40 protein-coding genes and 7 pseudogenes (1 of these 47 running past the window's edge) are annotated in these 57,671 nt (G+C 40.9%); 15 read left to right on the forward strand and 32 right to left on the reverse strand.

What is annotated here, in order from left to right:
* Positions 1 to 440: 440 nt before the first annotated feature.
* The 3 genes from MTN96_RS18800 to dgt all read right to left on the reverse strand — a co-directional run bounded on the left by MTN96_RS18800 (position 441) and on the right by dgt (position 4,789).
* Complete coding sequence (locus MTN96_RS18800; RefSeq protein ID WP_248532494.1) at positions 441 to 1,289, reverse strand: ABC transporter substrate-binding protein; 849 nt, start codon at positions 1,287 to 1,289, stop codon at positions 441 to 443.
* A 162-nt stretch (positions 1,290 to 1,451) separates the two neighbouring features.
* Positions 1,452 to 2,933: a hypothetical protein gene (locus MTN96_RS18805; RefSeq protein WP_248532495.1), complete on the reverse strand. Its 1,482-nt coding sequence runs from the start codon at positions 2,931 to 2,933 to the stop codon at positions 1,452 to 1,454.
* 392 nt (positions 2,934 to 3,325) lie between these two features.
* A complete protein-coding gene (gene dgt, locus MTN96_RS18810) occupies positions 3,326 to 4,789 on the reverse strand; it encodes a dGTPase (RefSeq protein WP_248532496.1) in 1,464 nt (487 codons plus the stop codon).
* 150 nt (positions 4,790 to 4,939) lie between these two features.
* Here dgt and MTN96_RS18815 point away from each other — a divergent pair.
* A pseudogene (locus MTN96_RS18815) lies at positions 4,940 to 6,161 on the forward strand (alkaline phosphatase family protein).
* Positions 6,162 to 6,200: 39 nt separating this feature from the next.
* Here the strand turns inward: MTN96_RS18815 and MTN96_RS18820 are convergent.
* The 5 genes and pseudogenes from MTN96_RS18820 to MTN96_RS18840 form a co-directional block, all read right to left on the reverse strand.
* Positions 6,201 to 7,529, reverse strand: a complete 1,329-nt coding sequence (locus tag MTN96_RS18820; RefSeq protein ID WP_248532498.1) for a HAMP domain-containing sensor histidine kinase — start codon at positions 7,527 to 7,529, stop codon at positions 6,201 to 6,203.
* Positions 7,522 to 8,211: a response regulator transcription factor gene (locus MTN96_RS18825; protein ID WP_138627733.1), complete on the reverse strand. Its 690-nt coding sequence runs from the start codon at positions 8,209 to 8,211 to the stop codon at positions 7,522 to 7,524. Before MTN96_RS18825 ends, MTN96_RS18820 begins: the two co-directional genes overlap by 8 nt.
* Positions 8,211 to 8,744 (reverse strand): PepSY domain-containing protein, encoded by a 534-nt coding sequence (locus MTN96_RS18830; protein WP_248532499.1) that lies wholly within the window; start codon positions 8,742 to 8,744, stop codon positions 8,211 to 8,213. Before MTN96_RS18830 ends, MTN96_RS18825 begins: the two co-directional genes overlap by 1 nt.
* Positions 8,745 to 8,885: 141 nt before the next feature.
* The gene (locus MTN96_RS18835) at positions 8,886 to 10,202 is read right to left on the reverse strand and encodes a DUF5666 domain-containing protein (RefSeq protein WP_036983658.1); all 1,317 of its coding nucleotides are present in this window, start codon (positions 10,200 to 10,202) and stop codon (positions 8,886 to 8,888) included.
* A gap of 178 nt (positions 10,203 to 10,380) precedes the next feature.
* Positions 10,381 to 10,752, reverse strand: a pseudogene (locus tag MTN96_RS18840) (M12 family metallo-peptidase); the annotation flags it as partial.
* Positions 10,753 to 11,088: 336 nt separating this feature from the next.
* Here MTN96_RS18840 and MTN96_RS18845 point away from each other — a divergent pair.
* The gene (locus tag MTN96_RS18845) at positions 11,089 to 12,246 is read left to right on the forward strand and encodes a benzoate/H(+) symporter BenE family transporter (protein WP_248532500.1); all 1,158 of its coding nucleotides are present in this window, start codon (positions 11,089 to 11,091) and stop codon (positions 12,244 to 12,246) included.
* 157 nt (positions 12,247 to 12,403) lie between these two features.
* On the opposite strand, the gene hemH is transcribed toward MTN96_RS18845, so the two are convergent.
* Both hemH and MTN96_RS18855 read right to left on the reverse strand, forming a co-directional pair.
* Entirely contained in the window at positions 12,404 to 13,423 is a 1,020-nt protein-coding gene (gene hemH, locus MTN96_RS18850) for a ferrochelatase (protein WP_036983660.1), read from the reverse strand.
* 78 nt (positions 13,424 to 13,501) lie between these two features.
* Positions 13,502 to 13,894, reverse strand: a pseudogene (locus tag MTN96_RS18855) (two-component system response regulator); the annotation flags it as partial.
* A gap of 52 nt (positions 13,895 to 13,946) precedes the next feature.
* Between MTN96_RS18855 and MTN96_RS18860 the strand changes: the two are divergent.
* From MTN96_RS18860 to arfA, 3 genes and pseudogenes are all read left to right on the forward strand, one after another.
* A pseudogene (locus MTN96_RS18860) lies at positions 13,947 to 14,323 on the forward strand (transposase); the annotation flags it as partial.
* A 270-nt stretch (positions 14,324 to 14,593) separates the two neighbouring features.
* Positions 14,594 to 17,122: a TonB-dependent siderophore receptor gene (locus tag MTN96_RS18865; protein WP_214552360.1), complete on the forward strand. Its 2,529-nt coding sequence runs from the start codon at positions 14,594 to 14,596 to the stop codon at positions 17,120 to 17,122.
* A gap of 373 nt (positions 17,123 to 17,495) precedes the next feature.
* Positions 17,496 to 17,696: an alternative ribosome rescue factor ArfA gene (gene arfA, locus MTN96_RS18870; protein ID WP_013462885.1), complete on the forward strand. Its 201-nt coding sequence runs from the start codon at positions 17,496 to 17,498 to the stop codon at positions 17,694 to 17,696.
* Between the two features lie 445 nt (positions 17,697 to 18,141).
* Here arfA and MTN96_RS18875 read toward each other — a convergent pair whose 3' ends face one another.
* Positions 18,142 to 18,867: a MauE/DoxX family redox-associated membrane protein gene (locus MTN96_RS18875; RefSeq protein ID WP_036983666.1), complete on the reverse strand. Its 726-nt coding sequence runs from the start codon at positions 18,865 to 18,867 to the stop codon at positions 18,142 to 18,144.
* Between the two features lie 440 nt (positions 18,868 to 19,307).
* Between MTN96_RS18875 and MTN96_RS18880 the strand changes: the two are divergent.
* Positions 19,308 to 19,572, forward strand: a pseudogene (locus MTN96_RS18880) (glucose/galactose MFS transporter); the annotation flags it as partial.
* 68 nt (positions 19,573 to 19,640) lie between these two features.
* Here the strand turns inward: MTN96_RS18880 and MTN96_RS18885 are convergent.
* A complete protein-coding gene (locus MTN96_RS18885) occupies positions 19,641 to 21,140 on the reverse strand; it encodes a DUF2235 domain-containing protein (protein ID WP_248532501.1) in 1,500 nt (499 codons plus the stop codon).
* A gap of 94 nt (positions 21,141 to 21,234) precedes the next feature.
* Positions 21,235 to 22,539 (reverse strand): NAD(P)/FAD-dependent oxidoreductase, encoded by a 1,305-nt coding sequence (locus tag MTN96_RS18890; RefSeq protein ID WP_248532502.1) that lies wholly within the window; start codon positions 22,537 to 22,539, stop codon positions 21,235 to 21,237.
* Positions 22,540 to 22,773: 234 nt separating this feature from the next.
* On the opposite strand from MTN96_RS18890, the gene MTN96_RS18895 reads away from it, so the two are divergent.
* Together MTN96_RS18895 and MTN96_RS18900 are read left to right on the forward strand one after the other, a co-directional pair.
* Positions 22,774 to 24,705 carry an ATP-dependent DNA helicase RecQ gene (locus MTN96_RS18895; protein WP_248532503.1) on the forward strand — a complete coding sequence of 644 codons (1,932 nt, stop codon included), beginning with the start codon at positions 22,774 to 22,776 and terminating at the stop codon, positions 24,703 to 24,705.
* A 46-nt stretch (positions 24,706 to 24,751) separates the two neighbouring features.
* On the forward strand, positions 24,752 to 25,060 hold the full coding sequence (locus MTN96_RS18900; protein ID WP_069439088.1) for a YkgJ family cysteine cluster protein: 309 nt from the start codon (positions 24,752 to 24,754) through the stop codon (positions 25,058 to 25,060).
* A gap of 234 nt (positions 25,061 to 25,294) precedes the next feature.
* Here the strand turns inward: MTN96_RS18900 and MTN96_RS18905 are convergent, their stop codons facing one another.
* The 3 genes and pseudogenes from MTN96_RS18905 to MTN96_RS18915 all read right to left on the reverse strand — a co-directional run bounded on the left by MTN96_RS18905 (position 25,295) and on the right by MTN96_RS18915 (position 27,647).
* Positions 25,295 to 25,912, reverse strand: a complete 618-nt coding sequence (locus tag MTN96_RS18905; RefSeq protein WP_248532504.1) for a glutathione S-transferase family protein — start codon at positions 25,910 to 25,912, stop codon at positions 25,295 to 25,297.
* 48 nt (positions 25,913 to 25,960) lie between these two features.
* A complete protein-coding gene (locus tag MTN96_RS18910; protein WP_248532505.1) occupies positions 25,961 to 26,989 on the reverse strand; it encodes an NADP-dependent oxidoreductase in 1,029 nt (342 codons plus the stop codon).
* Positions 26,990 to 27,161: 172 nt separating this feature from the next.
* A pseudogene (locus MTN96_RS18915) lies at positions 27,162 to 27,647 on the reverse strand (GNAT family N-acetyltransferase).
* 153 nt (positions 27,648 to 27,800) lie between these two features.
* Here MTN96_RS18915 and MTN96_RS18920 point away from each other — a divergent pair.
* Complete coding sequence (locus tag MTN96_RS18920) at positions 27,801 to 29,006, forward strand: anhydro-N-acetylmuramic acid kinase (RefSeq protein WP_036983689.1); 1,206 nt, start codon at positions 27,801 to 27,803, stop codon at positions 29,004 to 29,006.
* A 34-nt stretch (positions 29,007 to 29,040) separates the two neighbouring features.
* Here MTN96_RS18920 and MTN96_RS18925 read toward each other — a convergent pair whose 3' ends face one another.
* Positions 29,041 to 29,526 carry a hypothetical protein gene (locus MTN96_RS18925; RefSeq protein WP_214552367.1) on the reverse strand — a complete coding sequence of 162 codons (486 nt, stop codon included), beginning with the start codon at positions 29,524 to 29,526 and terminating at the stop codon, positions 29,041 to 29,043.
* A 507-nt stretch (positions 29,527 to 30,033) separates the two neighbouring features.
* Here MTN96_RS18925 and MTN96_RS18930 point away from each other — a divergent pair.
* Positions 30,034 to 32,211, forward strand: a complete 2,178-nt coding sequence (locus tag MTN96_RS18930; RefSeq protein ID WP_248532506.1) for an EAL domain-containing protein — start codon at positions 30,034 to 30,036, stop codon at positions 32,209 to 32,211.
* A 1-nt stretch (position 32,212) separates the two neighbouring features.
* On the opposite strand, the gene MTN96_RS18935 is transcribed toward MTN96_RS18930, so the two are convergent.
* The 4 genes from MTN96_RS18935 to MTN96_RS18950 are packed head-to-tail and all read right to left on the reverse strand — an operon-like array spanning position 32,213 to position 36,979.
* The gene (locus MTN96_RS18935; protein ID WP_248532507.1) at positions 32,213 to 32,611 is read right to left on the reverse strand and encodes a Sua5 family C-terminal domain-containing protein; all 399 of its coding nucleotides are present in this window, start codon (positions 32,609 to 32,611) and stop codon (positions 32,213 to 32,215) included.
* Positions 32,565 to 32,939: a hypothetical protein gene (locus MTN96_RS18940; protein ID WP_248532508.1), complete on the reverse strand. Its 375-nt coding sequence runs from the start codon at positions 32,937 to 32,939 to the stop codon at positions 32,565 to 32,567. The genes MTN96_RS18935 and MTN96_RS18940 overlap by 47 nt, the downstream gene beginning before the upstream one ends.
* A gap of 48 nt (positions 32,940 to 32,987) precedes the next feature.
* Complete coding sequence (locus tag MTN96_RS18945) at positions 32,988 to 35,414, reverse strand: DUF2309 domain-containing protein (RefSeq protein WP_248532509.1); 2,427 nt, start codon at positions 35,412 to 35,414, stop codon at positions 32,988 to 32,990.
* The gene (locus MTN96_RS18950; RefSeq protein WP_248532510.1) at positions 35,411 to 36,979 is read right to left on the reverse strand and encodes an NADH-quinone oxidoreductase subunit L; all 1,569 of its coding nucleotides are present in this window, start codon (positions 36,977 to 36,979) and stop codon (positions 35,411 to 35,413) included. Before MTN96_RS18950 ends, MTN96_RS18945 begins: the two co-directional genes overlap by 4 nt.
* A 96-nt stretch (positions 36,980 to 37,075) precedes the next feature.
* Here MTN96_RS18950 and MTN96_RS18955 point away from each other — a divergent pair, with 96 nt between their 5' ends.
* The 3 genes from MTN96_RS18955 to MTN96_RS18965 all read left to right on the forward strand — a co-directional run bounded on the left by MTN96_RS18955 (position 37,076) and on the right by MTN96_RS18965 (position 40,549).
* Positions 37,076 to 37,954, forward strand: a complete 879-nt coding sequence (locus tag MTN96_RS18955; RefSeq protein ID WP_036983695.1) for a LysR family transcriptional regulator — start codon at positions 37,076 to 37,078, stop codon at positions 37,952 to 37,954.
* Positions 37,955 to 38,074: 120 nt separating this feature from the next.
* Complete coding sequence (locus MTN96_RS18960) at positions 38,075 to 40,030, forward strand: hypothetical protein (RefSeq protein ID WP_248532511.1); 1,956 nt, start codon at positions 38,075 to 38,077, stop codon at positions 40,028 to 40,030.
* A gap of 60 nt (positions 40,031 to 40,090) precedes the next feature.
* The gene (locus MTN96_RS18965; protein WP_248532512.1) at positions 40,091 to 40,549 is read left to right on the forward strand and encodes a thioredoxin family protein; all 459 of its coding nucleotides are present in this window, start codon (positions 40,091 to 40,093) and stop codon (positions 40,547 to 40,549) included.
* Between the two features lie 40 nt (positions 40,550 to 40,589).
* Here the strand turns inward: MTN96_RS18965 and MTN96_RS18970 are convergent, their stop codons facing one another.
* The 11 genes and pseudogenes from MTN96_RS18970 to ndk all read right to left on the reverse strand — a co-directional run bounded on the left by MTN96_RS18970 (position 40,590) and on the right by ndk (position 54,427).
* The gene (locus MTN96_RS18970; protein WP_248532513.1) at positions 40,590 to 41,900 is read right to left on the reverse strand and encodes a DASH family cryptochrome; all 1,311 of its coding nucleotides are present in this window, start codon (positions 41,898 to 41,900) and stop codon (positions 40,590 to 40,592) included.
* Positions 41,901 to 42,031: 131 nt separating this feature from the next.
* The gene (locus MTN96_RS18975; RefSeq protein WP_248532514.1) at positions 42,032 to 43,759 is read right to left on the reverse strand and encodes a DUF885 family protein; all 1,728 of its coding nucleotides are present in this window, start codon (positions 43,757 to 43,759) and stop codon (positions 42,032 to 42,034) included.
* 370 nt (positions 43,760 to 44,129) lie between these two features.
* A complete protein-coding gene (gene der, locus MTN96_RS18980; protein ID WP_069439096.1) occupies positions 44,130 to 45,599 on the reverse strand; it encodes a ribosome biogenesis GTPase Der in 1,470 nt (489 codons plus the stop codon).
* Positions 45,600 to 45,692: 93 nt separating this feature from the next.
* Complete coding sequence (gene bamB, locus MTN96_RS18985) at positions 45,693 to 46,871, reverse strand: outer membrane protein assembly factor BamB (RefSeq protein ID WP_248532515.1); 1,179 nt, start codon at positions 46,869 to 46,871, stop codon at positions 45,693 to 45,695.
* 10 nt (positions 46,872 to 46,881) lie between these two features.
* A complete protein-coding gene (locus tag MTN96_RS18990) occupies positions 46,882 to 47,502 on the reverse strand; it encodes a tetratricopeptide repeat protein (protein WP_248532516.1) in 621 nt (206 codons plus the stop codon).
* A gap of 45 nt (positions 47,503 to 47,547) precedes the next feature.
* A complete protein-coding gene (gene hisS / locus MTN96_RS18995) occupies positions 47,548 to 48,828 on the reverse strand; it encodes a histidine--tRNA ligase (RefSeq protein ID WP_008111350.1) in 1,281 nt (426 codons plus the stop codon).
* 187 nt (positions 48,829 to 49,015) lie between these two features.
* Complete coding sequence (gene ispG / locus MTN96_RS19000; RefSeq protein WP_008111348.1) at positions 49,016 to 50,134, reverse strand: flavodoxin-dependent (E)-4-hydroxy-3-methylbut-2-enyl-diphosphate synthase; 1,119 nt, start codon at positions 50,132 to 50,134, stop codon at positions 49,016 to 49,018.
* 5 nt (positions 50,135 to 50,139) lie between these two features.
* Complete coding sequence (locus MTN96_RS19005; protein ID WP_036983706.1) at positions 50,140 to 51,009, reverse strand: RodZ domain-containing protein; 870 nt, start codon at positions 51,007 to 51,009, stop codon at positions 50,140 to 50,142.
* Positions 51,010 to 51,659: 650 nt separating this feature from the next.
* Positions 51,660 to 52,565 (reverse strand): annotated as a pseudogene (gene pilW / locus MTN96_RS19010) (type IV pilus biogenesis/stability protein PilW); the annotation flags it as partial.
* A gap of 116 nt (positions 52,566 to 52,681) precedes the next feature.
* Positions 52,682 to 53,812, reverse strand: coding sequence for a bifunctional tRNA (adenosine(37)-C2)-methyltransferase TrmG/ribosomal RNA large subunit methyltransferase RlmN (locus MTN96_RS19015; RefSeq protein ID WP_010389431.1), 1,131 nt, complete (start codon positions 53,810 to 53,812; stop codon positions 52,682 to 52,684).
* Between the two features lie 183 nt (positions 53,813 to 53,995).
* On the reverse strand, positions 53,996 to 54,427 hold the full coding sequence (gene ndk, locus MTN96_RS19020) for a nucleoside-diphosphate kinase (RefSeq protein WP_036983708.1): 432 nt from the start codon (positions 54,425 to 54,427) through the stop codon (positions 53,996 to 53,998).
* Positions 54,428 to 54,700: 273 nt separating this feature from the next.
* Between ndk and MTN96_RS19025 the strand changes: the two genes are divergently transcribed.
* Together MTN96_RS19025 and yegQ are read left to right on the forward strand one after the other, a co-directional pair.
* Positions 54,701 to 56,026, forward strand: a complete 1,326-nt coding sequence (locus tag MTN96_RS19025) for a methyl-accepting chemotaxis protein (RefSeq protein WP_248532517.1) — start codon at positions 54,701 to 54,703, stop codon at positions 56,024 to 56,026.
* Positions 56,027 to 56,390: 364 nt separating this feature from the next.
* Positions 56,391 to 57,671, forward strand: the 5' portion of a protein-coding gene (gene yegQ / locus MTN96_RS19030) for a tRNA 5-hydroxyuridine modification protein YegQ (RefSeq protein WP_036983710.1). 108 nt of this gene lie beyond the right edge of the window; 1,281 of the gene's 1,389 nt are visible here — the first part of the coding sequence; its start codon is at positions 56,391 to 56,393; its stop codon lies off the right edge, out of view.

The following is a 57,671-nucleotide window of genomic DNA, read 5'->3' on the forward strand; positions in this document are numbered from 1 at the left end:
CGATATAAAATCGCTGCTACCAAGAATTATCACCACGTAGCAGCGGGTTTACCCCGCGTTTTTGTGTTTAATAACCTAGGCCTAAGTAAAATTTAAAAAGGAGCAGCAATGCTCCTTTTTTTATATTATTTAAAGGTTAAAGGTTACGAGCTGCGAGCTGCGAGGTGCGAGGCCCGGGTATAGTTCAATGACCTTGGCCTGACGCGATATAAAATCGCTGCTACAGGATAGTAGTTGGCTTGTTTTTCCTCTTTTAGCGCAGCGTCTCTTTGCCCTCTTTGTGAATAAATCACTTAAAACATGTTTGCACAAAGAGAAGACAATGAGGGGTAATAAGAAAATATAAAAACAGGGGTTAGGTTTTACCATCCCCCCGTAGCTCGTAGCCCGAAACCCGCGTTCCAAACATAAAACGCGCTGCATAAAGCCGCGCCTGCAGGTCAGTCGGCCAGGGCGCTATTTGTGGGTTGATAAGCGCCATTATCTAACGCATCAAAGTAGGCTTGATAACGGCCGCTTTGTTTAAATTTAAGTAATTGCTGGTTAAATATTTCAAGCCGCTGTTCACTGAGTGGGTTATTTTTAGGGAACATCACAAAGCTTTTATTGATTAATAGTGGCCTTGGGTGATGCACAATGGCATTTTTTATTGTAGGAAGTTGACCTGCCAATATGTGATAGCCTACGCTTTTTTCCTCGGCAAAGGCGTCTATTCTGCCCATAGCTAAGCGTTTAAAGTTTTGCTCTGTGGTACTTACTCGCGACATATCAAATAGACCCGCTTGTAGTGCTTTATCAAACTCTTCGCCATAGCTGTAAGCAAGCCCACCACCGAGTAATAAGCCTTTTAAATCGTTTAGATTTTGCCAATCAAAAGGGCGTTGTTTATGATAAAAAAATACAAAACGCTCGTTTAACACTGGCTCACTGTAAAAATAATCCTCAGCACGTTGTTGTTCAAACATCCATACGGCAGTGGCTGCGTATTTATCATTAATGGTGTCGTGGTAAGCACGCGGCCACGGTAAAAAGGTAAAGTTAACTTTAATGTTAGCTTGTGCAAATATATCGGTAATTAAATGCGCAACCACGCCTTTGTGAGGCAGCGATTCGCTTAAAAAAGGCGGCCATTCGCCTGAACTTATATTTAAAGCAGCATGGTGATTAGCCGCTTTGCTTGAGGGTTGTATTGCTTCAATTGCGTGCGTGTAATGACTGGTAAAAGCCATCAGCAAGAAAGATGCGATATAGATACGGTATCTTACTTTAGCTGATAACATAACATTCATGTGTATAAGTCTCTCCTTTTATTAAATATACCCTTTTTGGATATAAAGCGGTTTTGAATGCTGCTTAAAAAATAAACTATTTTAAAGGCTTTAACTGAATCTAAGCTTAAGGGCTATACCGTCGCTTTACAGACTTATTTTAAGTATTTTTATGTTACCGCGTTATTCTTTTGTTTGCATTTTTTTTGCGCGTTCTTCTGCATCGATGAGTGCTTGTGATTTAGGCGCGCGTTTTTTTTCTTCTATTTTTGGTTTTTGTGGTGAATTTGGATCCCAGCTTTCATCAAGCGATAAATTAGCAAATGGGTTGCTGCTTTGTGGTGAGTTATCGCGCGTACTTGGCTCTTCAGGGGCAACCTTTACTTGCCCTGCCGTTACCGGTGTTTTTTTTGTAGGTAGTGGCGCGTCGGGATCGAAAGTGCGTACTTCTGGCTCTTTAAAGTCGTGTTCAGTGGTTGAGCTTAATGATGAACGCTGCGTTTTTGCAGGATGGAAATCAGCTTTTGGCTGATGGGGTACAATGGGTTCAGGTGCGCTGTGTGAAGGCTTTATAGGCGCTTCATGTTGACCCTTTTTGATTGGCTGATTTATAGGATTACGCTGTATTTTGCTTTGTTTGGCTTCGGGGTCAAAATCTCTTACTTGTGGCTCGGCAAACTCTGTTGCATTTTTTATCCGCTCTAAGGTTGCTTTAGCAGCTGCTTCAAACTCGGCCGTGTTAGGCTCCGACTTTATTTTCACTGTATTAACTCGACGAGAATCAGGCTCTTTACCCTTGCTTTCGACGGCTAGGTTTTGCAGATCAGAGCCAGTCACCATCGGCTCAGTAACAACACTGTGAGTTTGATCATTGTCGTGACTTGGGGGTATTTGCAATGGTATGCCAGTATCAGCCACTTGTTTATTTTGCTTAATATTGCGCAGGCGCATTAATACTACAACCGTAATTACCACAATTAACAATAGTGCCACACTTGGTAATACTAGCGAGATTATATTAGCCCCTTTGGGAATAGAAGAGGCAATAACGGCTGTTTGCTCGCTGGTATTTATAGTGATAGGTACGGCGGTTTGTGCAGGCTCAACGGTGGCTTTTTTTACCTTTGGTTGCGTATTTTCCTCAGTGTTTGATAATTCACTGGCCGGTATTTTGCTGGGCTGTGCATTTTTTTCAGAAGCGCCGCTTTGTGCAGCCGCAGCTGTTACATTGACTTGTGACTCATCAGGTGCTGTTGTGGTTGATGCTACTGGGGCATTTTTTTTAGCTTGCTCTATAGTTTGAGTGGCGCTTTGTTTGATTACATTATTTTGGGGTGCAGTTGCACTTTGCTCAGTTGCAGCGTCTGGCAACGTTGGCTGTAAAGTGGGTTCTATTTGTTGTGGTTTTACAACCTCCGGGGTCGATTGTTCAATAACCGGCTGCGTTTTAGGCTTTGCTACTGGCAAAGTGCGTGCCGCTTGCGGAACACTGCAGTTTTTTTCAAAGTCTCGCGCAGCATTACGGTATTTACGGCTGGCTTTATTATTGCTGTGTTGCTGCATTTCTTGTTTTATAAGAATACACATAGCTTCGTTATAAGCGGCACTGCTGGCACTATAAAACAAAGCAAAACAAAAAAGTAAGCAACTCAGTAACGGTTTCATAAAACTCAAAAGTGGTTAAGCATCAATGCCCTAATCTTAAGCGTAAAGTGAAAAATTATCTAGAAGCGCCTAGCGTTAATTAGGGTTTGTTGACCTTTGCGGATTACAATTTGTTCAAACTAGGGGCGGTTTAATCGCGGCGCGAGGTTTGTAACCTAGTGGACTAAGTAAAAACCGAGCAAAGCTTACGCGTCCTGCTCACGCCCCTTACCTACATCCATGTAGGCAACAAAGAGTAAATCGCTCCTAGGCAGAACCCGAAGGGCAGCGCCTGTTTGGCATTGATGCTGCGTTATCGCCTATTTATGGGGAACAACCACACCACATAGGCTCTGCCTTGCCTAAATACCAAACAGACTGCTGCAAATTTAACCTTGAAAGGTCAACAGACCCTAGTCAATTACCATTAAGCTTCGGTACTCGTCGTAAGCAAATTGGTCGGTCATACCGCTAATGTAGTCTTGAATTAACCGACAGCGATAATAAAATTCATAGGCGGCAAAATGATCGGGCTCTTCTTGCATCGCATTTATGGCATGCTGATAGCTACTTAAATGCTTTTTAGAGAGCTTTTTAACGAGTCTCGATTCTATTAATAAGCGGTTGTCGCCATGCAATGCACGTTTAAAGTCATCGCTACTCAAAAGCAGCAAAGGTTTATAGCAATCGAGTAGGCCATTAATAATACGGTAGCCTTGCAGTTCGAGTTTTTCGACTTCTTTGTGCGAAAATACATGCTCAAGCGCGACTTGTTTGAGCGCTTGGGTTGCTGCATGCAGGTAGCTGCGATCTTCTAATAATGCATGGTTAAAGTCGCCATGATAAATTGGCTCTATGTTTTCAATAAAGCGCTTTGCGGCATGGTTTACTAGCGGGTGCAGTAATGACACGCGTAAATAAATAAAAAACTCACTATTAAAATTAAAGGGCTGTGCTTGTGCCCGTTCTATGGCGTAGTTTATGGCGTCGTCCACAAAGCTTTGGTGTTGAGTGTCGTTAAGAGCAAGGTTAATTAATGCTTTTTGATACTGCTTTTTTAGTTGCTCGCATAATAACTGTGTGGTGATAATGTCTTTTTCTACGGCGTCTTCTATGTCGGCAAGGCAATAAGAAATATCGTCAGCGGCTTCCATAATATAACTGGCAGGGTGACGGCAATAGGGCTCCATTTTCAGCTCAGTTTGCAGTGCTTCAATAAAGCTTTTTTCACTGTAGTAATACCCCACTTTTTTCATAATGTAGTTTTTATTTTGAGGAATATCTTGCTTCGCTAAACTTGCTGGACGGGTGTACTTTAAAATAGCGGCAGTTTGGCTATAGGTTAAATTTAGGCTCAGCAAAGAGTGAATAATGCGTATGCCTTGAGCGTTGCCTTCAAAGTTGCAAATATCTTGGGCTAAATGTTTAAAAATAACGCCAATGCTGCTGTTTGTGGTTTGGCAACGCTCAGGCGTAATGCTGGCTAAATTAGCATTAAACCAATTATTAATAGCCGCTTCGCCAAAGTGACCAAACGGCGGGTTACCTATATCGTGCATTAGGCAGGCCATTTCTACTAGGGTTTCTAGTGGGCGCTCTAAACCCGACAAACCATATTCTTTTTGTTGCTGGTAATTTAAATTGGCAAAAATGCGCTGCACAATAAAGCGGCCAACTTGCTGAACTTCTAATGAGTGGGTCAGGCGCGAACGCACAGCCGCGTTGCGCTCCAGCGGAAATACTTGGGTTTTTTGCTGCAGCCGACGAATGGCTGCACTATTAATAATTCGGCCACGATCGCTCTCAAGCGCCATTTGTAAATTGGCAGTGGTGCGCTGCATACGTGCAGGGGTTACTTTGCTACTGAAGTTGATCATGGTAATCCTTTTTTATGTGAATTAAGCACTTATTAAACGCACGATTATTTATTTTTAATAGTTTGCTTTAATTTATCAACATGTATCATAAAGTAACAACTTGCTTTAGTATGATTTTTTATAAAATTAACATACATCTAGGTATTTAAAATGAAGTTGTGGATCACTAAGGTAATGTGTTTTTGCCTTTTATTGGGTGTGAATAGTGCGTTTGCCGCTAAAGAGCAAACGGTTGTTATGATCTCTATTGATGGCTTGCGTTGGGATTACATTGAAAAGCACGGTGCGCCTAATTTAAAAGCAATGGGTGAGCAAGGCGTAAGAGCGCAAAAAATGCAGCCTGTTTATCCTACTAAAACGTTTCCAAATCATATTTCGGTGATCACCGGTTTATTGCCTGTTCACCATGGCATTGTAGATAATAAGTTTTGTGACAAAGCGCGCAATAATGAGTGCTACAGCATGGGGAAAGGACAAAAAGACAGTACCTGGGTACGCGGCACACCACTGTGGAATTTAGTTAAAATGCATGGGCTTAAATCGGCGGTATACTTTTGGCCTGAGTCGGATGCGCGCTTTAATGGTATGACGCCTGACTATTATTTTCACTACTCTAAACAAGGTGACTACCAAGACCGAATTGATCAAATCATTCAATGGTTAAGCTTACCTAAAGCACAGCGCCCACGTTTTGTGGCGAGTTATTTTTCGCTAGTGGATAGCATGGGGCATGAATATGGCCCCGATGCGGTGCAAACGCGTGATGCCGTTAAACAGCTAGATGCGCTGATGGGGCAATTAAAAACCCGCTTGAGTAAGTTAGAGCAAGAGGTAAATCTGGTGATTGTGTCTGATCATGGTATGGCACAAGTTGAGCCTGAGCAGAGCATTGTTGTGAGCAGCTTACCTAAAGATGATAACTTTATGATTGTTAATACCGGTCCTCGTTTACTTATTTATACTAAAAGCGATGCTAAAAATGCAGATGTTGAGGCTTATAAAGCCCGTTTACACCATGCAGCAAAAGGACGCTACACGGTACTAACAGAGGAGCAGCTTGCAGGATATCACTATAATAAAGGCACTCGTGTGGGCGATATTGTAGTACAAACGACAGCGCCTGCGGTATTTAGCAATAGTGCGAAAGTGCCGTACTTAGGAACGCATGGCTATGCCTATACCGATGATATGGCAGCAACATTTATTGCTATCGGACCGGCGTTTAAAAAAGGGGTGAGCATTGAACGAGTGAATAATTTAGATATTTACCCTGTGCTTGCTAAGGTGATGGGTTTAAAGCTAATGAGTAAAGTGGATAGCGATGGCAAAGCGTTAATGCCTGCTATTAAATAAAAAAATAGCAGTGCATTAATTAGCTGCGCACTTTTAGGCTTTTAACTTACTCCATTTGTTAATGACTAATAGTGCTGCTAAATCCGTTTTCATCACTTTGCAGGGTAAGTGTAAAGTGGTGACGATCGCAAATAGCTTTTACAGTGGCAAGGCCTAATCCAAAGCCGTCTTTTTGCCTTGCAAGGTCGCTTCTGTAAAAGCGTTTGGTTAACTGGCTTAGCTGTTGTTTATTTACCCCTTTACCGTTATCGCTAATTTTTATACTGCTTTTAGAAAGCGTTATTGTAATTTTAGCGTGGTTACCTGCATATTTAATGGCGTTTTGTAGCAAGTTATAACATGCTTGAAACAGTAAGTTTTTGTCTCCTTCAAAAATAAGATCGTGGTTTTTATGCAGTATTATGTGCTGCTGGTTTTGCTCTGCTGTGGGTTCAAGAATATCTATTATGTCGCTCATTAAAGTAAAGCCATTAACGGGCTCTAATTTTAGTGGAAATTGCCCATGTTCTAAACGTGTTAGCTTTAGCATGGCATCAAAGGTATGTAATACGCTTTCTAATTGCTCTATTGCTATGCCTAGGCTTGGCTGCTTAATGGCTTCCTTTTCTAAATGTAAACGCAAGCGGGTTAGCGGGTTTTTTAAATCGTGGGCAATGTTGTCGGTAATCCCTTGTACTAAAGCAAAGTTTTCTTCAATGCTTTGTAGCATGGTATTGATATGCTTGGCTAAAGTAACAAATTCATCACCTTTTTGTTTATGCACTACTCGTGCCGATAAATCGCCTTTTTGTACTTGCTCGGCCACGTTATTAAAATAATTTACGCGGCGTAAATGTTGTCTAGCAAATATATAACCAAATACACATGTGAGTACTAAACTAAGTAAACACGCCCATGTAGCAATGGTTTTAAACTCTGTAATTAAGCGACTTAAATGCTCAGTAGCTGTAGCAATAACTACTTTGCCGTGTTTTGTTTTTACTATGCCTGTGGTTAATAAGCGTATTTGGCCGCGCTGCGTATCGAGTACTGGAAACTCAACGGTTTTTGGTAGTTTAGGTATATCGCTTGGGAAAAAACTCAACCCTTGGCTTTGAGTTTCGTCGTTTTGCCAAAAAATTAAAATATCGCCTTCGTTTCTAAAAACATTAAGTTGCTTAAAAAACGAGGCTTTATCAAATTTATTAGCTAGCCCCTCTATACGCACTTGCTCAGCGTTTAACTGCCTTTCTACTTGGCGTGTTTGCTCTCCAAGTAATAACTGATAAATAAGCACAATACATAAAACCAATACCACAGAGGTAATGGTCGCAAAGGCGAGGGTTAAGCGCCAAACCGAGCTTACCCGTGGGTTAAATTGCCACCATAATGAATGCTTGTTATTCATTGGCGTGCGCTTTTTGTAAGCGGTAGCCTACACCTCGTATAGTTTCAATGTTTACATGGGCGTTATGCTGTAAAAGTTTTTTACGAAGCCTAGCAATATGTACATCAATTACGTTGGTGCCTGGGTCAAAATGGTATTCCCACACTGATTCAAACAATAAGGTACGAGTAACTAATTTACTTTGATGCTCTAACAAAAAGTGTAATAACTTAAATTCTTTTGGTTGTAAGTTTAGCGGTTTTCCGTTTATTTGAGCTTTGTAGTGGCGAAAATCTAGGCTTACATTTTCAAATTCTACGGTGGTTGTTTTTTGCGTGGATTGCGAAGGACGTTTTATGAGTTTTTCTACTCTTATTGCAAGCTCAGAAAACGCAAAAGGTTTGGTAAGGTAATCATCTCCACCGGCTTTTAAACCTGTAACTCTTTCATCTACTTTATCAAGTGCTGAAAGTATAAGTACGGGAGTGTTTTTACCGGTTGCTCTAAGTGCTGCTAGTACTTGTAGTCCATCGAGTTTTGGTAACATACGGTCAAGTATTATTATGTCGTGTTCTTCGCAGGTAGCCATAAGCAATGCTTGTTGGCCGTCGGCTGCAGTATCTACAGTGTAGCCTTGTTCGTTAAATGCTTTATATAAAAATTCGCGATTTTGTTTATCATCTTCGACTAAAAGCAGCTTCATTAATTACCCCATTGCAGCAGAGGTAAGTTTTTACCTGTGGCTAAATCAATGGCTTTTTTGTGTCTGCCTTTTTCTGTAATAAATGTAGCAACTAGATAGGTTATGCCAGTATCTTGCTCTAATTGCGACTCTAATAAGTAATATGGTGGGGCTGGGCTTATTGATTTTACCAGTTGATGCATGCGGTAGTTTTTTTGCTTCATTATCTTGGCTGCGGCTACTTCGTCTTCTTCGTCAAGTTCTGGCTGTTCGTATTCTTGTTCAATTACTTTACCTTGTGCGTTAACGATTAACTCAATAAAGCGTTTATTTTGCTCATCAAATAAAGTCACTTCGTAAACTGTAATGCCTTTTTCAAACTCAAGTTCAAATTCCACAATTACACCTTGATTGGCATACTTGGTTTCTATTTTATTTAAAATGCTTTGAGCCGAAGGATCTTTAGCTGTATTAAGCTTATTAAATATGGCAGGGTTACTTGCTTGGCAAAATGCGCTAACAAAAAGGGTCGCGCTTAATAAAATATATTTCATAAATAGGCTCTTGTGGCTTGAACGTTATTTTAATGCAAATTAGTTTATCAAATAAACTTAAGGACATGTTTAACTTTAGTAGGGCATGTTACCGCGAAAGGCAAACAGGCCCTTTGCAAAGTCAAATATAACTTATTGTATTTAATCGTCTAGTACGCAGACTCTTACTTGGTTAGTGTTTACCCACTGGCACTCAAGTTCTACGTATTGGTTTGTAAATTGCGATAGAGAGCTATCTTCACTTATGTAGCCCCATATTTCAGCTTGGTTATTTGTATTTAATGTAACATTGCCTTTTAAGTGTAGCGTGCTGGTGTTTTCTTCAATTTCGGCCTCAGTAATAAGAGCTTGGCTGTTGTTGTAAGTGCCTTCAAGCTCCAACCATTGCCCGTTTAGAGTTTGTGCAGTTAAGCCATCTTCGTAACGTGTTTGATTAGTAAGCGTAAAGTTATTGCCATTTATAGTAGCGATGTTGTCGCTAACCGACACCTGCCCTGATACTGAAAACGTATAATTTGTTACGGTAGACTCGGTGTTACTACTGTCAAATTCAATATTTGTGGCTAACAATTGGTTGTTATTTTGTTGCCACTGAGCGTCTACTTCAACCCATTGGCCGGTGATTAAATTAGTGGCTGTGCCATCTTCAAATTGAGTTTGATCATTAATAGCAACTTGCCATTTTGAGTTGATAGTTATTAGTGTTTCATCGTTATTTACAAAGGTGATTACGCCTTCAAGCTCTGTTTGCGTGTCATCATTAAAATTAAGGTTTTGCTCGGCATCTACCTCTGTTGCAATAATATGCCCTTCATTTAAAACACCTTCTACCTCTACAAACTGGCCGTTATTTAACGCACCTTCTACCTCGGCTTGTTGGTAGTTAATGAGTAGGTTACCTAAATTAAAAGTGCCAGATTGTGTGTTTAAATTACTTATATTTCCTAGTAATTCAAGTTCTTCTTGACTGTTACTAATTACTGCTTGGTAAGTCACTGCAATGCTATTCGTTGAGTCGATGTATCCGCTTACTTCAAGTAATTCACCTTGGCTAAAGTTTGTGTTTTGAGCATTATTTAAAGTAATGCCTGCAATGCTTAGGGTATCGCCATCAATATACACTGGGCCTTTTAATAGCGGATCGTATTCTATTTCAGTTGCTTGCGAGCCGTTGGTTTCTACTTCAATGTACATACCTACTTTTATGTCTGAAAGGCTGGCGTTGTTGCCATCTAGCTCTACCTTGGCAGAGCTTGCAGGCACTGTGTGGCTGTTTATGGTAATTGCATTACTTGTGACTTCAGATACTTGGCCAATAATAACGCTTGGAAAGTTATTAACCTTAGAAATGACATTGGTTTTATTACTTGATGAGCTGCTGCCACATGCACACAACGCAAGTGAAATTGCAGATAAAGAAATGAGTTTAACAGTACTTTTAATTAGTGAATTATTCATAGCTTACTCCTAGTTATTTATATAGGGTAAGTGTACTTATTACCAAATATTGTAAAGGTGGACGTAACATTAAATTTTGTTAATGTTTAAATTAAATAAAAAAAGAGCGCAAATACGCTCTAAGGGGAAATAATTAAAAAGTAGGCTGTAGGCTCACTTTAGTTACTGTTTGCGTTACTTATTTAAAGTTAGCAATACTTATTTTTGTATCGGTTACAGTACGAATAGCATATGCTTGGTTGGTCACACCAAATGGAATGCCGTTTACGCTTCAATTTGGGTTTGAGAAATAATCGTACTGAGTTGCACTACCAAACACATGTGGGGAGGCCATAATACTGGCAAATTCATTTTGTACACCGTGGCCCATGCCATCAACATATACGCCACCGCTTGTATCGCCTTGCTTAAGAGAATGCGCTAAACCTTGGTTATGACCCAGTTCATGTACGAACGTTGTTGCTCCACAATCAACGGCTGTTATTGAATACATACGGTTGCTCATTGAGCTGTATAAATTGCCATTCGTACCTTGACCAACCCATGCTAGTAATTGTTAATTTTTATCTTAAAAAAGAATTAGATCAAATTTAAATTGCAACCATAAGGTGGTAATTGCTTTTTTATAACTTATTGTAAGTATTTGCTTTACCTTTTTAGGTATTTTTTTGGGTTTAATAGGATGGTTTTTTTGTAGTAATGGCGCACCCTGTGGCATGTTTTTGGGTACGTGCATGTTTTTTAAATCACACCGATTTTGACAAGTAAAATTGACCAATAAAATTTTTTAGTAACGTGCTCATTTTTCATTATTCAAAGGGCTAATTGCAAAGTATAAATAGGCAAAGTATGTTGTATCGTTAAACACCTATTAAAAGAGGGAATTATGGCAGGGACTGATCAGTTACTTAGTCGAATTATGGCAGGACTTGTTGCGGTCATTATTGGTTTTTCAAGTTCTATTGCATTGATTTATCAAGTGGTGATCACCTTAGGTGGTACACCTGAACTTGTGGCAAGCTGGATATTAATGCTGGGGCTAGTAATGGGCGGTACCTCTATTGTGCTGTCGTTTTATTATAAGGTGCCCATTTTAATTGCATGGTCGACCACCGGTGCAGCATTACTGATCTCAAGTGCCCAGGGCTACAACTTACATGAAGCGATAGGCGCATTTATGCTATCAGCCTTATTGGTGCTGGTGTCTGGCATTACCGGTTGGTTTGAAAAAATCATGAACCGTATTCCCAGTGAACTGGCCTGTGCTATGTTAGCGGGGGTATTAGTCACATTTGGTATTGATGTATTTAATTTTATGAACGACATGCCATTGGTGATTGGTTTAATGGTGGTGGTGTACTTTATTGGCAAGCGCTTTTTTGCTCGTTTTGCAATGCTAAGTGTATTGTTAGCGGGTATATTTTTAGCCTGGTATATGGGAAATATCGATACCAGCACCGTGCAGTGGCAGGCAAGCAGCTTTGCTTATATTGCACCAAGCTTTAATTTGCAGGCATTTATAAGTATTAGTATTCCTTTGTATATAGTCACTATGACTTCACAAAACTTACCCGGTTTCGCTATTTTAAAAGCACATAACTATAAAGCGCCAATATCATCGTCATTAACTGTGACCGGGTTGATAAATTTAGTAACCGCGCCATTTGGCACTTATTCAATTAATTTAGCGGCCATTACGGCTGCTATTTGTATGAGCGAAGAGGCCGATAAAAACCCTGATAAGCGCTATTGGGCGAGTATTGCTGGTGGGGTGTTTTACATTATTATGGCGCTGTGTGCTGCAATGCTAGTGGCGATTGTAGCAAGCCTGCCGCAATTACTGGTATTGGCGTTAGCGGGTATTGCTTTGTTTGGCACCATCGCTAATAGTTTGCAGCAGTCTTTGCACAGTCCTGAATATACAGAGGCGGCCATTATTACCTTTTTAGTTACGGCTTCTGATTTAACATTATGGTCAGTTGGCTCTGCATGCTGGGGGATAATAGCAGGAGCACTCACGTTAATGGTGACACGTAAGCGCTAAGAGCAGATTTTAGGTGTTAGGTGCGGGGAACAGGTGTCGAGCAACGGGTTTGGTACTGTGCGCGCGAGGTAAACTCACACCTACAGTCGAACACCGTACTTGGCTAATCTTTTTCTGATCGCTGACAGCTAAAACCTAACCGCTGCTCTTTGCTGCCTTAAAGCATTGGCTTTAACACATCAAACATAGCGTCTATGTGATCGTCACGGTCGTTAAGCGCTGCTATATAACGGTATTTTTCGCCGCCGGCTTCTTCAAAAATCTCTCGGTTTTCACCTTCTAATTCTTCAAGTGTTTCTAGGCAGTCGGCGCTAAAGGCAGGGCTGATAATAGCCACATCTTTAATTCCTTTGCTAGGTAAGCTCTCAAGAGTTGCATCTGTGTAAGGTTTTAACCATTCAGCTTTACCAAAACGGCTTTGGAAAGTAGTGATCACTTTGTCTTTATCTAGGCCTAGCTTTTCTACCACTAAACGCGTGGTTTGTTGGCATAGGCAGTAATAGGGGTCGCCATTATCTAAAAACTGTTTAGGCATACCATGATATGAAAACACCATTTTTTGTGGCATGCCGTGTTTTTCTAAATCTTCGCTAATGCTGTTAGCAAGCGACTCTAGGTAGGTTAGGTTTTTGTGATACCCATTTACAAAGTGTAGCTCTGGCACCCAGCGCCATTTTTTTAATACATTTGCCACGGCATCAAATGTTGAGCCTGTGGTTGGACTTGAATATTGTGGGTAAAGTGGTAACACAATAATACGGGTTAAGCCTTTATCTCTGAGCTCTTCAAGGCCCGCTTCGATTGATGGATTACCATAGCGCATCGCCATAACCACTTCGGTGTTGGTATAGCCGTGCTGTTTTAATAAGGCATTTAATTTAATGCTTTGTTGGCGTGTAATGTGGGTCAGTGGCGAGCCATTTTCGGTCCATATGCTTTTATACAATTTAGCTGAGCGTTTTGGGCGAATACGCAAAATGATGCCATGGAGAATTATCATCCACACTATACGTGGTATTTCTACAATACGCGGATCTGACAAAAACTCACGTAAGTAAACACGTAACGCGCTTGCTGTGGGGGCATCGGGGCTACCTAAGTTGGTTAATAAAATACCTGTTTTTTGGTTAAAACGCCCGTCGTGGGGATTATCGGTAACGGCAGAAAATCGCGACACTGTGTGCTCCTTCAAGCAATATATTTGAAAGTAACTATTATGGCTTAGTATAACGAATAAAAGAGTATTTTAGATCAATCATTTAGCCGTTTTAACCATAATTCTAAACGGAGTTGGCTTTTTGGCTTCGAGTTGTTGTAGCTTAACAATCGATTTCGTATTGAAAATATGTCCTTAGGCAAAAGCATAATACCTGTATGGCTGTGCAGTGAGTTTGCCAATGTCATATTTTCTTTGAGTTCTTGTGCGCTCATCACCTTTATTGAACCAATAGAGCTGTCAGAGGCGATGAGTTTAGCGTGGCTGGCTTCAAGTGCATCGACAATACGCGGATGATATAAGCTGCCACTGTTTGATTTAATACTATTGAGTGCAAATTGATGGCGTTGTTTTGTTGTAAGTAACGGCTCACTTTGCTCGTAACTCTCCCCAATAGTTACGAGCAACACTAAACACCATAGCACCAATGGGCTGGTTTTATGGCTTTAAACTTCATCTCATCATGAATGATGAAGGGGGTTATTAGCTATAAAAGTGACAGCTGGGAATGTTGATGATAGACAGCCAGTATTAGATATGGTCGATAAGGTTACAGGTAGTTTATACGCAGATAAAGGTTATGTATCTGCAAACCTAAAAGCGGAACTTGCTGAGCAAGGGATTGATTTTATTACAGGTCAACGATGTAATATGAAACGTCAGCCAATATCATCTTGGGATAGAGCGATGTTATCAACGCGTTTCATCATTGAAACAGTGTTCGACCAGCTGAAAAATATGGCTCAAATAGACCACACAAGGCACCGCAGCGGCATCTCATTTATGGTTAATTTAATGGCTGGATTAATAGCCTATACTTTTCAGACTAAAAAGCCGAGTATAAAAGTGACTCGGCTTTAATTCTTATGCAGATCTGAGGTTAATTATGCATAAAATCTCAATATTAACATTGTATTAACTTTGGGAGGTGTGATATTAAATTGCAACTTTGGTTGTATTTTGAGCTTTTATAGGTGTTATTTTCCTGTTTTTAAAGCTATTTGCATTCTTATGCTAATTTTATCAAATTTCTGTTTCTTTTTGTTTGTGTATGTTGCTAGGATGTTAGCAATGGGGTGCAGGAATATACCCCACACACATTATAAGAATACACAAAACAGGGTCATCATTATGTCAACATATCGTTTAAACACCTTGGCAGTAGCGGTTGCTTTTGCTTTCAGTGCACCAAGTGTGGTTAATGCACAAGAAGCGCCTGCTCAAGCTGAAAAGAATATCGAGCAAATATCTGTGTTAGGGTCGCGAGTTTCTAACCGAACAGCAACAGAGTCGTCATCACCTATTGATTTAATTGACGCGGATGATTTAAACAAAGGCGGCTTTACCGAGCTTGGGCAAAGCTTGCAAGCGACAGCGCCATCGTTTAACTTTTCTCGTACACAAGTTTCTGACGGTTCCGATTTATTTCGCCCAGCAACATTACGCGGTTTACAGCCAGATCAAACGCTGGTTTTAGTCAACGGTAAGCGCCGCCATAATCAATCTATTTTTGGTTTAACTAGTACCGTGGGCGGTGGCTCTGCGGGGACTGATATGAATGCGATCCCGCTTATTGCCTTAAAAGGGGTTGAGGTTTTACGTGATGGTGCGGCGGCGCAGTACGGCTCAGATGCGATTGCGGGGGTTATCAATTTATCACTTAATAACTCAACAGATTTAACCACAGGTTATGTGCAATACGGTGAAACGGCAGAAGGCGATGGGGAAACAATTTCTGCAGGTTTAAATCGTGGTTTTGAACTAGGCAACGAAGGTGGTTTTATTAATTTATCGCTTGAGTACCGCGATGCAGATAAAACCAATCGTGCCGAGCGAGATACTGGAGGTTCGCTTAATGTCGCACCAGGTACTTTATCGGACGAAGTTCGTTGGGGACAAGGTAATGCAGAGAGTGAATTTACTTCGGTATTTTACAATATGACATTGCCAATAAGTGAGGGTGAGCTTTATTCATTTGGTGGTTACTCCGAGCGTACTGCACTAGGTAACGGCTTTTATCGTAACTTTAATGAAGCATCTAAAAACGTAATTCAAGTCTATAGCGATGGATTTTTACCGCAAATAGACAATGAAGCACAGGATATCTCTGTTTCAATTGGTTTTAGAGGCGATATTAACCCTGATTGGAATTACGATGTATCGGCGGTATATGGTGAAAACCAATACGACTTTACATCACGCAATACATTAAATGCCTCTTATGCTGCTGAGTATTTATTTAATAACCCAGGTGCAAGTGATGCCGATATTGCTGCAAATGCAGGACCAACTGAGGGGTATTCGGGTGGCTTTAGGTTTGACCAAACAACATTCAACGCGGATGTGAACGGGATTGTTGATATTGGCCGCAGTGAGCCTGTATACGTGTCAATTGGTGCTGAATACCGTAAAGAAAACTATGAAATTGTACCCGGTGAAGAAGCCTCATACGCGTGTGGCGCTGCTAACACAGATACTTCATACCCATCAGTGAACGATCCGAATCAATTTGCACAATGTGGTTTTCAAGCCTACAACGGCCTTCGCCCTGAAGCATCAAATAAAAGTGATCGCGATAGCTACGCCGTTTATATTGACGCAGAAACCATGGTTACCGATGCGTGGAATGTTAGCGGAGCACTTCGTTACGAAGATTTCTCTAATGCGGGTGACGACATAATTGGTAAAGTAGCCACGCGTTATGAATTTAACGATGATTTTGCGGTACGTGGTGCGTTATCAACAGGTTTTAGAGCGCCATCATTACAGCAAAGCGGTTACACTGCGTTTACCACTAACTTAGGTTCTGACGGCACGTTAAGCCAGTCGTTTACAGCAACAACAGGCTCTGCCTTTCCAGCTGCATTAGGCGTTGATAACTTAAAGCTTGAAACATCAACGAACTACAGTGCAGGCTTTGTTTATGATGTAACGAGCGATTTATCGTTAACTGTGGATTTTTACCGTGTAGAAATTGAAGACCGTATTACACTGGGCAGCTTGTTATCAGCTGATGATGTGGCATTTAGTCCTGATGCAGTTGCCGCGCTACAGGCAACGGGTGCAGTACAAGCGAACTATTTTTCAAACTCAGTGAATTCAACAACGCAGGGTGTTGACATTATTACGTCCTACCGTACCGATTTATATGGCGGTAATTTCTCTGCTACGTTTGCTGGTAATTTAAATGAAACTAAAATTGACAGTGTTAATGCAGCACCGGGTATTCCTGAAAATGTAGCACTTGATGATATTCAAAGTAGTTTTTTAACTGATGGGCAGCCGGGCGAACGTGCAACGCTAACGTTTGATTATGAGCGTGACGCGTATAGCTCAATGATCCGCTTTAATTACTTTGGCGAAACCGATGTGAAGTACTTTGGTAATGACCATATTGAACTTGCAACAGATGGCTCATTTAAAGCAACCAGTACGGTAGAATCAGCCGTATTAGTGGATTTAAATGTAAGTTATCAAATTAACGATATGTTTGCGTTATCGGTAGGTGCAGACAATGTATTTGATGAAACACCGGATGAATTAGGCGATGATGAAGTATTAAACGCTATTTCAAATGGGGCATTTAAATACCCGTTACGTGCCGTACCCTACGGCTTTGATGGTCGCACTTACTACGCAAAAGTAAGCTTTAGTTTTTAATTTTGTAAGCTAAATAGGCGCCGTTATAAACGGCGCTTTTTTTATGGCTAAAATATATTTAACCTGAACTCTGGATAATAAATCTATCTCAAGCAGCTATTTACAGCGCTAACTACGTTGAATTTACTTGCAATAGGCGAGCTATTGACGCGTAATTTCGCCTTGTTTTCACTGGAAATCTCTGGCTAGAGAAAATAAATATAAATATCAATTTTGATTCAATACGTTAGTAAATCTCTTAACCAAAGTTCAGGTTATTTAAAACAGCATTAAAAATGATTGCATGCTTGAAAATTAAGCATACAATCGCCATCAATAACATGGTGGGGTATGTATCCCTCGTTATACTCATTTTATTAATAGGAAAAAATAAATGGCGAAAAAAAGCAAAGCAAAAGCGGTTAACAAATCCGCAGTAGACACTGGGCGCGGCGTGATAAAACACAACGCATTGGCAGCACTGGTAACCTCTAAAGTATTTAAACCGCAAGTGGTTAAAGCCAAAAAAGGCAAAGGCTCGTTTAAACGCAGTAACAAACATGCAGGACAAGAGTCCTATTTAATCGCGGCTTAAATAGCACCGATCAAATAGGGCTTTTGTCGCGAGTTGGCTAAGTGTTTGCTGAAATAAGGCGGGCTTTGGGCTTTGGGCTTCGGGCTACGAGTGACGAGCAGCGAACACAACCTAGCGCCTTTAGCCTTTTCTTTCAGCGCTGCGTCTCATAACCTTTTTGTAAAAGTTTTATTAAAACCTATTTGAACACAGAGAAGACAGCGGGCTTCGGGCTACGAGTGACGAGCAGCGAACACAACCTAGCGCCTTTAGCCTGCTCTTTTAGCGCAGCGTCTCTTTGTCCTCTTTGTGAATAATTTACTAAACCCTATTTGAACACAGAGAAGTGAGTGAGGGTTAATGAGAAAATATAAAAACAGGAATGCTTCTCCCGTAGCTCTTAGCTCGTAGCCCGCTATCAAAACATGAAGGGCGCGGTAGGTTTTAAACCTATCGCGCCTTTTTATTATTTAACTAGCATCCAAATACCGGCTGCTATCATAAATAGGTTTTCGGTTAGTGAGATAAAGCCAAGCGGTACATTGCTATCGCCGCCAACACAGGCACATTTAAGTTCGCGTTTGTCTATATACACGGCTTTAATCACGGATATTGCCCCGACACTACCAATAAACAAAGAGATAGGTGCAACCAAGTAAACTGGAAGTGCTGCAATCATGGCCACGCCAACAAAAGCTTCTAAAAATGGGTAAACATAGGCATAGGGGATCACTTTCATGGCGAGTAAATCGTAAGTGATAAAGGAATTCGAAAAACTGTTTAAATCTTGCAGCTTTTGAATGGCAAGTACCGCCATGGTTAACGCAACAAATAACTCAAGCGTATACATGCTTAATCCTGCACCGCTCAACGAAAAGGCTAAACTTAGCAACAAGGTAACCGCGAAAATAGCAATGACTGGCGTATACGTTGTGCCTTGTTGGCCTGCAGGGGATTTATTAAAGTATTCTCTGAGTTCATCATAACCACCGATACGCTCATCATCTATAAATGTTTGTGGTGTTGTTTTTACACCGTATTTTTGTTTGAAGGTATCGGTATCGGCTCTTGAGGTGAGTAAATGATCGTCTACTTCAACGCCTTGACGTTCAAGTAAATCTTTAGATTTTAAACCAAATGGGCAAATATGTTCATCGGTTGCCATTCTATACAATTGGGCTGACTTGGCCATATTTTACTCCTGTATATTTATACCAATTTGCAATAATACTTAATCATTTTGAGGGGGTAGAACAGACGCTAACAGACGTTAAAAACGTCTCATTTAGAACAACTCAATAACGAAATTTTTTGCCTTGCTATCGACACGATTTTCCTCCCTCAAAATAGCTCAGTTAATTAAGCGAATTGGTATTAGAGAGGTTAACTGAGTTATATAACCTTGAAAGATCAACAGACCCTAAGTGTAAAATTTACAACATGTGCCGTTTTATTGTTAATAAACTCAGTGGTACAGACTATGCGTTCAAAAATTAGGCCGCTTTTAATGCTTTAAGCGCTGAAGGGGGGACTTGCAGCGCATGCCAGCTAATTAATTATAAAACTATAGGAGGGGCTGTTGAATCTCTGACAACCAGTTCTGGTGTGTATAGTTTAATAATATCGCGGTCATTGGTGCCTTTAGGCGGCGCTAATTTGCCTGATGTTTTACTGATGATTGCCTTTTTAGGCTTAGCAAACGCGATTGTTTGGCCTGCGGTGTTCCCACTAGCGTTATCAGGATTGGGTAAACTTACTAGTACTGGTTCTGCGCTTTTAATTATGGGGGCCACTGAGTGGCTTTACCTCGTTACAAATAGGCTACTCGGTGTTGTTACCTTGTTATCTATTCATATTATTTTATGCCGTGAAAGGCCATAAAATGAAAAAGCAATAACCTCCACCAGCTATCCCTAGCTCAGTGCACTTTGCTGTATAAAGTGCACTGATTATTTGGGCTATTTATCAGCTTAATCGCGTTACTTTAAGTTTTATTCTACCGGCATTCGCACCATAAAAACGACTTAAATCATTAGCAAATGGGCAAAATTCTCCTGATTTTTTAATGGTTATTTCAACGCCTTCGGCAATTTCAAAGGCGTGTTCATCGCTTTGACCAATCGTGCCGATTAAACTAAACCACTGCGCTGTAGCTAAACGTCTAAATGGCTCAAGTAATGCCATGGGGATTTCTTTAACGCCGAGCTGCACGTTATCGCGATGCCATCCAGAAGGGGGGCACTTTATACCATCGTCATACCAATATTGATTAGGATAAGGTGTAAAACGGTAGGTCGCACCTTGGGCAAGCATTAAGCCGGTGGCGTTGTAGGCTTCACTGGCATATACCATCACATCTTGGCTTTGGTTTATGCTAAGTAAACTCATATTTTGGTTGCCTAGCATTATATGGGCACTGAGTCCCATAAAGTTTAACGTGCTGTCGTCGCTGTAAATCATTTTATAATGTAAGTTTTTTAACGATTCGGGACGATAGCTGGTTAGTTTATTAATTCGCTGTGCAACACTGTGATGTATTAATGGGGCGGCGTGGCTGATTTCATCGTCAATTAATACACAGCACTGCCTATCAACAAGTTTAAAAAATGGGTTTAGCCAAAAGTAATTTTGCTGATGACTTAACGCCAGGGGATCGGGAATAACAGTCACATCGTCTTGGGCAACCAAGTTACTCTCAGGTAAAAGGTTTTCGTAATCGATGTCATGACTGGTTAGCAATGAAACTGACAGTGGCTGAGCAATGAGCCACTCAAGTGCATAACGCAAGCAAATATCGGCAAGTCCATCGCGATAGTAGCCGCCTCCCACATCGGAATGGGCTCCTGCAAACCACAGCTCGGTAATGTTAGCTTGCTGGTTCATTAAGGTCGGTTCAAAGGCGCGACGTTTTTCATCAAGCGCTACACAGTGCAGCGCCTCAGAGACATTACTGGCAATGGTGTGATTTTCAAAAATAACATGCTCTGCACCCCAAGTGGCTTTACTCACTTTTGACATGCCAATTGAGGCCACTGTATCAAACACACATAAATACACCTTTTCATGTATGAGAGGCTCTAAGCACTTTGCAAATCGCCGCGCTAATGCAGCGCCTCGGCTAAAACCGGTAAGTAACACAGTATCACCGCTTTGATAATGCTGTTTAAAATCATTAATAGCTTGATTTAAAATGCTGGCTACATCGTCTGAACGTGGGGCGAGTGCTTGATTTAAAATTCGTTTTAAACGACTACCTTTAGTGCCTATGCCTTGGTAATAAAAACTTAACTGTTTGGAAAATGGGGTGGTGGGAGAATCATCAAGTTTACCACCGAGCAATAAGTGTAGTTTTAAAATATTAGAAATACTGGCGTCTTCTTTAAAATGCTCTGTACTAAACTGATCTGCGTCTCGGGGTTCACTGCCGGTACCATCAAAATTAAAAATAAGCGTTTTATCCGACATAGGCTGTTTCCTTAAAATTTTTGTGTACTTTATATAGCTAATATTAAAAATTAAAGACAGTGGTAATTTAAATTACCACTGTCTTTAATTTTGGCTAGTGCAGCTTCATTTTAGGACGCACAACACGCAGCACTTTTTCGCTGATCCACAAAGCAAAGGTTTTGGCACTGCCATGAATAGCGCGCTGATGCATTCTATATAATGAAATATACATAAAGCGGGCAATTTTACCTTCAATAAAAAAGCTATTACTGGTTAGGTTACCCATTAAGCTGCCTACTGTGCTGTAGCGCGATAAATTAACCAGTGAGCCATGGTCGTTATACTCGAATTTTTTAAGGGGCTGCTCACGTAATGTGGCGATTAAGTTTTTTTCAACGCATTGTGCCATTTGATGTGCCGATTGTGCGCGTGGCGGCACTTGCGTACCATCATCTTGCGTAAACGCGCAGCAATCACCTAGCACATATATTTGTGGGTCAAGGTTGCTTTGTAAGTACTCGTTTACTTTTATTTGGTTATTACGAGTCAGCTCAAAAATACCCAGCTCTTTAATAAAGTCAGGTGCTTTTACGCCCGCCGCCCACACCATAATATCCGCATTTATTTGCTCATCATCATTGGTGATAAAGCCATGTTCGGTTGCTTGTTTAACTTGGGTGTTTTCTCGTACGGTAACCCCTAATCTTAATAACTCACGCTTGGCCGAACTGGCAATTCGCTCAGACAGCGCCGGAAGAATCCTGGGACCCGCTTCAATCAGATGAATATGTAAACGCTTAGCCGACATATTGGTTAAACCGTATATTTTTAGTAAATCAGAAACATGATACAGCTCAGCCGAGAGCTCAACCCCAGTTGCTCCACCGCCAACAATGGCGATATTTAATGAGTGTAATGGGTCGTCGTCTTGATGAAGGCGAGTAAAGTTATCCAGCAGCGCGTGTTGAAAGCGCTCTGCTTGTTGGTTTGAATCGAGGTAAAAACAATGCTCTTTAATGCCTGGCGTATTAAAGTCGTTACTCACACTGCCAATGGCAATAACTAGGTAGTCGAAATGAACGGTGCGTTTGGGTAAAATTTGATGCCCTAATTCATCGAATAATGGGCTTAAGGTGATGGTTTTATTGTTGTTATCGAGATTGCAAAAGGTACCAAGTTGAAAGTTATAGTGATGTTTGGCAGCATGCGCGGAGTAAACAACCCCATCTAAATCGGCATCAATAGAGCCAGTTGCAACCTCGTGCAATAACGGTTTCCATATATGAGTGCGATTTTTATCGATGAGTAATATATTTGCGTGTTGCTTCTTTCCTAATTTGTGCCCTAATTGAGTTGCTAGCTCCAGCCCACCAGCGCCACCGCCGATGATGACGATTTTTGGTATGGTTATATCCATGACAATGCCCTTAAAAATAATATACCGAAGCAATTTCTGTACGTTGATTTTTAAAATGACTTGGGTATCAAAAAATTATTTTGGCAAAGCACGTTTTTATGGGGCTATAGTGTGCGCCTAATTAAAGGATATGTCAGCAATAAATCACGTCATTTAATGTATACTGATATGCAAATATTTCATCTACTGCGCATTTACAGCATTTATGGGCACCGACATAAAAAGGACGCTTTTATGAGTACCTCGCTAGTTCAGTCTCTTGAGCAACATTTTGGTTTTAATCAGTTTAGAGCAGGGCAACAACAAACCATAGAGCAGCTGCTAAATGGCCAATCATCACTGGCAATATTTCCTACAGGATCGGGTAAGTCGTTGTGCTATCAACTCACCGCGTTACATTTACCGCATTTAACGCTGGTGGTATCGCCGTTATTGGCCTTGATGAAAGATCAAATTAGCTTTTTAAATAGCAAAGGCATCTATGCCGCCAGCCTCGACTCAAGCCAAGACCAAATGCAAAGTAGCACTGTAATGAACGACGTACGAAGTGGTAAAGTTAAAGTGTTAATGGTGTCGGTTGAGCGCTTTAAAAACGAACGCTTTAGGGAGTTTATAAGCCAAGTGGCGCTTTCTATGTTGGTTGTTGACGAAGCGCATTGTATATCTGAATGGGGGCATAACTTTAGACCCGATTACCTAAAACTACCTCGTTACCGTGAAGAGCTAAATATTCCGTTAGTGCTACTATTAACCGCTACCGCCACTAAAAAAGTAAAACGCGATATGGCCGAGCGCTTTGCTATTGAGCCACAATGTATTGTGCAAACGGGGTTTTATCGCGCTAATTTAGATTTAAATGTGCTGAGTGTTAAAACGGCGGATAAAAACAATGAGCTTACTAAAATTGTCCGTGCGCAAACCGGCCCCGGTATTGTGTATGTCACGCTGCAGCAAAGTGCTGAGCAAGTGGCTAATATGCTCAGCGCGCAGGGCCTGCAAGCAGTGGCGTATCATGCAGGGCTTGAAGACACCCTACGCGGGCAAATTCAAGACGATTTTATGGCAGGCAAAATAAATGTAGTGGTTGCTACCATTGCCTTTGGTATGGGGGTTGATAAATCAGACATACGCTTTGTAATTCACTACGATTTACCTAAATCAATAGAAAACTACAGCCAAGAAATTGGCCGCGCAGGGCGTGATGGCAACCCATCGAACTGTTACACACTGGCTAACTTAGATGGCTTAAATACAGTAGAAAACTTTATTTACGGCGATACCCCAGAGCTCAGCGGTATTGAATATGTGATTAACGATATTCGCCAAGCTCAACAGCAATGGGAAATGCAAGAATATAGCTTATCGAGTGAGAGTAATATTCGCCAGCTTGCCCTTAAAACCTTGCTGGTACAGCTTGAAATGCAAGGCGCAATAACGCCGCAGTATGCCTATTATGCCGATTTTAAGTATAAATTTTTGGTTGATAAAAATGAGTTACTTAGTCAGTTTGATGAGCAGCGCCAAGCTTTTTTAACACAAATATTTAGTCATACCGACTTTAAAAAAATATGGGGCACACTTAATTTTGACTCCCTAACGCAAGCCGCGCAGGTTGACCGTAAACGTGTGGTAGCCGCGCTTGATTATTTAGCTGAAAAAAACCTTATCACCCTTGAAACCAAACGTATTACTCACGTGTACAAAGTGCATAGCGAGGTGATTAATAATCCCGCACTTGCCCAGCAGTTACACGATTATTTTACCGATAAAGAGCAAGCGGAAATAAAACGGATTGCTGCTTTGGTGCGCTTTTTTGAGCTGCAATCTTGCTTAAGCTATAACTTAGCCCGTTATTTTGATGATGTGAATGCGCCACAGCAGTGTGGACATTGCTCGGTGTGCCGTGGGGATTCGGTTAAGCTTGAATATTCAATTCCCCCTGCAAAGATTGATACAGCGCTTATATGCCAAAAGGTCAATGAGTTTTTAGCCCACATGGCAACTAAAGGCGTGCACAATGTGGGCATTGAAACCCAATGCCGGTTTTTAGCGGGAATGAGCGTGCCACTGTTTGCGCGTAATAAAGTACGTCAACTAAGTGGTTTTGCACTGTGCGAGCAGCAGCGCTACAGCGAAATAAAAGCGACATTACTTCAGTGCAATTGATCGTAGTTCCTGTATCCTAGTGGCTTATCCTAAAAAGTAAGCCACTATGCCGCACACCGTTATTCCCGTTAAAAATATAAACTCAGCGCCAGAGCCCGTAACCTGTGCTAATTGCCAAGCATGTTGCTGCCAATTAGAAGTACGCATAGTGACCGACACTGGAGTGCCATTTAATTTTATTGCCTATGATAAATGGGGCAGTGAAGTAATGAAACGCGCTGATGATGGCTGGTGCGAAGCACTCGATCGTAACACGCTAATGTGCTCTATTTACGAAAACCGCCCATTAGTGTGTCGCGAGTTTGAAATGGCATCGGGTGAGTGTATTACTGAGCGAGAGTTAGCGGGTATTTAATACCAATCCGTAATAATACTTAATCGTTTTCAGGGGTTAAACGTGCCACTATTTGCGTTAAAAAATTCTCATTTAGAACAACTAAATAGCGAATTTTTTGCCTTGCTATCAACACGTTTATCCATCCTCAAAATAGATCACTTAATTATGCGGATTGGCATAATAAAAACATACGTACAAAAAAAGAGGCTTAAAAAGCTCCTTTGGTTTATCTGTGTTTTGTACTTAAGCTAATTAATCGTATTTAGCTTCTAACTCGTTAGCGGTGTGAAATTTTTCATGAGATTGTAATTGCTCATCGTATTTAACCAGATTTTTAAAGTGCTCTAATTGGCCTGCATTTTTAACGATTTCAACAATAAACGACATCATAAAATCGGCACCGGTTAGGGTTTCGCCCACTAAATAACGTTTGCCTTCAAGACGGCTGTTAAAGTAGCTAATCACTTTAGCGGTTTCAGCATCAGCATAGCCTTCTAAAAACTGGGTTTTAGCGCCATCTTTTTGCACAAACATTTTAAGTAAAAGCGGTAAAATTGCTGAGCTTTCTGCAAAGTGTAACCATTGTTGATAATCTACATATTCAGCAGTGCCAGCCTTTGGCGCAAATTTTCCGTTACCGTACTTAGTAATAAGGTAATCGGTAATAGCGCCAGATTCAGTAACAATTAGGCCATCGTCTTCAATCACTGGCGACTTACCTAGTTGGTGCACTTTTTTTAGTTCGTCAGGGGCTAAAAAGGTTTCTTTATTGCGCTGATAGGTAACAATTTCGTAATCAACATCTAGCTCTTCTAAAAGCCAAATAATACGTTTAGAACGCGATTTATTTAAATGGTGTAGTTTAATCATGTCAGTCCTTGTTGGCGTTACTGCATGTGCAGTAACGCTTTGTAAAATTTAAAGAGGCTCGTTAATTTTAACAACGGTCTTGCCAAAGTTTTTACCACTAAGCATGTCGTTAAATGCGCTTATGGTATTTTCTATACCTTCTACCATGTGCTCGCGGTATTGTACTTTGCCATCGCGTAGCCATTTTTGCATGTCTTGTGCAAATTCGTCGTAGCGGTGGTCGTAATCGTCAAAAATTATAAAGCCTTGCATTTTAATACGTTTAGTAAGCAACTGCCCCATTAGCATACCCATACGGTCAGGCCCCTCTGGTAAGCTTGTTGCGTTATACTGCGATACTAAACCACACAGCGGTACACGTGCTGCGGTATTAAGTAAGGGTAATACGGCGTCAAACACTTTGCCGCCCACATTTTCGTAATAAACATCTATGCCGTTATCACACGCTTTTTCAAGTTGCTGTGCAAAGTCATCGGCTTTGTGGTCAATACAGGCATCAAAGCCTAGCTTTTCAACTGCGTAGCTACATTTTTCGCTGCCACCAGCAACTCCAACCACTTTACAGCCTTTAATTTTAGCAATTTGGCCAACCGTTGCACCGACAGGCCCTGTTGCAGCAGCAACGACCACGGTTTCTCCTGCTTTAGGGGCGCCAATATCGAGTAAACCCATGTAGGCGGTAAAGCCAGGCATACCCATAATTCCCAATGCGTATGAAGGGTTTGTTGGCTCTTTACCTAATGACATTAAGCCCTCGCCATTTGAGATGGCGTAAGTTTGCCAACCTGTGTACGCTAATACCCATTCGCCTTCGCTAAATTTATTGTTTTTAGATGTTTCTACTTGGCACACCGTTGCACCAACCATTACATCACCAATTTCGACGGGGTCGGCATACGACTTAGCATCGCTCATACGACCACGCATGTAGGGGTCTAGTGATAAGTAAATTGTACGCAGCAGTACTTCGCCTTCTTTTAACGATGGAAGCTCTTTGCTTTTAAATTCAAAGTTTTCATTGGTAGGGGCGCCATGTGGGCGCGAGGCTAAAGTAAATTGACGGCTAGTTGTAGACATAAAAATCTCCAAAATAAATTGAAAAAACCACCTATTACCGAATGTTTAAGCTTTAAAACAATACACGGCTCAACAATAATGCGCGGATAGGCAGATAAAATTTGTACCTTGATACACGATCTTTGGGCGAGAGGGGGTTAATTCAACCTTTGCCAACATTTAATTAGAATAATTACTCTGTTTTTAGCATGCTAAATATATAGCTATCAAAATAGTGACCATTTTTATAAATTGCTTGTTTTAAAATAGCCTCGGTATTAAAGCCACTTTTAAGCAACGCCTTCATTGAGCCAGCATTACCAGCAAATACAGCCGCATAAATACGGTTTAAATTAGTACTTTTAAACACTTCTTTAGAATGGCTTGGGTGATAATACCTTGCCCCCAATATTGCTAACTAAGCCAATAGCCTATTTTCGCCACTGCGGCTATACTCAAATTCACCAAGGGTAATACCAGTACACCCAACGCACAGACCGTCAACTTCGATGGCTTTAATGATGCCACATTTTGCTCCCTGGTTTACCCACCAATTCGCATCTGCCTGCTTATACGGAAATGGAATTTTAGAGGATAAATAGCGTGCTACTTGCTGAACGTTCAAAATGGTTACTATTTGAAAGGTATCGTGTTGCTTGAACTCACGTAAAATCATCATATGGTAAATAAGTTTATTATTATCAACCAATAACCTAGCAAGCTTTAGGCGTTTAAACAATGAACCTATCTTTTTAAAATTAAAGTGTATACAGCTATAACTTTGCTTTAAACTCTTTTAAAATATAGTAAAAAGTACCTACACAGAGTCACTATGCATCCTCATATCGCCGCCCTTTATAACAGCGCTCAAAAGTCCAGTCGATTAATTATTGGCCTAATGAGTGGTACCTCTTTAGATGGTTTAGATGTGGCGCTATGTAAAATAACCGGAGCGGGTTTGCATACCCAAATAGAGGTATTAAAATTCACCACGGTTGAGTACAACGACGAGTATAAAACTAAAATAAAACAGGTGTTTGCTAAGCGCGAATGCGATTTAGAAGTGCTGACTTTGTTACATCCGTGGGTAGGTAAACTCCATGGTGCTATGGTTAATCAGTGTTTAGCACTGTGGCAAGTAAATCCAGCCGACATTGATGTAATAGCCAGTCACGGGCAAACTATTTATCACTGCCCGCAATCCCAACATAACCACCACGATTTTAAAAATGGCACGCTACAAGTTGGTGACAGTGATCAAATAGCGGTTACTACAGGCATTACCACGGTAGGTGACTTTAGGCAAAAGCATATTGCTGCTGGTGGTGAAGGCGCACCATTAGCTGTGTATGGAGATTATTTGTTTTTTGCCAGCCCAAATGAAAATCGTATTTTACTCAACATGGGGGGCATTGCTAATTTAACATTTTTACCTAAAAACGGCGATACTGGAGCGGTCTTTAGCTCTGACATTGGCCCTGGCAATACTATTATGGATGCTTATGTACAGCATTATTTTAAAGGGCTGCATTATGATGAGGGAGCTAAACTTGCCAAAGCTGGTAAAGTGAATACAAAGCTTCTTGCTGCGCTTACAGATAACGCGTTTTTTAAATTACCACTGCCTAAAACAACCGGACCTGAGGTGTTTAATTTAGCTTATTTACGGGCGGCACAAATGCATTCAACGACACAAAGACTAAATCACGAAGATGTTTTAGCGACTTTAAATGCCCTTTCTGCCACTACGATTGCTAAGGCGTTAAATGGCTGTGCTCAACATACTCAAGACTGTGTAGTGTATGCCAGTGGTGGAGGTATTCATAATCCGTTATTAATGGAGCAATTACTAATACATTGCCCAAACATTAAGGCGTTCAAAAACACCGAGAGTTTAGGCGTAAATCCTGATGCCAAAGAGGCCGTGCTGTTTGCTATTTTGGCAAATGAATGTTTGGCAGGGCAACGTCAAAGCTTAAATAATAACAACCAAGGTATTTTAGATATCACTATGGGTAAAGTGAGCTTTGCTGATTGAGTAATAAAATCAATAGAAAATTGTGCGCCAATAACTAAAAAAACGAAAGTAAAGCTGTTCCCATATTAGCGAAATACTGACGTACCCGATGCGGCTTAGGCGGCGCTAAATAAGTTGCAGGTGCAGTATAACCACTTCCAAATTGGTTAATATGCATATCAAACTGCAAACTATTTTTTAACGTGCCGTGTTTACCATGCAAAATCATTTGCATCACAAAATCATGACTATGTGCTATTCGACTCAAAGTCAGGTTGACTCGCCTTTGTTCTAAATCAGATAAATTGAGTGTTTTTTCTGTGTAGTATTGAGCCGCTCGTGCATTTGGTAAAGTTGCGCTTAGTGAAATAATATCACTTTCATGGGCCGCTTCAGGTAAAACGCATTGCAGTGTGATTTGATGCTGACTGTTAGCATCCTGCGATAGCGTTTCAAATTCCATGCTGTGGCTCATTGCCGCAGACATAGGATCTTCAAATGACGGTAGTGCAAAGGTTAATTGCACCATAGATTCGCTCATGAGGGTCTTATAAAGCTTTGTTGACTAATAATGCAGCTATTATCACTGATGATTATTGCAAAATTGTGACTAAACTAAAGCGCTTGATGCAAGGGTTAATTTGGCTTGCAGTTTATAACTAAAGCTATTGTTTTAAATCAATATTATATTTAATAACTAAACTATAATAGTCGCTCAATAATCTCTGCGATAAACGTAAATACAGTTTACGGGGTTCAAACGTATACGAGCCTTGTCTTAACAATAAAATAAAACACTTATCAACTTTATTGTTAATTTATTTTATTTTTAATGTTAAATAGTGGGCATTTATTTATGTATTTTTGTCAACTTTGCAATAAATAGCTTGAAAATAAACCAAGCTAGCCATAAAGTGCATTCAAGGGCCCGAATACATAACACACTACCAAACGGGCTGTGAGAAATTAGATGGCACTAATAAAAAATAATTTATGGAAACTCTTTTGTTTTTTGCTATTGGGCGGTCTAGTCCTATTAAGCGTTTTGTTGGCTTATGAATGGCGAAATATCGAAAAAGAATACCGCACAAGCTCCCAAAACCGTGTCGAGTTTTCTGCGCAAGCACTTAAAAGTACCCTTAGAAATAAAGAGCTTATGCTGGATCTAATTGGCAGAGACATCCTTTCAAACAATAACTTAACCGAAAAAACATCAACAATTAAACTTCTCGACAATATTTTACTAGAAAACCCCGTGTTATTAGGCTTTGGACTGTTTAATCCCCAAGGGGAAATTATTTACTACAGCTCAAATTTAAATGCCTCAACAATGATTAATCTGAAAGAAAATGAAAAAACCCGCCAAAGTTTTTCTCAAACCCTTAGCTCAGACAAGATGGTGTTAGGGCAAGCTTATTTTAATCAATCGTTACAAGAATGGGTTATTCCGATAAGGAAGTCATTACGAGACAAAAGTGGCACTGTAATTGCCGTAATGACTGCAGGGATGGCGGTATCAAGAGGCGCTAAATACCTCAATATTTTGCAAAGTAATAGTGACGATTACATAATGCTAGCAAGAGAAATCGATGGTTTTATTCAATACAGTTCCGTAAAAGATGCAGATATAGCTAGCTATACAAAAACCAAAATTAAGCAGGCATTAGGGTTATCTGATAATGCTTTGATAAAGCAAACGGGCAAGGATAAAGAAATATTTAAATCCTCAGAAGAGGTGTTTACTATTGATACACATGTAGGTGGTAAGCCTTATTTAACATCTGCAAAATTTGATAATCGCTATCAATTATGGACACTCTCAAATCGGGCAATGCAGCCAATAAAAAGCGTCTTTTATTGGAAGGTATGCTGGTACTTTTTAATCTATTTACTAATTTGTACGCTCTTATATTTTGGTTTTAGGTTTATTGCTCGTGCTGAGCAAAAACGAGTTGATGAACTGTTTTACCTTTCTCGGAACGACGATTTAACAAAGTTACCCAATCGAAAAGCACTGCGTGATAGCTTTGAAGAAAAAAAAGACACATCTTTTAGTCTAGCAATCATAAACATTACCAATTTACGCTCAATGAATAATCGCTTTGGTATGGAGTATGGCGATAAGGCAATTAAAGCCTATGCCGCAATGTTGCAAGCTACATTCGCAGCTCCATACCTAGTTTTTAGAAACAGTGGTAATGAGTTTTGCATTATTACACCGCATTTAGCGGATGAGCAAAATAGGCGCGCTTTTGAACAAATATTAGCATCTTCTATTGAACAATATGAAACCAAAAATACCGAACGTCCTTTAAATATGAGTGTTGGTGTGGCCAACTACCCAGAGCATGGTATAACCAAAAGTAAGCTGGTCCGCAGTGCGCATTTGGCTAATCAATGGGCAAAAGATACAGGGCAATGGCTGTGCCATTACCATGCAGATATTAAACAAGCTTATTTGCGCCGTTTAAAAGTAGAAGAGCGGCTTAATATGGCGTTAAACGAGCAGTCATTGTTTATGGTGCATCAGTGCCAAGTAAATGAGCAGGGTAAAATTCATGCTATTGAAGCACTTATTCGTTGGCAGGATGATGAGCTTGGTATGGTATCTCCCGCTGAGTTTATTGCTATTGCAGAACAAAGTGATTTAATTTTTAAAATTGGTGACTTTGTTTTAGCGCGATCTATTGGTGAGTTTGCAAAAATGCAGCAACACAGCGATCCCCCTCTTGAATTGGCAATAAACATTTCAGTAATGCAATTTCAAAGTAGTGTATTTATTCCTACATTATTACACAGTTTAGAGACGCACAATGTAGCTCCACACCGTATCATTTTAGAAATAACAGAATCCCTCTTTATGGATAATATTGAGCATGTGATTGATACGATAAATAGCTTAAAATCTAGAGGGATACGCTTCTCGATGGATGATTTTGGTACAGGTTATTCATCACTAAGTTTATTAAGGCGCTTACCCATAGATGAACTGAAAATAGATAAAAGCTTTGTAGATGATATTTTGGTGGACTCTAAATCAAATAGTATGGTGCAAAGTATTATTGCCATTGCCAACAGCCATAACTTAAGTATTATAGCTGAAGGCGTGGAAGAACAGGCACAGTTTGATATGTTAGTGGATATTGGCTGTAAACGTTTTCAGGGGAATTACTTTTATAAACCAGTGGCAGCAGCCACTGTTATTGAATACCTAACGGTTAATTAACTTATCCTGCAAATACTGTGGTGGCACGGCTAAGGCGGTCATTCACAGCCCCCCACTTACTGCTTACTGGCGGCTTTTCGATATAAATATTCATCGGTGTTGTCTTATCGATATAATGCAGCGTTTTATACATGTTTTTAGCATACTCAACAGGGCAAGCACTGAGCTTAGTAATATGTTCGGATGGAATGTCGCTCGCTAATAATTGCTGTTGCACTTGAGTCGAATAGATTAAATAGTGACTTTTACCCTGAGAGTCTTCACTTAAAATTTTAGCGAAATCTTCAGTATTAGCCAACATGGCTGGTGCATGAGGCTGATAATGCGCTTTTACATTACCCGGTACCACTTCGTTATGTGAATGTGGCGTGCTGACATGCAGTAGCGATTGATTCAGCATTAGTTTCACTGTTAATAGTTAAGCTGCTCGGCGAAAATGGCCCGCCAGCATATCCATAAATAGCATTGTTATTGTGTTTATCATAAAAACAAATAACTTCTTCGTCCCAGTTCATTAAACCCGGATACGGCCCACCACCAAAACTGCCTTCACTGCCAAGCCCAAATTGCTCGCCTGTGAGTTCACATGCGCGCTGAGCTTTTGTCAGTGCCGCTGTGTTGGCACTACCATGACGTTGTACTTCGTGACTAAACATCCCAAGTGTATCGGTATCAAATAAATCAGTAGTGAATACCTTAAAACCAAGTGGCTCTAGAGCAGGGGCCACTAAAGGTGCTTTTTTATGTTTCGTGGCAATGACTATCTTTGGCATAGCTTATATTTGTTCATTAGAGGCTGAAATAGTTGAGAAATGTCCATTTTCGAACTGCTCGAGAGTATTATCATCGCCCCAGCGAATGAGAGTGAGCCAATGGTTATCAATCAGCTCCTTCACCATCGTATGCTTGTTATAAATTGCCGCGATTGCAGATTGCGGTGCAGCAATATATACATTAAGGCGAATCGGTTCGTGCATCCATTTATCCCCGTTGTGCAGTGATTGCATGGCTAAGCCAATACGAAGGTCACCGCCATTACCTTCAAATAATCCAATATTACCGCCAACTGCATTGTGGAGTATTTTATTACCACTGCCGTATTTATGGTTGTCGGTAACCGAGGCATTATATTGACTATTGATCCAATGGGTTACTATCATGGGGGCGGTCATGAGCAGTTCTAATACCGCAAATTCGTTATCGTTTTCCCATTCATAATCATGTAAAAAGCAGCGTCCTTGTAAGTTAACACTGCGAGTCCATGCTCGTGGTGCAACAATAAAGGCGGCGTTATTAGCAAGCCCCCATTCTGGGCGTACTTGCGACCAATCGCGGGCACGTTGATGATAAGCATGGTTAATTTCATCTGCGGTTTTATTAACTAACTGTGGGTCGATATTTATTAAACGTTCTTGCTGAGCGGTTTGCGTGGCAACGGTTAGCCATTTTTTTAGATTGTCATTAAGCTCGGTATCGTAAGCGGTGATGACATCCGTGGTTGTGTTATGAATAGCGGCAATAAATTGCGTGCTCTGTGCCAGTGTTAGCCCTCGCTCTTTAAGCGCTTGGCGCACTTGGGTATCGTTTAGTAAGTTTGCTAGCACGCGTACATTAACTTCGCCACTTTGCCCTCCACAGGCCCCACATTCTAGGCCAGCGCTGTGCAAGTTATTAGTTGTATGGCTGGCGTGGCCCACCAACATAACATGCGGCGCAAACTCTTTTATTCCTAAGGTGTTAAGCACTTTTTGAGCTAAGTCGGTTTTGTCTTTTAGGGTCAGTTGTTGCTGGTTTTGTGTTAATTGCCAGTTGGTGGTTGCGCACTTTTTAGCTTTACCTTTAGACAAAAAGGTATTTTTTATTAATTTAAATGCATACAGCCAGCCTGCCGATTCAACCATAGAAAACGATGAGGGGGCTGATTTTGACCAACTTTGCCATGTAGCACTATTTTGACGAGATGCTTCAAGCGCCGCGTCTTTGTGTGTTTGTGTGGCATGTATTGCTGGTTTGAGTAGCCCTGGTAGTTGAGGACGAGTAATTGCACTACCATTTTCTTGATATTCTAGTGGCAATCCAAAAAAACCGGCAAAGCCGAAGGTTTCTATATTTTTACTTTGCGATTCAAGCGCGCGGCGAATAACCTCTGAGCGTACATCAATACAAAACACCGCTTGTAATTGAGCGTTGTTCACTGGGGTTTTAGTGGCGCTTTGCAGTGCATGATTAAGCGGGTATTGATAGCTTAGCTCCAGTGCTTTTGCCCACACCCATAATGGCTTTTGTGCTAATTTGTGTGCATGCAGGCGCTCAACTACGAGTGACTTTTCTTGCTGCCACTGACTTTGTAGTTGTTTAAATGAAGCACTATCATGATCTGCCAGATACTGCCAAATAACCAAGTCCCATGCCATTCGCATGGCCAGTAGCTGTTTCATATCATCTTTGGGTTTAGCGTAAAGTTGGCCTTGGAATCGCAAATACGCCAACCACGATGCCCAACCGTTAATATCTAAGAGCAATGAGTGCGCGTATAACTCTAACGAGTCGTTATCTATGTTAAGCGTTGAGAGTGTTAGTGCAATCAGTTCATCAGCGCAAGTGGGCAGTTGTTTAAAGTAGCCATTTAAATGCTTTTCATCCATTACAATACTAATGCCTTTATCCGCTTGTATAACGGTTAACCAATGGCGATATAAAGGTGATTGTGGTGATGTGTCATCACCATGAAGCATAGGGCCAAGCTGCTGATAATGCGCGGCACAAAACTGGCTCAATTGATGGGTAATTTCATCATGCCAAGCCATTTTATGTTTATTGCGCTGCTGGTCGAGTAAATCTGCAATGTTGTGCCAATCCACTAAAGGAACATCAATGTGAAGGGTTTGTATGAGTTGCTCATGCGTAAAGTCACTGTTAAGTAACTTAGCTGCATCGGCCAAGTGGTTATCAGTAATAATGCCGTTGTCGTACTTGTGCTGATAAAAGTCTTTAGGCATTAGCATATTGGCATTACATAAGGTATCAATGCGTGCGCTTACATCTTCAATAGGCAGGTGGCGCATTTCCCAAAATGGGTTAACGGCAATCATCTGATCTAAAGGCCAGTTTGGTGCTATGTAACCGCATACTTTATTAAGTATGTTGTTTTCAGTGTCACTTAACGATAAAGCCGTGTGATTTGAATGCGTTTGATTGCTCATTTTGATTCCTCAACGGTGATTCCAGCTGCATGATTTTTTAAATCGGTGTGGCCATTATTAGGTAAATTTATCGGCCATATTTTTAGGGTTAACCGCGTAAACCACTCATCTAAATACAAACCTGCAAATAATAGGGTGGAAAGTGATTTAACCTGTGGTCGCCAAGACTGGTAGCGTAAAAAGTAGCTGGCAATCATTAACGTTAAAATAAGGGCTATTACCCAGCTATCGGCGAGGCTAAATGCAGCTTCGCGCCACTGCTCAAGCTCTAGTGCTAAAGTAAATATATTTTTAGCAACCACATAACTAATAACAATTAATAGTGCGACTAGCAGTTTTTTACTATAAGTTTGCACGCTAGAAGCGCCATGTTGGTTGGCCAGTAAAATAGTTAAAGCTGATGCTAAAAGTAGCCACACACTGACCGCGCCTTGATAGCCGCTAATGAACCATGCAGCGCTAACTAGGGTAATCGACACCAATGCCCCCGTTAACCAAGCAAAGCACGTGGGTGATTGTTTTGGAATGTGGCGGCGAATCAGATCTTCGTTTACACCGTTGCCTGAGTTTAAAAATGCAAAGGCTTTATAGGTTGAATGAGTAACAAGGTGAAGCAGAGCCAGTTCAAATAATCCCAGCGCACATTCTATGAGCATTAATCCCATTTGCGCACTGGTAGACCAAGCAAGCCTTACTTTAACGCTTATTCGGGTAGTCATTATTAATGCGCTGATCACTGTGGTTAAACCAGCAATAATTAAAATTAACCACTGTGCAGCCGCAGCTTGAATAAACAAAGGCGCAAATAAAATTAATAAAAAGCCACCTAAATTTATCACCCCAGCATGCAATAAGGCACTGACGGGTGTAGGCACCTCAACCACTTTGATTAGCCAGCCATGCATAGGCAACTGAGCACATTTGATTAAAGCTGCAAAAGCGATTAAAAAGGCCGCGAGTTGTTCAGCCAAAGATAGCGGTAGTGTGGTGGTGTGATAAAAAGTAGTGATATCGCTAATGTGTAGGCTATTGTGAGTAACCGATAAAATAATAAATGCGACGAGTAATAAGGATTCGGCAACACGTGCCACAATAAACTTTTTATGAGCGGCGAGTACCGCACGAGGGCGCTCAGGATAAAACATTAATAGTTTGTGCAGTGCTAAACTTATCGCCACCCAACCTAGCCAAAATAGCGCTAAGTGGTTGCTCATAACCACAATTAATACGGCAGTGATGGTAAGTAGTAGCCATCGCCAAAAGTAGTTTACGCGTGGCTCACCTTGCATATAGTGTTTGCAAAACCGAATTAATATCAGCGTTATGAACAGGATTAGTCCTAGCATAATAGCGCGGGTCACTGAGAGCGATAAGAAACTCAGTAAATCAAAGGCATAAATACGATAAAGTGCAACAGCACTGATAAATGCAACACTATTTAATAGCATCACTTTAAACAGTACATTGCCATTTGAGGCACAAGGTTGTCGGCCAATTAACCACGCCGCTAAGAATGTGCTTAATGGCATCATTAGTAATAACAACGAAATAATATACTCGCTCATTCAGTGCTCCTTATTTAGTTATTGGAGTATGACAAACTATATAACTAAATAAAAATAGATATAATGCATATAAACGTTCTATAAAAGAGAACTATAATGAGCCGTTTGAACTATCATCACTTGTATTATTTTTGGTCTGTTGCCCGAATTGGTAACTTAACCCAAGCCGCGAAAGAGCTGCATTTATCGCAGTCAGCGCTCTCAACTCAAATTAAACAGCTAGAGCACACCATTAATATTGAGTTATTTGAACGTAAAGGACGTACCTTGGCATTAACCGATATGGGAAAGCGGGTGCAAATGTACGCTAACGATATATTCACTAAGGGCGAAGAACTGTCGTCTTTTATTCATAAAGGGATGATTTCCCAAACTCAGCATTTATCAATCGGGGTGCTTAATACGCTCTCTCGTAACTTTATCGAGGAATTTATTAACCCTTTAATGAGTAACGACGAAGTACGCTTTTCGCTTACTGCAGGGCGTATGGATGGGCTGTTAAATGGTTTGGCAGAACACGAACTGGATTTAGTTTTAACCAATAAACCCATCGGACTTGAGCACTACGATCAACTGTGGCAAAGCCAGTTGGTATCTCGTCAGCCATTAGCCATAGTGGGGCCAGCAGATAAAAAAACACGCGGTCAATTTCCTACCGGTTACACAGGTGCACAATGGGTGCTACCCAGTAAAACCTCCGCCATTAGAGACTCATTTAATGCTTTGTGTGCCCGCTGGCAATATCAGCCAAAAATAAAAGCAGAGGCTGATGATATGGCTATGCTGCGATTACTTGCTCGTGATAGTGGTGCACTATCGGTATTGCCATCAGTTGTAGTAAAGGATGAAATAGAACAAGGCCTACTAGTTGAATATCAGCGTTTACCCGATGCTTTCGAACACTTCTATGCCATTACCGCGCAGCGAAAATTTGTACCAGACATATTAAAGTCGCTGCTTGCCAAAACCTGCTAATTACTTTTAAAGAATGTTTTTTGCGTAAATACTTTATTTTTAAATAATAAAAAAATAATTAAAGCTTTTAATTCGTTGGCCGATACCGTATTTGTTTTGTACTGAAGATTAAGGATAATCATGGTTAATAAACTACAAGGCAATTATGCTAACTTAAATGCGTTGCTTGCCCAATCGGTCAATAATTCAAACCAAACCAGTATGCCCACAGGTTTGCAATCGCGTGCTCACTTAGCGCCAAGTTCGGCAACAATCACTGATGAAATGCTTAGTCAGTTTAGTGACCAACAAGTCGATGAAATACTTAATCAGCAATTATCCTCGTTACTCACGATTTCCAGCGCACCCAGTGGCTCAAATTATAAGCTCTCTAGTGAAGAGGTTGCACTACGTACGGTAATAAGCTCTCAGCAAGAGGGCTTATTAAAAAACGAACGTAGCGATCAGTTAATTGAGCGCTTAAATTCTTCTGTAAAAAATATCCAAGGTGCTTATGCCAACACTAGCGATATTTTATCAAACTTGGGGCAACTGGGATTTAATCAAAAAACATTTTTAGCATCTAGCCAACAGCGTGTTGAACGCTCACTTAATCCTTTCATGGAAAGCTTTAATCGCGAGCGATTTGAAGACGATGATAACTATGGGTTTGAGCTTTCGGTAAAAACCAAAGAAGGTGATGTTATCAATATCGCCTTTCATTCTGCGCAAGGTTATGATGAGGAAACAGGCGAAACCACTGACGAATTTAGCATAAGTTATGAAGTAGATGGCGACTTATCTGAGACTGAACACCAAGCATTAACGCAAGTACTTTCTGGTGTTGGTGAAATGGCGGATGAATTTTTTAAGGCTAAACAAAGCGCTTACAGTCGTTACGTACCCGCAAACCAAGCTGATTTAGATTTAAGCTTTTTAAGCAATTTTGATAACAAAGAACTTTCGGGTTTTGATTTGTACTTTTCAACGTCAGAGGGAAATACTGGCGATGGTGATGGAGCGCTCCTTGGAATAGATAATGAGCTTAATTTAAGTTATACCCTTGATGAGGGTTCTGAGCAGCAAATACTGGAGTTCGAATCGGTAAACGGACAAAACAATATTGATTTTTCGCTTGATATGTCAACCATTGGCGCTCAAGACAAAAGCCAAATGCAACAATACATAAAAGCGCTCGATAAAAGCTTAGAAGATAGCCAGCTCAATAGCTCTGAGAAAAGTACACGTTCTGCGTTTGGTCACAAAAGTGATGAAGTGATGAAACAAGGGTTGGCTGTTTTTAAAAATGCGTTTAGTAGTATGTCATCAGCTGCTGAGCGCTATAGTGAAATTGAGTCGGTTGCTACAAAGCAGTTTAGTAATGGACGCGAGCTTGTCGCTAATTTAGTTGACAATATGATCACCAAAGATCCGCGCTACCAAGGGCTAGGTAGCAGTAATAAAAATTCCTTAGGTGATGGTATTTCTAAGTTAGCTGATTTTGATGCAAAATTCTCTTTTGCAATGGATCAGGGGGATTACATAGCAACAAGCACCACAAAGCTGAGTCAAAATACAGAACACCAAAAATCAGCAGAATTAACTGGGGTTACTCAAGATAAAGCGGCGAGCACACGTTTTAATTATGAAGAAGGCAAGCGCTCTGACATCCCACCTGATTATTATGATAAACAAGAAAATTACACTATTGGTACCGCTGTAAAAGATAACGAATTGGTTGCCCTTGATCAGGCTCATGAGGTGGATGTAGATAAAAAAGTGTATCAGTTTAATCCCGAAATATCTCAATACGAACTAAAAAAGGAATTGAAAGCAACAACCACCAGTGAGAGCAATATTCGTCTTATTAACGATATTTGGCTCGAGAAAAATGAAGATAGTTATCGTATGGATGAAAGAAAACGACTCAGTGGTGTGGGGGCGACAAACGAGTTTAGAACAACATCGAGTTATTCACATACGCAATTAGTGACGTTAATCGGTGATTTAGATAAATTAGAACAAAACAAAGAGGCCAAACGTGAGTACTTAGCTGTTTTATCTCAAGTGAATAATTTTATGGATAAAAGTAAGTAAATGTATTCACTTAAGCTCGATTATGGGTATAGTAGCTAAAAGCTAGTTAGGTATAGGTTTATGTTAAAACAATTAATTTTACTCTTTATTTTGACCCTACCACTGGCAGTGAATGCAACGCTCAAGCTACACTCAGACGCTGTTACTGCTGAGCGTTTATTAAGCGAATACGATAAATTTGCCAAGCAATACCAAGCATTTTCGCCTACACCGCAAGACGTTGCATTGATGCAAAAATTAGCAGGTAAAGAGGTGTTAGTGCTTTTAGGTACCTGGTGTCATGACAGTGCTCGCGAAGTACCTCGATTAATAAAGTTACTCGATGAGTCTCAGGTTGAACTTTCGAAAATAACCTTTGTTACAGTAGATTATGACAAGCGGGATGAGGCAGGTATTGCCCTAGCGCATGACTTACAATATACCCCCACTTTTATTGTTAAGCATAACGGGGTTGAAGTTAACCGCGTAGTAGAAAAACCTAGCGGCACACTTGCCCAAGACTTAACCTTGGGCTTATAACGAGAGTCAGCTAGCCAATATCATGTTCGAGGTTTTATTATTACACAGGCCAGTCGGCGGCGTCTAAGTCATCTAACTGTGCATCGCAGTGCTCATTCCCTTGCCATTTGGCAATATATTCACCGTATGGGTCGTATTGCTGGGTTTGTTTTGCCAAATTAAAGTGTCGCCCACCGCGCGGATCGACCCCAACCCCAGCAATATATTGCCAGTTGCCCCAATTAGCGGCTACGTCGTAATCAATAAGTTGTTGTTCAAAGTAAGCAGCGCCATAGCGCCAGTCTAGTTGTAGTTCGTTGACCAAACAGCTGGCTGCAATTTGTCGTGAACGGTTAGTGATAAAGCCCGTTGCGTTAAGCTCTTTCATAATAGCGTTAACTAGCGGATAAGGGGTACTGCCTTGGCACCATTTTGCAAAACGGTTCGGGCTAAAAGTGGTAAGTGGCGAGTTTTGTTTTTTACCTTTAAAAGTAAATAACTGATGCTTCACATTAATTGCATGCCACTTAAAATACTCACGCCAGAGCAATTCAAACTTGATCCAGTATGTTGATTCATTTTCCCCATGCTGCGCTTCATAAGCATCTACTGCACAAAAAATTTGCTTGGCACTAATACAACCAAAAGCCAGCCAGCTACTAAATTTAGTCGAGTTATCAAAGCCATCCAGCTCATTACGGGTGATTTTATAGCTGCTTGGTAAAGCTGATGAAAAGTACTGTAGACAATGCGCAAGGCCGGCTTTGTGTCCACCTTGGAGTAAAGGGTTTCCTGTTGGCGGCTCTGATATAGGCTGTTTAGCACATAAAATAATAGGCGGTGGAAGTCTTTTTGCTGAGAACGGCACTGCGGATAAACTGATACCAGTGGCTTCGATTTTTTTTCTAAAAGGGGTAAAGCCGGTTGGTAAATCAGCAAGTTCAAAGGGCAGTTGCTGTTGTTGATATAAAGTATCTTGCATCACAGATTTAAATACCACAGTAGTGCATTTTGACTTAAGAGCGCTAATTTGGCGCTGTTCATACACACCTATTTGCTCGCTATATACAACTTCATCAATGCTAAGCTCATTAATACGCTGTGTTAATACCTTTACCGGATCGCCTTCTAAAATATGTAAAGTTTGGCCAAGCTTTATAACAGACTCCTGTAGCTCATATAGGCTTTGCATTAAAAAGCGTTGTTTATGGATGCCATAGGGTTTTTGTTGGTAGTTATTGCTTTTAAACCAAGCCGCATTAATCACAAAGACAAGATCCAACTCACATTGTTGCTGTGATAAATCATTGAGTATGGGGTTGTCGTCAATGCGCAAATCATTTTGCAGCCAATACAGAATACGTTTTTTCATACTTATGCTCTGGTTTTTAAAATCATTTATTTTACGAAGCAAAAGCGAGCAGAGATTAGTTTTAAGGTGTTTAATAGGGCTTTAAAAAAAGGCGGTAACAATACCGCCTCTCAATTTGTTTGCGTTGTATCTTAGATAGCTAATTTCTGCTGTGCTATCCAGTCGTTAATTACATCTTCAAGTACCGCCATAGGAAGTGAACCTTGACCAATAATGGTATCGTGAAAGCTGCGTATATCAAATTGTGCGCCTAGTTCTTTTTCGGCTTTTGCACGCAGTTCGCGTATTTTAATTTCGCCCATTTTGTATGAAAGCGCTTGGCCTGGCCATGAAATATAACGATCTATTTGATCTTCCACAGCGCTTTGTGGCAAGGCGGTATGATCAGCCAAATAATCAATCGCCTTTTGGCGGCTCCAGCCAAAGGCATGAATGCCGGTATCAACCACTAAGCGCACTGCGCGCCACATTTCGTAGCCTAAACGACCAAAGTCACTGTATGGACTTTGGTAAAAGCCCGCTTCTTTACCTAAACGCTCTGTATACAGTGCCCAGCCCTCGCCAAAAGCAGAGTGGCTCAGTGTGCGTCTAAATTCAGGAACGTCTAACTCCATTGCAATGGCGTTTTGTAAATGATGCCCAGGAATAGCTTCGTGCAGGCTAAGTGCTTCTAAATTATATAAAGGCTGCAATTTAGGAGTTGAGGCTAAAAAGTAAGTACCGGGCGAGCGGTTATCAGCAGGTGGCATATAAAACGCACCGCGACTCGCTGAGCCTTTTATAGTAAAGGTGTTACGCGGTAAATGGCCAAAGTATGTGGGGAGTTTGCCATACATTTTTTGGGCTATAAAAGCGGTCTTTTCTAGCAAGTCTTGGGGATCGGTTGCGTAAAATTGCTCATCGGTTGCTAAAAATTCTAAAAAGTCACTGTAGCTGCCATTAAAACCAACGCTATCAATAATGGCTTGCATTTGTGCTTTAATGCGCGCCACTTCTTTAAGGCCTAGTTCGTGTATTTGTTTAGGAGTAGCATTAGTGGTGGTGTAGTAATTAACCGTGTACTTGTAGTAATCAAGGCCCCCTTTGATGCTTGCAATACCCGGCTGCGCTCTACAATGCGGCATGTATTCGTTTTCAAAAAAGTCGTAAAAGTGCTGATAAGCAGGCACGACTTTTGAGGCAATTAACGCTTTAGCTTTATTTTGGTAAGTTTCTTTTTGCGCTGCGCTAAATGTATTAGGGATACGGGTAAATGGCTCATATAAGGCGCTATTCTCAGGTTGTTTAACTATATGGGCGCTAATACTTTGGCCATAATTTTTAAACGTTTCGCAGTAGTGGGTAAAACCAGTTTGAATACCTTGCTTCATTAAATTAATGTTTTGCTGATTAAAACGCGGGTAATCACCAAGGCTAACTAAAAATGCATCGTAATCCTCAGCAGTTAAAAAGGCCATGTTAGCTGGCGCTTCTGCAAAGTAAGTATGCCAGCCACTTAAAAAATTAACCGGAAAGTATTTATCTTGGTAAAGGTAGCTTTGCTGCTCGGTTTCGCGCTCATATTTAAATAAGCGGTAGTTCATTAGCTGCTCGCTATTGAGCTTTTTAGGATCAATGCTGGCTAAGTTTTTTAGTACGCTGTTGTTATAAGCTTGGCGCTTAGCAATGGCTTGCTCGCTCCAATCGGGTAGGGTACCGTTGGGCTTCCAACCATCAGGATCGGTTCTAAAAAATATTTTCTCAGCTTTGGCGTTTTGCCAGTGGTTATCAATAATGGTTTTTAAATCGCTGTTACTGTCGGCTAAGCTTGGCAGCGAGGTGGCTGCTAAGGCAATAGCTAAGATTGTTTTTTTAAACATGTTGAATTTCACTTTTTAGAGTTTTAATTGTTATATGCGTGCCTATTTTACGATAATAACAAGTTCACTCAATTAATGCGTTGGTTTTATAATATTAAGGCGTGTGTTTAATTGCTCTCCTTACTTATTTTATTTATATAAACAATGGAGAAATAATTTTTTAAGAATAATGATTTAAACAGCACATAGAAAGCTTACCAAGGGTATGTGGGGCAACCATACGCTTTGCACTTTGATGTCAAATAACCCTTTTACGAGTACTGTTACTTTATTTTAGATAAAAAAATAGCGTACTTTTATTGTACGCTATTTAATTTTGACCTAGCACCTAGCACCTAGCACCTAGCACCTAGCACCTAGCACCTAGCACCTAGCTTTTATTGCGGTTTTCTTTACTAAACGCGCGAATTTTACGTTTTTGTGACAGGGTTACTTTATTAGTACGCCCTGCAAATGGGTTATCGCCTTCTCTAAACTCAATTTTGATTGGCGTACCCATAATCTTAAGTGCTTTACGGTAGTAGTTCATTAAGTAGCGTTTGTAGCTATCAGGTAGGTCATGTACTTGGTTACCATGAATAACGATACGTGGCGGGTTGTAGCCCCCAGCATGCGCATACTTAAGCTTAACACGACGTCCACGAACAAGTGGCGGCTGGTGGTCGGCCTGTGCCATGTCCATAATACGACGCAACATAGCAGTACTAATTCGCTTAGTTGCCGACTCATACGCTTCGTCAACTGATTCAAATAAATGACCAACACCGGTACCATGCAGAGCAGAGATAAAGTGTAGGCGGGCAAAATCAATGAAGCCTAAGCGACGATCAAGCTCAGTTTTAATACGATCTTTAACGTAGTTATCTAGGCCATCCCACTTATTCACGGCAATAACCAATGAGCGTCCTGAGTTAAGCGCAAAACCTAACAGGCTTAAGTCTTGATCAGAAATGCCATCGCGAGCATCAATCACTAGTAGCACAACGTTACAATCTTCAATTGCTTGTAGTGTTTTAATGACTGAGAATTTCTCAACAACGTCACTTACTTTTTTACGTTTACGCACACCAGCGGTATCGATAAGAATATATTCTTTGTCGTTACGGGTCATCGGAATGTAAATTGAGTCGCGGGTTGTACCTGGCATGTCGTATACAATAACACGGTCTTCACCTAGTATGCGGTTAGTAAGAGTTGACTTACCTACATTTGGACGACCAATAATTGCCAGCTTTACCGGTTTATCGGCAAATGCTTGGTGATCGGTGTCATCTTCTTCACCTTCTTGATATAAGTCGATAAGTTCTTCATCGTCATCGGCTACATCTTCATCAAGAGCGGCAAGCTCAGCAATAACAGGCTGAAGAGTTTGCTCAAGCAGTAAAGTAATACCACGGCCATGTGCGGCAGCGATATGATGAACTTCACCAAGTGAAAGTTGGTAAAACTCAGCACAGTTTGAGTCGGCATCAATGCCGTCTGTTTTATTGGCTACCACAAAGCACTTTTTCTCTTGCTTACGTAAGTGGTTAGCAATAGCTTGATCAGCCACTGTCATACCCACGCGAGCATCAACTAAAAATAAAACAATATCCGCTTCTTCAATGGCTAGTAATGACTGATCAGCCATTTCGGTTTCGATACCTTCTTCTGAGCCATCAATACCGCCCGTATCTACCACGATAAATTCAAAGCCATCGTAATTTGCTTGGCCATATTTTCTATCACGCGTTAAGCCAGGAAAGTCGGCAACGAGTGCATCACGAGTACGTGTTAAACGGTTAAATAATGTGGATTTGCCCACATTGGGTCGCCCTACAAGAGCGATCACGGGAAGCATAAACTACCTCTTTAAAAAACAACAAAAGGCTTCGCAGTGCGAAGCCTTACAAAAAATATTTAACTATTAGTGCCTTACACTAATAGTAGACAGTTAGTTCGGTATTTTTACCGCGCTAACTTCACCATCGCGGGTGTATAAAATCAATTTATCGTCAGCGACAACGGGCTCAACAAAAAAACCTGAGCTGTCAAAGTCTTCACGAGATACTAGCTCGCCAGTTTCTTTATTTAACCAATGCAAATTACCTTCTTGGTCACCTAACGCTAAATAATTACCGGCAACCGCTGGGCCTGTTAAGTACCAGCCACGTAGAGCGGGTTGGCTCCAACGTTCAATGCCCGAATCTTTATCAAGTGCATAAACAACGCCGTTACTATCAACAACGTAAATTGTTTGCAAATCCATGCTAATTTCACGGTAGCTGCTGTATTCACGTTTCCATACAACATTCCCTGAACGAATATCTACTGCTGATAAGTTACCATTGTATGCAATAGCATAAGCAAATGGACCGCTAATGATCGGCTGCGTATCTACATCAACTAAACGTTCAAACTCTGATGCGCCTTTTGGCACTGCAATTTCTGCACTCCATGCCGAGTAGCCACTCTCAGAAATTAAAACACTGAGCTTACCTGTTTCAAGGCCAACCAATACACCACCGTTAGCCACAGTAGGTGAACTTTGACCGCGTAAAGTCAGCGGTGGCACTTCTTGCTCAAAGCTCCAGCGTTCTTCACCAGTATCTGGGTGAAGCGCAAGTAACTTACCTGAGGCTAAATTAACAAAGATTAAGCCATCGCCTGCAGCGGGTTTAGAGAGTGATTCGCCAGGTACTTTTTTACGCCAAACTTCTTTACCAGTCTCACGGTCAAGTGCAATGACATAGCCATGTTCTGAACCTAAATAGATTTTACCATAAGCTTGTAATATTCCACCTGATAATTTTGCATTTTCGTTATCGCTCCAAGGCCAAAACGATAAATCTTGACGAACGTCGGTTTCCCATTGGGTATCGCCATTGGCAAGTGATAAGGCTTCTACTTGGCCTTCACGGCTAGCAACATACACTGTCTCTTTATAAACAGCGGGTGATAAGCGTGAAAAGTAATGCTCTACACCGCTACCAATAGATTCTTGCCATACTATGTTAGTTTCGAATTGATTGGCTATTTCTGGAAGCACCAGTTCTTCTTCGTCATCACTTGAAGAGCATCCCATTAGGGTTGCCATACATAGGGCGAGCGTTGCTGTTGTTATTTTTCTCATGCCTAAAACCTTATGCCGCTGGGCTAGTTACTGCTAGGTCATCTAACTTAATTTGTAAAAGGGGATTACTCGTTAATCCACCGGCATCAACAGCAGCTTGATAGGCTACGCGTGCTTGCTCTTTATTGCCTTGCTGAATGTAAATGTCACCTTTTAATTCAGCCACATTTGCGTTAAATGCTTCAGGAAGAGGGGCATTTAATGTGCTTAATGCATCATCGTATTGCTGTTGAGCAATTTGCACACGCGCTAAACGTGTCGTTGCAATGGCTTTAAGCTCTGCGTTATCAACGTTAGTTACAATCCAGCTTAGTTTTTCATTTGCTACATCTAATTTTTGTGTATCTACCGCTTCTTTTGCTGCAACAAATGCCGCTAAAGTTGCGTAATGAGTGTCTTTGTTTTCACTGATAAATGCATCAGCAGACGCTAATACACTGTCGCTTTCAACAAGCTTAGTGTATGCATCAGATGCTTGCTCTGCAGTCGTTATCTGATTTTGGTTGTATGCTTTCCAGCCATATAAACCACCTAAACCAACAATAACGCCTAACGCTAGTGAAAGGCCGTTTTCACGAAAAAAGCGTTTAATTGCTTCTGCTTGTTGTTCTTCTGTTGAATAAATTTCCATGCTTACCTCTGTTAAAGCGCTTAACTACTTACGCTTTATATAATTTTAGCTATTAATCAGTTCTGCAAGTAGCGTTTTAGCTTGTTCTAATTCTAGTGTGACTTGTTCTTTACGTTCACGTAAGTATTTAATAGTCACAACGCCTTGCTCTAATTCATCTTCACCGATAATGACTGCGACGAGCGCATCGCTTTTATCAGCACGTTTAAGTTGTTTTTTAAAGTTACCACCGCCAGCGTGCACCATTACGCGTAATCCAGGTACATCACGACGTAAGGTAGATGCAATTATAGGCGCTTGAATACTGGCTTTGTCGCCCATAGCTGCTAAATATACATCAGCACTACGGCGTATGTCACCTACACATTCAAGTGCTTGAAGCAGTAAAACCAAGCGCTCTAAACCCATCGCGAAACCTACCGCAGGGGTTGACTTACCGCCTAATTGTTCTACTAAACCATCATAACGACCACCAGCACATACAGTACCTTGTGCACCTAAGCTGTCGGTTACCCATTCAAATACAGTGCGGTTGTAATAATCTAAACCACGTACCAGCTTTTCATTAACCGTGTATTTGACGCCTGCGGCATCTAATCGTTCACATAAATTTTCAAAATGTTCTTTTGATTCAGCATCTAAATGTTCAGATAACTTTGGTGCATCGACTAAGATTGCCTGAATATCTGGATTTTTAGTATCCAAAACGCGCAGTGGGTTAGAGTACATACGACGTTTTGAATCTTCATCTAGTACATCGGTATGTTGTTCTAAAAAGGCGATTAAGGCATCGCGGTACTGTGCGCGAGCTTCGTTTGAACCTAATGAATTAAGTTCTAAACGCACATGGTCAGTAATGCCAAATGCCTCCCAAAGTTGCGCCGTGAGTAAAATAACTTCGGCGTCAATATCGGCGCTGGCAATACCAAAAGTCTCTAAACCAAACTGATGAAATTGACGGTAACGACCTTTTTGTGGGCGTTCATGGCGAAACATAGGGCCCATGTACCAAAGGCGTTGTTCTTGATTGTATAACAGGCCATTTTCGTTACCTGCACGTACACACACTGCAGTCCCTTCCGGGCGCAAGGTTAAATTGTCGCCGTTACGATCGGCAAAGGTGTACATTTCTTTTTCTACTATATCGGTTACTTCACCAATAGAGCGTTTAAATAGGTCGGTTGATTCTACAATTGGAAAACGAATTTCTTGATAACCAAACGATGATACGGTCTCGCGTAAAATGTGTTCTACTTTCTGCCAAACTTGCGTATCGCCTGGCAGGCAATCGTTCATACCGCGAACTGCCTGAATTTGTTTTGCCACTGATAAATCCTAAATCTGTTTATGTGCAACCCTGGGCTGCAACCACGTAAAACTAAAAAATCGACCCTGCATTATAACCTTAACTATAAGGTAATTGCGAGCGTAGCGGAGCGTACGTAATTTATACTACGTTGTGAATACCGCGACTAAAAAAGGTCATTTAAATACATAGTGTTGTAACAACACATCACTCTACGATTTTTATGTCGATTGGAGTTTGTTGTTGCTTCTGTTCAATGAAATCGCGTACATAGCCTTCAAGTTGATCAACAATATTATTGTTATCAATACGGGCTTTTTGGCGTTCGCCATTAATGTATAAACCTGAGCGACGGTTTGCGCCGGCAAGGCCAATATCACTCACTAATGCTTCGCCTGGTCCGTTAACCACACAGCCAATGACTGACACTGAAACTGGCTCAATAATATCTTCTAAACGCTCTTCAAGTTGATTCATGGTGCTTACTACATCAAACTCTTGGCGTGAACAGCTAGGGCAAGCAATAAAATTAATGCCGCGAGAACGAATACGCAATGATTTTAATATATCAAAGCCTACTTTTATTTCTTGAACTGGATCCGCTGCTAGTGATACACGCAGCGTGTCACCAATACCTTCGGCTAATAACATGCCTAAACCAACGGCCGATTTAACTGAACCAGAGCGCATGCCGCCTGCTTCGGTAATACCTAAATGCAGTGGCTGGTCGATTTCTTTTGCAAGTAAACGATACGCGCCAACCGCTAAAAATACGTCTGACGCTTTCACCGAGATTTTAAATTGGTCAAAGTCTAAGCGACGTAATATATCTACATGGCGCATAGCCGACTCAAGTAAGGCTTCAGGTGTTGGCTCGCCGTATTTTTCTTGTAGGTCGCGCTCAAGTGATCCACCATTTACGCCAATACGAATTGGAATGTTGTGCTCACGGGCTGAGTCGACAACCGCTCTAATACGCTCTTCACTGCCAATGTTGCCTGGGTTGATACGTAAACAATCAACGCCATACTTTGCTACTTTTAATGCAATGCGGTAGTCAAAGTGAATATCAGCAACCAGCGGTATCGATACCTGCTCTTTAATACTTTTAAATGCTTCAGCGGCATCCATAGTTGGTACAGATACACGCACTATGTCAGCACCGGCATCTTGAATCGCTTGAATTTGAGCTACTGTGGCATCAATGTCCATTGTGTCTGTGTTAGTCATTGACTGCACGGCAATTGGTGCACCATCACCAATAGGAACATTACCCACATTAATGCGGGTGGATTTTCTGCGTTTTATAGGAGATTCTGAAAACATAGCGACTACTCTGCTAAGGGTAATTTAAATTTAGCTAAACGGTTTTTAGGAAAGGCCGAAATATCAACTGGCTCACCATTTAGGGTAATACGAACAACATCATGCTTGCCTAATACCACTGAAAAAGGCGCTACTCCGGTTAGGGTCATTTCGTAGCCTGCTTTTTTTACACCAAAAGCAATTTTTTCATCATTGGCATCGTGAATTTCTACCCAGCTCTCATCGTTAAACATCATAAAAATGGTGCTTAAATCACTGTTTTTTGGTTCACTGGTGCTCTGTGCATCATTAACTGGCGCGGCTTGAATTTTTTGTTGCTCATTTTGTAATGCTGAACTCACTTCTTCTGCAGATTCACTGTCATTTAAAAGTGCCTCGTCGGCGGCTTCAGCTAACAGTTTTGTGTTTTCTTGTTGCTCCGAAATAAGCGAGTTATTAGCATTAATAGTGTTAGTTTGTTCATCAATAGGCGTTGCATTTTGCCACCACCATACAGCTGATGAACCAATAACAATGGCTAGTATTAAATAGCTTACCGTCATCAGTCGACTGTCATGCGCTTCTTTTTCTGTGCGCCTTGAAAAGCTTTGCATATCTACTAGCTTATCTGATGTGCTAAAAGCAGGCAGCATGGCTAAAATAGCGCTGCTATCTATGCTTAGTGTGCGGCAATAATTTTTTATATAGCCTTTAACGAACGTTTTTGCACCGAGTAAATGATACTCGTCGCTTTCAATATGCTCAACTTGTGATTCTGTTAGCTTTAATAGCGAGGCGATTTCAGCAAGGCTGATATTTGCGTTTTCTCTATGCGATTTTAGCATTTGTCCTACAGAGGGTCCGTCGCTCTGCGGTTGTGTATTATCTTCATTCATAATATGTATGAGTCTGGATCCACGAGTAAAAGTTAATGTTTTGGCTTAATAACCAGAGTAAGACTTTGTTTTTATTTTTTAGTGTTCGTTTATTCTTGCTACTGGAATGCACGCTTTTAAAGGGTATCATCAGCTGTGGTTTTATAAAAACGTTACTATTGTCCTTTTAAAATTTTTGCTGTTTTTATTTTTAAAGCCCTTTAATGCACCTAACATATAGCAGTTTAGCATTGAATCACACTGAAATGCTAAATTGGTTTACAGCAAAACGAGCGATATCAACCGATACACTCGTTTTTACTCTTATTTTACTAGGGTCTGTTGACCTTTGCGGATTAATATTTGTTCAAACTAGGGGCAATTTAATCGCGGCGCGAGGTTTGTAACCTAGTGGGCTAAGTAAAAACCGAGCAACAAAGAGTTAATTGCCCCTAGGCAGAACCCTTCGGGCAGCGCCTGTTTGGCATTGATACTACGTTATCGCCTATTTATGGGGAATAACCACACCACATAAGCTCTGCCTTGCCTAAATACCAAACAGGCTGCTGCAAATTTAACCTTGAAAGGTCAACAGACCCTAATTTAAAAAGGTATTTGTGTCTTTGTTGTATTTTTGCAGCTTACTTTACTGAATCATCAGAGCTTACTGCAGATGTTGGACTTTTTTTACGAATAATTTTTATTTTTGGCTCCACAATAATTTGATTGTTATTACTGCTTTCTTGTAATTCATCAAGTTGTGCTTGGCGGTACTTTTCGCGCAGCACTTCAAACTCTGTTTGCCTTAATTGGTTGTCACGAATGGCGTTAGCTTGAATACTATTTGGGTATGTTTGCAAAATAGTAGCTGCAATTTTTTCAGCATCTTCTATTCTACCCATACGCTGTTTAATTAAATAACTAAGTAATAAAGCCCGTGCAGACACACGGCCAGTATCGTCATGGTGCTTTAAAACGTCGCTGGCTTTATGTAAGTCACTTTTAGCATAAAAAAGGGCGGCTAAGCTAATTAGGGTCGATGTACGCTGCGAGCTGTGGTTTAGCGCTTGTTGAAAGTAGCTTTCTGCATTTGTAAAGTCATTAAACTCAATGGCGCATAAGGCTAAATTTTCATAGCTTTGTGCTACACGAATATAACTGGGTATTTCAATCGCTTTTAAAAATTGATCGGTAGCGCGATCATACTCATCAATACTACATAAAAACGTACCGTAGTTATTTAGGGTATTCGGATCGTCAGGCTTAATCGTCAACGCTTTTTGATAGGCTTTGTCGGCTAATGCATTTTCGCCAACTTGTTGGTAGTAATAAGCTAAAGAATAATGAACTTCGGGGAGGTTTGGTGCATATTCGCTCGCACGCTCAAGGTTGTATTTTGCTTGGGAATTATTACCGGTGTTTAAATATTGTAATGCCAAAGCAATGCGGGTACGTGCTGCGCCTGCGTTGTTTATTTTATTTTCGACAACGGGTTTGTCACTGCCGTTGTAACTATTTTCAGTAACACAACCGCTTAAAAGTAGTGTTGATAGTGCTAAAGCAAGTAAAGATCGCATTACCTTGTCTCTTTATTTATTTCCATAGCCTCTATCTTACCTCAAAGCCTTTGTGTTGCATCATTTATTTAAAAATAAACGAGTTATCACAAAGGCACCAGAGTCTTTTATAACGTTTAAGCTTGATGAATATTTACTGCAATTGCATTGTCATCACGCATTTTCTTTTTAGCCATACGTTTTGTTCTATCAACCACATCGCCAGCTAATTGACCACAGGCAGCGTCAATGTCGTCCCCTCGTGTACGACGAACAATACAGGTAATCCCCGCAGCTTGTAATACCTTTGAAAAACGGTCAATTCGGCTGTTGCTAGAGCGCGTGTATTCGTTACCCGGGAACGGGTTAAACGGAATAAGGTTTACCTTAGATGGCGTCCCTTTTAACGTTTTAACCAGCTCATGTGCTTGGTCGGTGCTGTCGTTAACGCCATTAAGCATAACGTATTCAATAGTCACGTCTTTATTGGCTTTAGAGCCATCGATATAACGACGACAGGCCGCTAAAAATTCTTCAATTGGGTACTTTTTATTAATGGGTACCAAAATATCACGCAGTGCGTTATCAGGGGCGTGAAGTGAAATAGCCAGTGCTACGTCGATTTTTTCTTTCAATAAATCAAGGGCAGGTACTACACCCGAGGTACTTAATGTTACGCGGCGCTTAGATAAACCAAAGCCCCAGTCGTCCATCATCAGCTCCATCGCTGGTACGACGTTTTTGACGTTAAGTAATGGCTCGCCCATCCCCATCATAACGACGTTAGTGACAGGGCGTTTTTCACTGTTGCCATCAAGGCCTATGTCTTTGGCTACACGCCATACTTGGCCAATAATTTCCGACACTTTTAAGTTACGGTTAAAGCCTTGTTGTGCCGTTGAGCAAAACGTACATTCAAGGGCGCAACCTACTTGAGACGATACACATAATGTGGCGCGATCTTTTTCTGGGATCCAAACTGCCTCTACTTCTTGGCCGCCTTCTAGTACTAATGCATATTTAATAGTACCGTCGCTGGCTTGCTGGCGAACTGAAATTTCGGGTGCAACGATTTCACACTCGTTTTTAAGCTTTTCTTTTAGCTTTTTGTTCACGTTGCTCATTTCGTCGAAATTATCTACGCCAAAATGATAAATCCATTTCATCACCTGATCGCCACGAAATGGCTTTTCACCGAATGATACAAATAACTCTCGCATTGCATCTCGGTTTAAATCTAATAAGTTAATCTTTTTTTGCTCGGTCATGTAACAACCTCAATCGGTGGCGGTGATGGTAAAAATTTACAAGGGCGAATTGTACATAATTCACCCACCATAATCATTAAGTAAAACATCATAAATAAACGATTAATACTTTACGTAATGACTAAAAAAGGGCTCGAAAGCCCTTTTCATACTTTGCATCACAGGGTTAGCTGTGAACTCGAATTAACGAGTACGTGGGCAAAGTTCTTCGTCAGCGAAGAAGTACGCGATTTCGCGAGCAGCAGATTCAACAGCGTCTGAACCGTGAACCGCATTTTCGTCGATGCTATCAGCGTAGTCTGCACGTAAAGTACCCGCTAGCGCTTCAGCTGGGTTAGTAGCACCCATGATTTCACGGTTTTTAAGAACAGCGTTTTCGCCTTCAAGAACGGTAACCATTACTGGGCCAGAAGTCATGAAAGATACTAAAGCACCAAAGAAAGGGCGCTCGCTGTGCTCAGCGTAGAAACCTTCAGCTTTCTCTTGTGAAAGGTGAACCATTTTAGCTGCAACGATTTTAAGACCCGCAGTTTCGAAACGGTTGTAGATTGCGCCGATGTGGTTTTTAGCAACTGCATCAGGTTTTATGATTGAAAAAGTACGCTCTAAAGCCATCTTTGTGCTCCAATAATTTTTAAGTGAAAGTGTGAATATTAACGGGCGCGAATTATACGCGTTTTAACGAAAAAAACCTAATTTATTATATCAACCATGTTATTTTGATTTAAGGGCGTTTAGTTTTGAGCTTATAACCATGCTATTACGTATATTAGTTTTAAATACTTCCGCTATATTCACGTCCATGTTAACAAACAGTTTTAGTTGTTAATAATAATTACAATAAACGCTCAATGTATAGTTCATACATCTCAATACTAGGATAACCATATGTTTTTTAACCAATCTTTAAAAAATCAAGTTGCTGATTTACAAGACAAACTTTTAGTTAGAGAGCAGGTTAGACAAAGCTTAGACAGTGAAATGCTAGTTTTAGAGCTTGATATGCAAGGTCATGTTATAAGACAAAATAAGAATTTTGAACGTACATTCAGCTATTCAAATAGTCAGTTGCTTAACCAGAATATTATTAACTTTATTCCTGAAAATGCACGGAATAATCCTGATTTTAATTTATTTAAACAAGCAATAAGTAAGCGTGAGCACTATGTAGGTGCTATTCAGTTGCTACACCAAAACGGGCAACGAGACTGGTTACGCTGCATTTTACATCCAATTAAAGATGGGCAAGGCCAGCTTGAGTATTTAACCCTGCATTGCACTGTGCTTACACAAATAATTGAAAGCTCCAGAGAAAACGAAGATTTAATTAAAGCCTTGCATCGTTCAACGGCGGTTATTGAGTTTGATACTCAAGGTATGGTGCTGCGTGTTAATGACAACTTTTTAAAAAGTATGGGTTATTCAAAGCAAGACGTGGTGGGCAAGCATCATAGTATGTTTTGTGATGAGCAAGTAGCGAGTAGTAAAGAGTATCAGGCCTTCTGGCAACGTTTGCGTAATGGTGAGTTTATTGCGAGCAGATTTAAACGTATTGATAAACACGGCAATGTAGTTTGGTTAGAGGCTTCATATAATCCTATTTTTAATGAAGCAAATGAGCTCTACAAAGTAGTTAAATTTGCCACAGTGATCACTGATCAAGTAAAAAGAGAACTGGCTACAGAGCAAGCGGCGAGTATTGCACATGGAACCTCCACCGAAACCGATAACAACGCGGACAAAGGTGCTGAAGTGGTACAAAAAACAGTGCAGGTTATGAACGAACTGTCGGTGCAAATGGAGCAAGCTGCTCAAGAAATTTCAGCATTAGATAAACAATCGCAACTCATCGCGAGCATAGTGCAGAGCATTAGCAGTATTGCTGATCAAACTAATTTATTGGCACTAAATGCGGCTATTGAGGCCGCGCGCGCCGGCGAGCAAGGCCGTGGATTTGCAGTGGTGGCTGATGAAGTGCGTTTACTTGCCTCAAGAACCAGTAAAGCGACTGAAGAAATAGTGGATGTTGTAGAGCAAAACCAAAATTTAACTCAATCAACGGTGGCTGTAATTGAGCAAGGTAAAAATAAAGCGCAACAAGGCCTAGCGCTCTCCAAAGAATCTGGTGATGTAATGAGTGATATTAAAAAAGGCGCGCAACAAGTTGTTGATGCGGTTAGTCAATTTTCGAACCAATTAAGCAGTAAAAAATAACTTAAATCTGCTGCTCTTCATTTATTAGCGCACAAGAGAAATTTTGATGATCTTGATCAAGGTTTCTCTTTTGCCCCCTCATTATACTTGCGCGCTTTATTATCCTTAATACCAATTCGCTTAATTAAGTGGTCTATTTTGAGGCTGGAAAAACGTGTTGATAGCTAGGCAAAAAAATTGCTATTTAGTTGTTCTCGGCAATTGCTCCTGCATTGCTCTACCTTCTGCATCCATGCAGTCGTAAATGAGATTTTTTAACGAAGGTAGCGACACGTTTAGCCCCGTAAAATGATTAAGTATTATTGCGGGTTGGTATAATTATTCATGCAACCGACTTGAACTCGGTTCGATGTATGGAGCGCACATGTCAGCTGTTTCTTCCTCAATCCCGTTTATTCCTGAACTACTTTGCCCTGCAGGCAGCTTAAAAAACATGCGTTATGCCTTTGCCTATGGTGCCGACGCGGTTTATGCCGGTCAACCTCGTTACAGTTTGAGGGTTCGCAATAATGAATTCGATTTAGATACATTACAAATAGGGATTAACGAAGCACATGCGCTAAATAAAAAGTTTTATGTAGTGTCTAATATTGCCCCACACAATGCGAAAGTAAAATCGTATTTACGTGATATAGAACCTGTTATTGCCATGAAACCCGATGCGCTGATCATGTCAGATCCTGGATTAATTATGTTAGTGCGTGAAAAATGGCCCGATATGCCAATTCATTTGTCGGTTCAAGCCAATGCAGTGAACTACGCAAGCGTACAGTTTTGGGCCAAACAAGGTATTGAGCGGGTGATTTTGTCTCGCGAGCTATCGCTTGAAGAAATCAGCGAAATACGCACACTGTGCCCAGAAACAGAACTAGAAGTATTTGTTCATGGCGCGCTGTGTATGGCTTATTCAGGGCGTTGTTTACTCTCAGGCTATATTAATAAGCGCGATCCTAACCAAGGCACCTGCACTAATGCGTGTCGTTGGGAGTATGATGTTAAACCCGGCACTGAGAACGAAACCGGCGAAATGGTACATAAAATTGACCCTAAAACGGTTATACCTACGTTAGGTGAAGGCGCGCCAAGTAACGATGTATTTATGCTAGAAGAGCAAGGTCGCCCGGGTGAATATATGCCTGCATTTGAAGACGAGCACGGCACTTATATCATGAACTCAAAAGACTTACGCGCCGTGCAATACGTAGAGCAGCTAACAAAAATGGGGGTGCATAGCCTTAAAATAGAAGGGCGTACTAAGTCATTTTATTATGTTGCGCGTACCGCTCAGGTGTATCGCAAAGCGATTGACGATGCGGTTGCAGGTAAACCATTCGATGCAGACTTATTTAAAACTCTTGAGAACCTTGCTCACCGCGGTTATACCGAAGGTTTTTTAAAACGCCACGCCCATCAAGATTATCAAAATTACGAATACGGCCATTCAGTTTCTACCAAGCAGCAATTTGTAGGTGAGGTACTTGGGCGTAATGCCACTGGTTTGGTTGAAATAGATGTAAAAAATAAATTTTGTGTTGGCCATTCATTAGAGCTAATGACGCCAAAAGGTAATATTAGCTTTGTGCTTGAATGTATGGAAAACAAAAAAGGCGAAAGCATTACTGATGCCAAAGGTTCAGGCCACATT

This window comes from Pseudoalteromonas sp. 2CM28B (genome assembly GCF_023161935.1).

Coding starts and splice junctions, on each gene's coding strand:
- MTN96_RS18800 (WP_248532494.1), bottom strand. CDS start 1,289: ATGAATGTTATGTTATCAGCTAAAGTAAGATACCGTATCTATATCGCA.
- MTN96_RS18805 (WP_248532495.1), bottom strand. CDS start 2,933: ATGAAACCGTTACTGAGTTGCTTACTTTTTTGTTTTGCTTTGTTTTAT.
- dgt (WP_248532496.1), bottom strand. CDS start 4,789: ATGATCAACTTCAGTAGCAAAGTAACCCCTGCACGTATGCAGCGCACC.
- MTN96_RS18820 (WP_248532498.1), bottom strand. CDS start 7,529: ATGAATAACAAGCATTCATTATGGTGGCAATTTAACCCACGGGTAAGC.
- MTN96_RS18825 (WP_138627733.1), bottom strand. CDS start 8,211: ATGAAGCTGCTTTTAGTCGAAGATGATAAACAAAATCGCGAATTTTTA.
- MTN96_RS18830 (WP_248532499.1), bottom strand. CDS start 8,744: ATGAAATATATTTTATTAAGCGCGACCCTTTTTGTTAGCGCATTTTGC.
- MTN96_RS18835 (WP_036983658.1), bottom strand. CDS start 10,202: ATGAATAATTCACTAATTAAAAGTACTGTTAAACTCATTTCTTTATCT.
- MTN96_RS18845 (WP_248532500.1), top strand. CDS start 11,089: ATGGCAGGGACTGATCAGTTACTTAGTCGAATTATGGCAGGACTTGTT.
- MTN96_RS18865 (WP_214552360.1), top strand. CDS start 14,594: ATGTCAACATATCGTTTAAACACCTTGGCAGTAGCGGTTGCTTTTGCT.
- arfA (WP_013462885.1), top strand. CDS start 17,496: ATGGCGAAAAAAAGCAAAGCAAAAGCGGTTAACAAATCCGCAGTAGAC.
- MTN96_RS18875 (WP_036983666.1), bottom strand. CDS start 18,867: ATGGCCAAGTCAGCCCAATTGTATAGAATGGCAACCGATGAACATATT.
- MTN96_RS18885 (WP_248532501.1), bottom strand. CDS start 21,140: ATGTCGGATAAAACGCTTATTTTTAATTTTGATGGTACCGGCAGTGAA.
- MTN96_RS18890 (WP_248532502.1), bottom strand. CDS start 22,539: ATGGATATAACCATACCAAAAATCGTCATCATCGGCGGTGGCGCTGGT.
- MTN96_RS18895 (WP_248532503.1), top strand. CDS start 22,774: ATGAGTACCTCGCTAGTTCAGTCTCTTGAGCAACATTTTGGTTTTAAT.
- MTN96_RS18900 (WP_069439088.1), top strand. CDS start 24,752: ATGCCGCACACCGTTATTCCCGTTAAAAATATAAACTCAGCGCCAGAG.
- MTN96_RS18905 (WP_248532504.1), bottom strand. CDS start 25,912: ATGATTAAACTACACCATTTAAATAAATCGCGTTCTAAACGTATTATT.
- MTN96_RS18910 (WP_248532505.1), bottom strand. CDS start 26,989: ATGTCTACAACTAGCCGTCAATTTACTTTAGCCTCGCGCCCACATGGC.
- MTN96_RS18920 (WP_036983689.1), top strand. CDS start 27,801: ATGCATCCTCATATCGCCGCCCTTTATAACAGCGCTCAAAAGTCCAGT.
- MTN96_RS18925 (WP_214552367.1), bottom strand. CDS start 29,526: ATGAGCGAATCTATGGTGCAATTAACCTTTGCACTACCGTCATTTGAA.
- MTN96_RS18935 (WP_248532507.1), bottom strand. CDS start 32,611: ATGCTGAATCAATCGCTACTGCATGTCAGCACGCCACATTCACATAAC.
- MTN96_RS18945 (WP_248532509.1), bottom strand. CDS start 35,414: ATGAGCAATCAAACGCATTCAAATCACACGGCTTTATCGTTAAGTGAC.
- MTN96_RS18950 (WP_248532510.1), bottom strand. CDS start 36,979: ATGAGCGAGTATATTATTTCGTTGTTATTACTAATGATGCCATTAAGC.
- MTN96_RS18955 (WP_036983695.1), top strand. CDS start 37,076: ATGAGCCGTTTGAACTATCATCACTTGTATTATTTTTGGTCTGTTGCC.
- MTN96_RS18960 (WP_248532511.1), top strand. CDS start 38,075: ATGGTTAATAAACTACAAGGCAATTATGCTAACTTAAATGCGTTGCTT.
- MTN96_RS18965 (WP_248532512.1), top strand. CDS start 40,091: ATGTTAAAACAATTAATTTTACTCTTTATTTTGACCCTACCACTGGCA.
- MTN96_RS18970 (WP_248532513.1), bottom strand. CDS start 41,900: ATGAAAAAACGTATTCTGTATTGGCTGCAAAATGATTTGCGCATTGAC.
- MTN96_RS18975 (WP_248532514.1), bottom strand. CDS start 43,759: ATGTTTAAAAAAACAATCTTAGCTATTGCCTTAGCAGCCACCTCGCTG.
- der (WP_069439096.1), bottom strand. CDS start 45,599: ATGCTTCCCGTGATCGCTCTTGTAGGGCGACCCAATGTGGGCAAATCC.
- bamB (WP_248532515.1), bottom strand. CDS start 46,871: ATGAGAAAAATAACAACAGCAACGCTCGCCCTATGTATGGCAACCCTA.
- MTN96_RS18990 (WP_248532516.1), bottom strand. CDS start 47,502: ATGGAAATTTATTCAACAGAAGAACAACAAGCAGAAGCAATTAAACGC.
- ispG (WP_008111348.1), bottom strand. CDS start 50,134: ATGTTTTCAGAATCTCCTATAAAACGCAGAAAATCCACCCGCATTAAT.
- MTN96_RS19005 (WP_036983706.1), bottom strand. CDS start 51,009: ATGAATGAAGATAATACACAACCGCAGAGCGACGGACCCTCTGTAGGA.
- MTN96_RS19015 (WP_010389431.1), bottom strand. CDS start 53,812: ATGACCGAGCAAAAAAAGATTAACTTATTAGATTTAAACCGAGATGCA.
- ndk (WP_036983708.1), bottom strand. CDS start 54,427: ATGGCTTTAGAGCGTACTTTTTCAATCATAAAACCTGATGCAGTTGCT.
- MTN96_RS19025 (WP_248532517.1), top strand. CDS start 54,701: ATGTTTTTTAACCAATCTTTAAAAAATCAAGTTGCTGATTTACAAGAC.